Annotated in this window: 58 protein-coding genes and 2 pseudogenes (2 of these 60 only partly in view); 29 read left to right on the top strand and 31 right to left on the bottom strand. The window is 68.3% G+C overall.

From position 1 onward, the window contains the following. The 3 genes in view from ING98_17485 to ING98_17475 are tightly spaced (each overlapping or abutting the next) and all read left to right on the top strand, a layout consistent with a single transcriptional unit that may run on beyond the window. Window positions 1-263: the 3' end of an MBL fold metallo-hydrolase gene (locus tag ING98_17485; GenBank protein MCA3103663.1), read on the top strand. Its footprint begins 1207 nt before the window's first position; the window shows 263 of its 1470 coding nt (coding positions 1208-1470); its start codon lies beyond the left edge, outside the window; its stop codon occupies window positions 261-263. Continuing rightward, window positions 260-1771 carry a D-alanyl-D-alanine carboxypeptidase/D-alanyl-D-alanine-endopeptidase gene (gene dacB, locus ING98_17480; GenBank protein MCA3103662.1) on the top strand — a complete coding sequence of 504 codons (1512 nt, stop codon included), beginning with the start codon at window positions 260-262 and terminating at the stop codon, window positions 1769-1771. Before ING98_17485 ends, dacB begins: the two co-directional genes overlap by 4 nt. After that, window positions 1768-2562 (top strand): hypothetical protein, encoded by a 795-nt coding sequence (locus ING98_17475; GenBank protein ID MCA3103661.1) that lies wholly within the window; start codon window positions 1768-1770, stop codon window positions 2560-2562. The genes dacB and ING98_17475 overlap by 4 nt, the downstream gene beginning before the upstream one ends. Before the next feature lie 67 nt (window positions 2563-2629). Here the strand turns inward: ING98_17475 and ING98_17470 are convergent, their stop codons facing one another. The 7 genes from ING98_17470 to ING98_17440 form a co-directional block, all read right to left on the bottom strand. Next, window positions 2630-3799: a hypothetical protein gene (locus ING98_17470; protein ID MCA3103660.1), complete on the bottom strand. Its 1170-nt coding sequence runs from the start codon at window positions 3797-3799 to the stop codon at window positions 2630-2632. A 13-nt stretch (window positions 3800-3812) separates the two neighbouring features. After that, window positions 3813-4820, bottom strand: coding sequence for a tripartite tricarboxylate transporter substrate binding protein (locus ING98_17465; GenBank protein MCA3103659.1), 1008 nt, complete (start codon window positions 4818-4820; stop codon window positions 3813-3815). A gap of 44 nt (window positions 4821-4864) precedes the next feature. After that, a complete protein-coding gene (locus ING98_17460) occupies window positions 4865-6502 on the bottom strand; it encodes a GMC family oxidoreductase N-terminal domain-containing protein (GenBank protein ID MCA3103658.1) in 1638 nt (545 codons plus the stop codon). A gap of 12 nt (window positions 6503-6514) precedes the next feature. Next, window positions 6515-7471 (bottom strand): tripartite tricarboxylate transporter substrate binding protein, encoded by a 957-nt coding sequence (locus tag ING98_17455; GenBank protein ID MCA3103657.1) that lies wholly within the window; start codon window positions 7469-7471, stop codon window positions 6515-6517. Beyond that, window positions 7471-8436, bottom strand: coding sequence for a TauD/TfdA family dioxygenase (locus ING98_17450; protein ID MCA3103656.1), 966 nt, complete (start codon window positions 8434-8436; stop codon window positions 7471-7473). The genes ING98_17455 and ING98_17450 overlap by 1 nt, the downstream gene beginning before the upstream one ends. Before the next feature lie 49 nt (window positions 8437-8485). Continuing rightward, window positions 8486-9286: an SDR family oxidoreductase gene (locus ING98_17445; GenBank protein MCA3103655.1), complete on the bottom strand. Its 801-nt coding sequence runs from the start codon at window positions 9284-9286 to the stop codon at window positions 8486-8488. A 513-nt stretch (window positions 9287-9799) separates the two neighbouring features. Further along, a complete protein-coding gene (locus ING98_17440; GenBank protein ID MCA3103654.1) occupies window positions 9800-10831 on the bottom strand; it encodes a tripartite tricarboxylate transporter substrate binding protein in 1032 nt (343 codons plus the stop codon). A 444-nt stretch (window positions 10832-11275) separates the two neighbouring features. On the opposite strand from ING98_17440, the gene ING98_17435 reads away from it, so the two are divergent. From ING98_17435 to ING98_17420, 4 genes are read left to right on the top strand one after another with little or no spacing between them, the layout of a single operon-like run. Next, window positions 11276-12433, top strand: coding sequence for an ABC transporter permease (locus ING98_17435; GenBank protein ID MCA3103653.1), 1158 nt, complete (start codon window positions 11276-11278; stop codon window positions 12431-12433). Further along, complete coding sequence (locus ING98_17430) at window positions 12430-13224, top strand: ATP-binding cassette domain-containing protein (protein ID MCA3103652.1); 795 nt, start codon at window positions 12430-12432, stop codon at window positions 13222-13224. Before ING98_17435 ends, ING98_17430 begins: the two co-directional genes overlap by 4 nt. 21 nt (window positions 13225-13245) lie before the next feature. Further along, window positions 13246-14193: an MCE family protein gene (locus tag ING98_17425; protein ID MCA3103651.1), complete on the top strand. Its 948-nt coding sequence runs from the start codon at window positions 13246-13248 to the stop codon at window positions 14191-14193. Between the two features lie 58 nt (window positions 14194-14251). Further along, a complete protein-coding gene (locus ING98_17420) occupies window positions 14252-14896 on the top strand; it encodes a membrane integrity-associated transporter subunit PqiC (protein MCA3103650.1) in 645 nt (214 codons plus the stop codon). Here the strand turns inward: ING98_17420 and ING98_17415 are convergent. The 3 genes from ING98_17415 to ING98_17405 all read right to left on the bottom strand — a co-directional run bounded on the left by ING98_17415 (window position 14893) and on the right by ING98_17405 (window position 17853). After that, on the bottom strand, window positions 14893-15390 hold the full coding sequence (locus ING98_17415) for a GDYXXLXY domain-containing protein (protein ID MCA3103649.1): 498 nt from the start codon (window positions 15388-15390) through the stop codon (window positions 14893-14895). The two genes, ING98_17420 and ING98_17415, sit on opposite strands and share 4 nt — an antisense overlap. After that, window positions 15387-16526 carry a DUF2157 domain-containing protein gene (locus ING98_17410; protein MCA3103648.1) on the bottom strand — a complete coding sequence of 380 codons (1140 nt, stop codon included), beginning with the start codon at window positions 16524-16526 and terminating at the stop codon, window positions 15387-15389. Before ING98_17410 ends, ING98_17415 begins: the two co-directional genes overlap by 4 nt. A 511-nt stretch (window positions 16527-17037) precedes the next feature. Continuing rightward, complete coding sequence (locus ING98_17405) at window positions 17038-17853, bottom strand: phosphodiesterase (GenBank protein ID MCA3103647.1); 816 nt, start codon at window positions 17851-17853, stop codon at window positions 17038-17040. Window positions 17854-17984: 131 nt separating this feature from the next. Between ING98_17405 and ING98_17400 the strand changes: the two genes are divergently transcribed. The 3 genes from ING98_17400 (at window position 17985) to ING98_17390 (ending at window position 21534) form a co-directional block, all read left to right on the top strand. Further along, complete coding sequence (locus tag ING98_17400; GenBank protein MCA3103646.1) at window positions 17985-18980, top strand: tripartite tricarboxylate transporter substrate binding protein; 996 nt, start codon at window positions 17985-17987, stop codon at window positions 18978-18980. 14 nt (window positions 18981-18994) lie between these two features. Then, window positions 18995-20542, top strand: a complete 1548-nt coding sequence (gene betC / locus ING98_17395; protein ID MCA3103645.1) for a choline-sulfatase — start codon at window positions 18995-18997, stop codon at window positions 20540-20542. A gap of 248 nt (window positions 20543-20790) precedes the next feature. Next, entirely contained in the window at window positions 20791-21534 is a 744-nt protein-coding gene (locus ING98_17390; protein MCA3103644.1) for a hypothetical protein, read from the top strand. Here ING98_17390 and ING98_17385 read toward each other — a convergent pair. The 3 genes from ING98_17385 to ING98_17375 form a co-directional block, all read right to left on the bottom strand. Next, window positions 21519-21911 carry a hypothetical protein gene (locus ING98_17385; GenBank protein ID MCA3103643.1) on the bottom strand — a complete coding sequence of 131 codons (393 nt, stop codon included), beginning with the start codon at window positions 21909-21911 and terminating at the stop codon, window positions 21519-21521. The genes ING98_17390 and ING98_17385 overlap by 16 nt on opposite strands. Before the next feature lie 416 nt (window positions 21912-22327). Continuing rightward, on the bottom strand, window positions 22328-22537 hold the full coding sequence (locus ING98_17380; GenBank protein MCA3103642.1) for a hypothetical protein: 210 nt from the start codon (window positions 22535-22537) through the stop codon (window positions 22328-22330). Window positions 22538-23587: 1050 nt separating this feature from the next. After that, window positions 23588-24181, bottom strand: a complete 594-nt coding sequence (locus ING98_17375; GenBank protein MCA3103641.1) for a hypothetical protein — start codon at window positions 24179-24181, stop codon at window positions 23588-23590. Between the two features lie 267 nt (window positions 24182-24448). Between ING98_17375 and ING98_17370 the strand changes: the two genes are divergently transcribed. After that, window positions 24449-24937 (top strand): GFA family protein, encoded by a 489-nt coding sequence (locus ING98_17370; GenBank protein MCA3103640.1) that lies wholly within the window; start codon window positions 24449-24451, stop codon window positions 24935-24937. A gap of 112 nt (window positions 24938-25049) precedes the next feature. Here ING98_17370 and ING98_17365 read toward each other — a convergent pair. The 5 genes and pseudogenes from ING98_17365 to ING98_17345 all read right to left on the bottom strand — a co-directional run bounded on the left by ING98_17365 (window position 25050) and on the right by ING98_17345 (window position 27007). After that, window positions 25050-25307, bottom strand: a pseudogene (locus ING98_17365) (type II toxin-antitoxin system YhaV family toxin). Between the two features lie 70 nt (window positions 25308-25377). Then, the gene (locus tag ING98_17360; protein ID MCA3103639.1) at window positions 25378-25734 is read right to left on the bottom strand and encodes an META domain-containing protein; all 357 of its coding nucleotides are present in this window, start codon (window positions 25732-25734) and stop codon (window positions 25378-25380) included. Between the two features lie 204 nt (window positions 25735-25938). Next, the gene (locus ING98_17355) at window positions 25939-26442 is read right to left on the bottom strand and encodes an LrgB family protein (GenBank protein MCA3103638.1); all 504 of its coding nucleotides are present in this window, start codon (window positions 26440-26442) and stop codon (window positions 25939-25941) included. Beyond that, complete coding sequence (locus tag ING98_17350) at window positions 26415-26777, bottom strand: CidA/LrgA family protein (protein MCA3103637.1); 363 nt, start codon at window positions 26775-26777, stop codon at window positions 26415-26417. The genes ING98_17355 and ING98_17350 overlap by 28 nt, the downstream gene beginning before the upstream one ends. Further along, the gene (locus tag ING98_17345; protein ID MCA3103636.1) at window positions 26774-27007 is read right to left on the bottom strand and encodes a formate/nitrite transporter family protein; all 234 of its coding nucleotides are present in this window, start codon (window positions 27005-27007) and stop codon (window positions 26774-26776) included. The genes ING98_17350 and ING98_17345 overlap by 4 nt, the downstream gene beginning before the upstream one ends. A 414-nt stretch (window positions 27008-27421) precedes the next feature. Between ING98_17345 and ING98_17340 the strand changes: the two genes are divergently transcribed. The 3 genes from ING98_17340 (at window position 27422) to ING98_17330 (ending at window position 30016) form a co-directional block, all read left to right on the top strand. Continuing rightward, window positions 27422-28258: a hypothetical protein gene (locus ING98_17340; protein MCA3103635.1), complete on the top strand. Its 837-nt coding sequence runs from the start codon at window positions 27422-27424 to the stop codon at window positions 28256-28258. Next, window positions 28258-29265 (top strand): tripartite tricarboxylate transporter substrate binding protein, encoded by a 1008-nt coding sequence (locus ING98_17335; GenBank protein MCA3103634.1) that lies wholly within the window; start codon window positions 28258-28260, stop codon window positions 29263-29265. The genes ING98_17340 and ING98_17335 overlap by 1 nt, the downstream gene beginning before the upstream one ends. Window positions 29266-29602: 337 nt before the next feature. After that, complete coding sequence (locus ING98_17330; GenBank protein MCA3103633.1) at window positions 29603-30016, top strand: GNAT family N-acetyltransferase; 414 nt, start codon at window positions 29603-29605, stop codon at window positions 30014-30016. 21 nt (window positions 30017-30037) lie between these two features. Here ING98_17330 and ING98_17325 read toward each other — a convergent pair whose 3' ends face one another. Beyond that, window positions 30038-30652 (bottom strand): hypothetical protein, encoded by a 615-nt coding sequence (locus ING98_17325; GenBank protein ID MCA3103632.1) that lies wholly within the window; start codon window positions 30650-30652, stop codon window positions 30038-30040. 796 nt (window positions 30653-31448) lie between these two features. On the opposite strand from ING98_17325, the gene ING98_17320 reads away from it, so the two are divergent. The 7 genes from ING98_17320 (at window position 31449) to ING98_17290 (ending at window position 37208) form a co-directional block, all read left to right on the top strand. Further along, entirely contained in the window at window positions 31449-32294 is an 846-nt protein-coding gene (locus tag ING98_17320) for a tripartite tricarboxylate transporter substrate binding protein (GenBank protein MCA3103631.1), read from the top strand. A gap of 142 nt (window positions 32295-32436) precedes the next feature. Further along, window positions 32437-33786: an amidase gene (locus tag ING98_17315; GenBank protein ID MCA3103630.1), complete on the top strand. Its 1350-nt coding sequence runs from the start codon at window positions 32437-32439 to the stop codon at window positions 33784-33786. 503 nt (window positions 33787-34289) lie between these two features. Further along, window positions 34290-34490, top strand: a complete 201-nt coding sequence (locus ING98_17310; protein MCA3103629.1) for a hypothetical protein — start codon at window positions 34290-34292, stop codon at window positions 34488-34490. Window positions 34491-34884: 394 nt separating this feature from the next. Next, on the top strand, window positions 34885-35124 hold the full coding sequence (locus tag ING98_17305; GenBank protein ID MCA3103628.1) for a hypothetical protein: 240 nt from the start codon (window positions 34885-34887) through the stop codon (window positions 35122-35124). Window positions 35125-35153: 29 nt separating this feature from the next. After that, window positions 35154-35930: a hypothetical protein gene (locus ING98_17300; GenBank protein MCA3103627.1), complete on the top strand. Its 777-nt coding sequence runs from the start codon at window positions 35154-35156 to the stop codon at window positions 35928-35930. Beyond that, entirely contained in the window at window positions 35927-36943 is a 1017-nt protein-coding gene (locus ING98_17295; GenBank protein ID MCA3103626.1) for a tripartite tricarboxylate transporter substrate binding protein, read from the top strand. Before ING98_17300 ends, ING98_17295 begins: the two co-directional genes overlap by 4 nt. 46 nt (window positions 36944-36989) lie before the next feature. Continuing rightward, window positions 36990-37208 (top strand): ATP-binding protein, encoded by a 219-nt coding sequence (locus tag ING98_17290; GenBank protein MCA3103625.1) that lies wholly within the window; start codon window positions 36990-36992, stop codon window positions 37206-37208. A 320-nt stretch (window positions 37209-37528) separates the two neighbouring features. Here the strand turns inward: ING98_17290 and ING98_17285 are convergent, their stop codons facing one another. The 4 genes and pseudogenes from ING98_17285 to ING98_17270 form a co-directional block, all read right to left on the bottom strand. After that, window positions 37529-38014, bottom strand: a complete 486-nt coding sequence (locus tag ING98_17285; protein MCA3103624.1) for a type II toxin-antitoxin system VapC family toxin — start codon at window positions 38012-38014, stop codon at window positions 37529-37531. After that, the gene (locus ING98_17280) at window positions 38011-38280 is read right to left on the bottom strand and encodes a hypothetical protein (GenBank protein MCA3103623.1); all 270 of its coding nucleotides are present in this window, start codon (window positions 38278-38280) and stop codon (window positions 38011-38013) included. The genes ING98_17285 and ING98_17280 overlap by 4 nt, the downstream gene beginning before the upstream one ends. A gap of 176 nt (window positions 38281-38456) precedes the next feature. Further along, window positions 38457-38831, bottom strand: a pseudogene (locus ING98_17275) (type II toxin-antitoxin system VapC family toxin). Further along, window positions 38828-39034: an AbrB/MazE/SpoVT family DNA-binding domain-containing protein gene (locus ING98_17270; GenBank protein ID MCA3103622.1), complete on the bottom strand. Its 207-nt coding sequence runs from the start codon at window positions 39032-39034 to the stop codon at window positions 38828-38830. The pseudogene ING98_17275 and the gene ING98_17270 overlap by 4 nt, the downstream one beginning before the upstream one ends. Before the next feature lie 119 nt (window positions 39035-39153). Here ING98_17270 and ING98_17265 point away from each other — a divergent pair, with 119 nt between their 5' ends. After that, entirely contained in the window at window positions 39154-39651 is a 498-nt protein-coding gene (locus ING98_17265) for an amidohydrolase family protein (GenBank protein MCA3103621.1), read from the top strand. Window positions 39652-39712: 61 nt separating this feature from the next. On the opposite strand, the gene ING98_17260 is transcribed toward ING98_17265, so the two are convergent. The 3 genes from ING98_17260 to ING98_17250 all read right to left on the bottom strand — a co-directional run bounded on the left by ING98_17260 (window position 39713) and on the right by ING98_17250 (window position 43705). After that, window positions 39713-40726, bottom strand: coding sequence for a hypothetical protein (locus ING98_17260; GenBank protein ID MCA3103620.1), 1014 nt, complete (start codon window positions 40724-40726; stop codon window positions 39713-39715). Window positions 40727-41406: 680 nt separating this feature from the next. After that, a complete protein-coding gene (locus ING98_17255) occupies window positions 41407-43149 on the bottom strand; it encodes a GMC family oxidoreductase N-terminal domain-containing protein (protein ID MCA3103619.1) in 1743 nt (580 codons plus the stop codon). A gap of 34 nt (window positions 43150-43183) precedes the next feature. Next, a complete protein-coding gene (locus tag ING98_17250; GenBank protein MCA3103618.1) occupies window positions 43184-43705 on the bottom strand; it encodes a Uma2 family endonuclease in 522 nt (173 codons plus the stop codon). Window positions 43706-43785: 80 nt separating this feature from the next. Between ING98_17250 and ING98_17245 the strand changes: the two genes are divergently transcribed. Further along, complete coding sequence (locus tag ING98_17245; GenBank protein ID MCA3103617.1) at window positions 43786-44460, top strand: hypothetical protein; 675 nt, start codon at window positions 43786-43788, stop codon at window positions 44458-44460. Here ING98_17245 and ING98_17240 read toward each other — a convergent pair. Both ING98_17240 and ING98_17235 read right to left on the bottom strand, forming a co-directional pair. Further along, window positions 44376-45983, bottom strand: coding sequence for an alkaline phosphatase D family protein (locus ING98_17240; protein MCA3103616.1), 1608 nt, complete (start codon window positions 45981-45983; stop codon window positions 44376-44378). The genes ING98_17245 and ING98_17240 overlap by 85 nt on opposite strands. A gap of 113 nt (window positions 45984-46096) precedes the next feature. Next, window positions 46097-47095, bottom strand: coding sequence for an alpha/beta hydrolase (locus tag ING98_17235; protein MCA3103615.1), 999 nt, complete (start codon window positions 47093-47095; stop codon window positions 46097-46099). Window positions 47096-47459: 364 nt separating this feature from the next. Between ING98_17235 and ING98_17230 the strand changes: the two genes are divergently transcribed. After that, on the top strand, window positions 47460-48104 hold the full coding sequence (locus tag ING98_17230; protein ID MCA3103614.1) for a hypothetical protein: 645 nt from the start codon (window positions 47460-47462) through the stop codon (window positions 48102-48104). 189 nt (window positions 48105-48293) lie between these two features. Here ING98_17230 and ING98_17225 read toward each other — a convergent pair whose 3' ends face one another. The 3 genes from ING98_17225 to ING98_17215 form a co-directional block, all read right to left on the bottom strand. Beyond that, the gene (locus tag ING98_17225; protein MCA3103613.1) at window positions 48294-48599 is read right to left on the bottom strand and encodes a HigA family addiction module antidote protein; all 306 of its coding nucleotides are present in this window, start codon (window positions 48597-48599) and stop codon (window positions 48294-48296) included. A gap of 11 nt (window positions 48600-48610) precedes the next feature. Then, entirely contained in the window at window positions 48611-48889 is a 279-nt protein-coding gene (locus ING98_17220) for a type II toxin-antitoxin system RelE/ParE family toxin (GenBank protein ID MCA3103612.1), read from the bottom strand. 350 nt (window positions 48890-49239) lie between these two features. Next, the gene (locus tag ING98_17215) at window positions 49240-49749 is read right to left on the bottom strand and encodes a CIA30 family protein (GenBank protein ID MCA3103611.1); all 510 of its coding nucleotides are present in this window, start codon (window positions 49747-49749) and stop codon (window positions 49240-49242) included. A gap of 550 nt (window positions 49750-50299) precedes the next feature. Between ING98_17215 and ING98_17210 the strand changes: the two genes are divergently transcribed. The 5 genes in view from ING98_17210 to ING98_17190 are tightly spaced (at most 33 nt apart) and all read left to right on the top strand, a layout consistent with a single transcriptional unit that may run on beyond the window. Further along, the gene (locus ING98_17210; protein MCA3103610.1) at window positions 50300-50491 is read left to right on the top strand and encodes a hypothetical protein; all 192 of its coding nucleotides are present in this window, start codon (window positions 50300-50302) and stop codon (window positions 50489-50491) included. A gap of 33 nt (window positions 50492-50524) precedes the next feature. After that, window positions 50525-50683, top strand: a complete 159-nt coding sequence (locus ING98_17205; protein MCA3103609.1) for an N-acetyltransferase — start codon at window positions 50525-50527, stop codon at window positions 50681-50683. Window positions 50684-50713: 30 nt separating this feature from the next. Beyond that, complete coding sequence (locus tag ING98_17200) at window positions 50714-50956, top strand: hypothetical protein (GenBank protein ID MCA3103608.1); 243 nt, start codon at window positions 50714-50716, stop codon at window positions 50954-50956. Continuing rightward, entirely contained in the window at window positions 50949-53258 is a 2310-nt protein-coding gene (locus ING98_17195; protein MCA3103607.1) for an SLC26A/SulP transporter family protein, read from the top strand. The genes ING98_17200 and ING98_17195 overlap by 8 nt, the downstream gene beginning before the upstream one ends. After that, a protein-coding gene (locus tag ING98_17190; protein MCA3103606.1) for an SLC26A/SulP transporter family protein crosses the window boundary here: on the top strand, window positions 53255-55339 show its 5' portion. 165 nt of this gene lie beyond the right edge of the window; the window shows 2085 of its 2250 coding nt (coding positions 1-2085); the start codon lies at window positions 53255-53257; its stop codon lies off the right edge, out of view. Before ING98_17195 ends, ING98_17190 begins: the two co-directional genes overlap by 4 nt.

Raw genomic sequence — 55339 nt, 5'->3', positions numbered from 1 at the left:
TGGTGCGCCTGTTCGGGGAGGAGGTTCCGGTCCGCGCGCGGGTATTCACCATCGGCGGGCTGTCGGCTCATGCCGACCAGGGTGCGCTGCTCGGCTGGCTCGCCGGGTTCCGGCAGCCGCCCGACCATACCTGGGTCGTGCATGGCGAGGCCGGCGCCGCCTCCGCCTTCGCGCAAGTGGTCGGCGACCGGCTCGGCTGGACCGCCGCGGTGGCAGAACCCGGGCAAGCGATCGTGCTGGCGTTGAAGCCGCCGGTGCCATGACCGCGACCTTCGCCCGCAGCCAACGCGGTACGCGGACGCTGTTGCGCGCCGCCCGCGCGGCCTGCATCGCCATCCTGCTGCCGCTCGCGCTACCCTCGGTGGCACAGCCTGGCAACGGCACCGGCAACGGCGCGCAGCTGCGCGGCCGCACGCCGACGGTGGTCGCGAACGCGCTGGCCCGCTCGGGCATCCCGGAATCGGCAGTCGGCCTGCTGGTGCAGGACCTCGACGGCGGCGAACCCGTGGTCGCGCTCAACGCCGACAGCGTGATGAACCCCGCCTCGACGATGAAGCTGCTGACCACCTTCGCAGCGCTCGAACTGCTCGGTCCCTCGTTCACCTGGCGCACCGAGATGGTGACCCAGGCGCCGCAGCGCGGAGACGTACTCGACGGCGACCTGGTGATCCGCGGCAGCGGCGATCCCCGGCTGACCCAGGAGGCGTTCTGGCTGATGCTGCGCACCCTGCGTGCACGCGGCATCCGCGAGATCCGCGGCGACCTGGTACTCGATCGCAGCGCGTTCGCGATCGAGGCGCGCGATGCGTCGGTATTCGACAACGAGCCTTCGCGGCCCTACAACACACCGCCCGACGCGCTGCTGGTCAACTTCCGCGCGGTCATGGTGCGCCTGCTGCCCGACCCTCAGCGCGGCGCAGTCACGGTGAGCCTCGAGCCGCCGCTGCCGCAGGTCGCGCTGGTCGTGACAGTGAAGCCGGACGCATCGCCCGACTGCGGCAATCCGTTCGCGAAGCTCGCGGTCGACGTGCAGGGCACGGCTGCCGCCGCGAAGGTGACCGTCACCGGGAGCTATCCGCTCGCCTGCGGCGAGCGCGCCTGGCCGATCAGCGTGCTGTCGCACCGTGAGTATGTGGCCGGACTGTTCCAGCAACTGTGGCGCGATCTGGGCGGCACGCTGACCGGGCAGGTGCGTGAAGGCAGCGCCGGGGAGCGGCCGCGCGTGCTGGCGGCGCACGTGTCGCCGGCGCTGTCGGAGATCGTGCGCGACATCAACAAGTGGAGCAACAACGTGATGGCCCAGCAGCTCTACCTCGCGCTCGGCGTGCAGGGGCAGGGGCCGGGCGTTCCCGCCACCTGGGCCCGCTCGTCGCAGGCCGTCGCCGACTGGGCACGCAGCCGCCGGCTGTCGCTGCCCTCGCTGGTGGTGGAGAACGGGTCCGGCCTGTCGCGCATCGAGCGCATCACGCCGAAGGGGCTGTCAGACCTTCTGGTGGCCGCGTTCCGCTCGCCGGTGATGCCGGAACTGATGGCTTCACTGCCGCTGGTCGCCAGCGACGGCACGATGCGCAGGCGGCTGGCCAACTCGGGCATCGCCGGGCAGGCGCACATCAAGACCGGCTCATTGAACGACGTGCGCGCGATCGCCGGCTACGTGCTCGATGCACGCGGACGGCGCAGCGTGGTGGTGATGATCGTCAACCATCCGAAGGCACTGGCCGCGCAGCCTGCATTCGACGCGCTGCTCGGCTGGGCCCACCAGCGGCCGTGACAGGCGGCACGGCACGCAGGCATCCGTCGAACGCGGCACTGGCGCTGTGCGGGCTCGCGGTCGTGATGGCCATCGGCGCGGCGCTGCTGCCGCCGCTGCCGCAGCCCCCGGAGTACCACCAGTTCGCGGATCGCCGAGCCTGTGGCTGGCTGCCCAACTGCCTGGATGCCGGATCGAACCTGCTGTTCATCCTGGCCGGCACGATCGGGCTGGCCTTCCTGTGGCGACAGCGCCATCGGCCGCTGTTCGAGCACCGCGCGGAGGCCATTCCCTACTGCACGTTCTTCATCGGCATTGCGTCGATCGGGCTGGGTTCGGGCTACTACCACCTCGATCCCGACAACCATGGGCTGCTGATCGATCGCCTCGCGATGATGCTGGCATTCATGGCATGGTTCGCGGCGATCGTCTGCGAGCGCGCCGGCGTGCGCCACGGCCTGCGCCTGCTGCCCGTGTTCCTCGCCGCCGGCATCGGCAGCGTGCTCTACTGGGGCTGGAGCGAAGCCCGTGGTGCCGGCGACCTGCGTCCCTACCTGCTGATGCAGGCCTGGCCGATGGCCTGCATCGTCGCCCTGGTCTGGCTGTACCCGCCACGCTACACGCGCGGCGGCCTCGTCGTGTCGGTCATTGCCCTGTACGCACTGGCGCTCGCATTCGACCGCAACGACCGACTGGTGTTCGATGCGACCGGAGGCATGGTGAGCGGCCATACGATCAAGCATGTACTGTCAGCCATCGCGGCACTGGTAGTCGTAGCCTACCTTTCGCGCCGGCGGATGCTGACGGACTGACGTTCTTCGACTGACGCTCTTCGACTGACGCTCTTCGACTGACGCTCTTCGACGGACCCGACCCGTCTCAGCCGATCCGCTCGTGCAGCAGCGTGTTCTTCTTCAGCAGCGCCTCGTCGATGTGCACGCCCAGGCCGGCCCCCTTCGGCACATCGACATGGCCGTCGCGCACCCGGAACTCGCTCTCCGGGCACAGCGGATCCTTCACATGCGCGTTCAGGCCGAACACGAACTCGGCGGCACCCATCATGCGCGCGGCCGGCGTGCTGGCATAGAAGTGCGCACCGGCAGCCGCCTCGAGTTGCGACTGCACCGCCAGCCCGCCGCAATTGAGCTGCACGTTCGCCGCCTCGGCTACCGCGGCGATCTTCTTGCCAGCCGTGAGGCCGCCGACCTTGTACAGCTTGATGCACAGCGCATCGACCGCGCGCGCCTCTGCGAGCGCCCATGCGTCCTGCAGCGTGAACACGCCCTCGTCGGCCATCACGGGCACGCCCCCGGCCGCCTGGCGGATCTGCGCCAACCCGCGCAGGTCCCGGCGTTCGATCGGCTGCTCGATGTAGCCCAGGCCCATCGGCTTGAGCTCCGCGATGGCGAGCAGGCTGTCGGCGAGCGTCCAGCCGGTATTCGGATCGATGCCGATCATCACCTCGTCGCCCACAGCCGCGCGCACCGCAGCGAACACCTTCACGTCATGGCGCCAGCCGCGCCGGTCGGCCATCTTCAGGCACAGCACGCGGATGCCGAACTCGTTCACCGCACGCAGCGATTCATCGATCACCGTCTGCACGTCCTGGGCCATGCTGACCGACCACTCCAGCGGGATACGCGGCTGGCAGCAGCCACCGATCAGATCGTGCACCGGCCGGCCGAGCGCCTTGCCCTGCGCGTCGCGCACCGCGATGTCGAGCACCGCGCGTGCGGCCGGGTTGCCGGCGAGGCGGTTGTCGAACATCTCGTTGATCGACTCGCTGTCGAACAGCGACCGCCCGATCATCGCCGGGCCGTAGAACTCACGGATCGCCGCCACCATGCTCTGCGTGGTGTCGGCGACGAAGTGGCCGGGGCTGATCGGGCGGATCTGCCCGTAGCCGACCACGCCGTCGGCATGCACCTTCACCAGCACCGGCTTGCTGGTGATGCTGTCGTCCGGCCCGGTGTCGTAGGTGCCGCTGGCGAAGATGCGTTTCAGGCGCGTCGACAGCGCGGTGACGTGGATCTCGATGCGTTCGATCATGTAGCCATCCTGTTCAATCGGTGCGCAGGCGGAGGTCGCCGACCATCCGGCTCCAGCGGGCGTTCTCTTCCTTCAGCAGCGCGGCGAACTGCTCCGGCGTTCCACCCACCGGCTCGATCCCAAGCGTCGCCATCTGTTCGCGCACCGCAGGCACCGCGAGGGCCTGGTTTGTGTCGCGGTTGATGCGCGAGACCACGTCGGCCGGCGTGCCCGCCGGTGCCAGCAGCCCGAACCAGGTGACGACCTCGAAGCCCGGCAGGCCGCCCTCGGCGACGGTCGGGAACTCCGGCAGGATCGCCGAGCGCTTGCCCGCCGTGACCGCCAGCCCGCGCAGCTTGCCGGCTCTGATGTGCTGGATCATGTTTGTGATGTTGAGGAACATGATCGGCACCCGGCCGCCGATCACGTCCACCACGGCAGCGGCATCGCCCTTGTAGAACACCGGTGTCATCTGCACCTTCGCCATCCGCGCGAAGAGTTCCCCGGCCATGTGGGGCGAAGAGCCCACGCCACCAGTCGCGAACGAGAGTTCACCGGGCCGGGTGCGGGCGAGTGCCACCAGGTCCTTGATCGATTTCACCGGCATCGACGGCGTCACCACGACCAGCAGCGTGTTCTGCGCGGCGATCACGACTGGCGTGAAATCCCTGATCGGGTCGTAGGGCAGCTTCGGCATCATGTAGGGCACCACGGCATGCGTGGTCTGGGTGGCCATGATCATGGTGTAGCCGTCCGCCGGTGCGCGCGCGACGAACTCGGCGGCGATCGTGCCACTCGCGCCGGCGCGGTTCTCGACGACCACGGTGCGCCCGAACCGCTCGCCGAGCTGCTGCGCGACCGTGCGGCCGATGGTGTCGGTGGCACCACCCGGCACGAAACCGACGACGATGCGCACCGGCTTCGACGGCCAGGCAGGTGCCTGGGCCAGGGCACTGCCAGCCGTGCATGCCACTGCCGCCGCGAGCAGCGCGGGAACCGCCGCAGCCGGGTGCGGCGACCTGCGGGAAAGGCGCGAGTCCATGTCGATCACTCCCTCGATAGGTCCTGCATGTGGATGCTGCGCCCTCAGCCAGCGGCCGCCAGCACGAGGTCCGCGCCCTTCTCGCCGATGGCGATCGCGGGGATGTTGGTGTTCGACGACGGGATGGTCGGGCAGATGCCAGAGTCGATGACGCGCAGGCGATCCACCCCACGCACGCGCAGCTGCGGGTCGACCACCGCCGCGTCGTCGACGCCCATCTTCGTCGTGCCGACCATGTGCCAGCTCGTCTGGATCGTGCCGCGCATGTACTCTAGCAGGCCCTGATCATCGTCGACCTCCGGTCCCGGCCGCGTCTCGCGCACGATCATCGACCCGAGCGCGGGCATCTGCGCGACCTTGCGGGCGATGCGCATGCCGGCGAGGAACATCATCGCGTCGCTCTCGTTCGACAGGTACTTCGGATCCATGCTCGCCTGCTTCAGCGGATCCGGCGACTGCAGGTGCACCGTCCCGGTCGAGCGTGGCTGCAGCACGGTGACGCCGAAGGTGAAGCCCGGGAACGGATCGAGACCGTAGCGGGCGGTCCGCGCATAACGGTCCTTCCCCGACAGCGGCAGCAGTCGCAGCACCATGTCGGGCCGCTTCGCATCCGGCATCACCCGGTAGTTCATCTGTGCGCTGGCCGAGCAGATCGTCAGCAGCCCTTCCCGCTTCAGGATGAAGCGCAGGCCTTCGCGCATCTTCCGGATCGGGTTACGCAGCACGTCGTTGATCGTGATCGGCTGGCTGCACTCGAAGGTCATGCGCGAGTTCGGATGGTCACGCAGGTTTTCGCCGACGCCCGGCAGCGCGTGCACCAGCGGGATGCCGAAGCGCTGCAGGAGGTCCGGGTTGCCGATGCCGGACAGTTCAAGCAGGTGCGGCGAAGCCAGCGGTCCGGCCGACAGGACCACCTCCCGGCGCGCCTTCACGGCGCGGATCTGGTCGCCCTGACGGTACTCCACGCCGGTGGCGACCTTGCCATCCATCAGCACGCGCGTCGCAACCGCCTCGGTGAGCACGGTGAGGTTCGGCCGGCGGATCGCCGGGCGCAGGTAACCCGCCGCGGAACTGTTGCGCAGGCCCTTGCGGGTCGAGTACTGCAGGTAGAACGCGCCTTCATAGCTGCCGTCATTGTAGTCGGGCAGGTACGGATAGCCTGCTTCGGTGCAGGCACCGACGAACGCATCGGCCAGCGCATCGAAGCGGTCGAGCCGGGTGCAGTGGATCGGGCCTCCCCGTCCGCGCACCGCCGGGTCACCCTCGGGGAAGTCCTCCAGCCGCTTGAAGATCGGCAGCAGGTCTTCGTAGCCCCAGCCCGTACAATCCATCCGGTCGCGCCAGGCATCGTACTCGGCCGGATCCCCGCGCACGAACAGGTTGCCGTTGATCGAACTCGATCCGCCGATCACGCGCCCGCGCGACCACTTCTGCGGCTTGCCGTTCAGGTGCACCTGCGGCTCGGTCTCGTAGGGCCAGGTCCAGCGCGTGCTGTTGAGCACGTTGGCCACCATCAGCGGCACCTGGATGTTGATGTTGTTGTCACGGCCGCCGGCTTCGATCAGCAGCACCTGGTGCCGCCCGTCGGCGCTCAGGCGGTTGGCGACCGCGCAGCCCGAAGAGCCCGATCCGACGATCACATAATCGAACGCGGCATCCTGCGGGATAGTCGATACGTACATGGCTTGCTCCGTCTACTCAGGCTTGATGCCGGCCGCCTTCACCACGCGCTCCCAGCGCGGGATCTCCTCGCGGATGAAGCGGGCGAATTCGTCGGGGGCGTTGCCGACCGGCTCGAAGCCCTGCCGGACCATGCTCTCTCGCACCGCGGGCACCTGCATCGCGGCGACGATCTCCTTCGACAGCACGTCAACCACCGGCTTCGGCACACCCGAGGGCAGCAGCAACCCATACCAGGAGGCCGCGTAGTAGCCGGGCAGGCCGGCCTCGGCCAGCGTCGGCACGTTGGGCAGCGCCGGGTTGCGGTTCGAGATCGACACGCCGATCGCGCGCATCTTGCCGGCGTTGATCATCGGCAGTGCGGTCGGTATCGAAGTGAACAGCGTCGCGACCTCGCCCGACACCAGTCCGACCACCGACGGTGCGCCACCCTTGTACGGGATGTGCACCATGCGCACGACAGCCTGGGACAGCATCAGTTCCATCGCCAGGTGGGTGATGTTGCCGATGCCGCCGGAACCGAACGACAGTTCGCCCGGCTTGGACTTCGCCAGCGCGATCAGCCCCTTCAGATCCTTCACCGGCAGGCTGGGATGCACGACCAGCACCGAAGGCCCTAGCGCCACCAGGCTCAGCGGAATGAAGTCCTTGCGGATGTCGAACGGCGGCTTCGCAGACAGGCTCGGGATGGCGATGGTCGAATTGGCCATCAGCATCGTGTGGCCGTCGGCCGGCGCGCGCGCGACGATGTCCCCGGCGAGGTTCCCGGCGGCGCCGGGCCGGTTGTCGACGATGAAGTTGCTGCCGAAGCTCTCGGTGAGCTTCTGGGCGATCGAGCGTGCCGCGATGTCGGTGCCGCCGCCGGCACCGAAGCCGACGACGATGCGCACCGGTTTCGACGGGAAGGGCTGCGCGAGGGCAGGCGACGCCACGAGGGATAACGCGGCCAAGGCCGTTGCGATGGCGCGCATCACGCGACAGCCGTCTGTGCGTACCGCGCATGCGCTGGCAGCGCGAGCGCGTCGGCCGCCTCGCAAGGCCGGTGTCCCTCCACCTGAGCCGCATACAGCACACGCCGGCTGTCGGACTGGAACGCGTCGCGCCTGTGCAGCGTCGCGCGGTTGTCCCACACGACCACGTCGCCGACCGCCCATTCATGCACATAGGTGAACTTCGGCTGCACCGTGTGCGCCCACAGTTCATCCAGCAGCGCCTCGGAGTCCTCCAGCGACAGTCCGTTCACGTAGGCACCGTGGCGGCGGCCGAGGAAGATCATGTTACGGCCGGTCTCCGGATGCGTCGAGATCACCGGATGGCTGGGCCCCGGCACCTCGCGGATGTCCATGTCGAGCGAGGCACCCGGCCGGACCTGCATCGCGGTGTCGACGATGTTGGCCTGCTTGATGGTCATGCCGCTCAAGCGGCGCTTCATCGCGTCCGGCAGCGTGTCGTAGGCCGCGTAGCAGTTGGTGAAGTAGGTGAGGCCGCCTGCGGGCGGTATCTCGACGGCGAGCAGCATGCGCGCGGCGGTCGGCGCTTCCTTGAACGAGAAGTCGGAATGCCAGACCACCTCGCCATCGCCGAGGATACCGACCGACTTGCCATTCTCCTTGACGTTGGTGACGACTGTCACCTCCGGCGGCAGGTTGAACACCTTGTTCGCGGTGCGCTCTTCGAGGCCGCGCTTGTGCAGCGCCGACGAGGTCACCGGCGTGCCGAAGCGGCGTACCAGCGTGACTAAGTCCTCTGCGGCGAAACGCTGGCCGCGGAACACGAGCAGCAGGTTCTCCAGCCAGATGTCGTGCAGCCGGTCGAACATCGCATCGTCGATCTTCGTGAGGTCGACGCCGCGCACTTCGGCACCCAGTGCGGCACGGGCCAGTACGACTTCGATCGGGCCGGGCTTCTGGGCGCCGGCGGCAGTTACAGGGGTCATCGCATGCTCTCCTCGCTGGGCCATGCAGGGCATGGCACGGTGCCGCAGGTCAGTCGCCCGCATACACCTTCAGGTAACTCGACCGCCCGCCATCGGCGGCGATGGTAGTGCCGGTCAGCATCCGCGATTCGTCGGAGGCCAGGAACACGGCGATCGGCGCGATGTCGTCCGGCTCGCCCTTCGAAAATGGGTACAGCTTCTGGAACGTCGCCCGCTCGCGCGCCGCCGGCGAAGCGGGATCGAGGCCGCCGCCCTCGTAGCGGCCGATCGCCCGCTCGGTGCGCACCGAGCCGGGCGCGATCGCGTTGGCGCGGATGCCATGGGCCACGTACTGCGCGGCCAGCGTCTTCGTGAACGAGATGATGCCGCCCTTGGTCGCGGCATAGGCCGGCTTCACCGAGCCGACCAGCCCGAGATGCGAGGTGACGTTGATGATCGATCCGCTGCCAGCCTTCATCATGTGCGGGATGCCGTGGCGGCACATCAGGAACGGATGCAGCAGGTTCAGCGCCATCGTACGGTGCCAGACATCAAGGTCCATCTCGTGCACCGGACGGTCATCCTGCGACGAGCCGCCAGCGCAGTTGAACAGTACGTCGATGCGGCCGAATTCACTCGCAGTCGCCGCGATCGCATCGCGCACGCTGTCATCCTGCGTCACGTCGGTGTGCACGAACAGCGCACGGCCGCCCTCCTCGACGATCTGGCGCGCCGCGGCTTCACCCAGCGCCCGGTCGATCTCGAACAGCGCGACGCCCGCGCCTTCGCGCGCACAGGCACGCGCGGTCGCCTTCGCGATGCCGGCACCGGCACCGGTGAGGCAGACCACCTTTCCTTCCAGCCTTGCCACTGCGCCTCTCCTCGTCTGCCGCGGCCCGTCTGCCAATCAACCGGGCCGCTGGCATGCATCGACTGTAGCCGTTGCAGCGCCGGCGCTCAAGATGCGGTCTGGCATGCACCATGCCGGCAGGGAATACTGACCGTGTCCGTTTGTCCCGCCGGATAGGCGAGGTGCGCGATGATCGCATCGCTGCAATCGCGCGGTACGACTTGCTCGAGAAAGACCCGTGTGGTCCACCGACATCCAAGCCTGCGCTACGCCGGCTTCGCGCTGTGCCGCGATCGCCAGATTCGCCGTCAGGGGGAGCCGTCAGGGGGCGTCAGGGGGTCTTGAGTTTTGCATCGACGCGAAACTCAAGCGAGGTCGGGTGTTCATCGCGTCGACGCAAAACTCAAGACCTGACCCCAATTCCTCACAATTCCTCAATTCCAAAGACCCAATTCCAATTCCGCGTTCCGCAAGCTCCAGCACGATCACCTTCTCGCCGATGGTGCACCAGACGCAGGCGGCGCAAATGCCGGTTCAGTCGATCCGCGCACCGGTGGCCTTGACCACCTTCGCCCACTTCGGGATCTCGCGCGCGATGTGCTTCGCGAAGGCCTCGGGCGAGCCACCGGCCACGGTGGCCCCCAGTTTCGCGAGCCGCGCGCGAAGCTCGGCACTTGCGAGCGCCTTGTTGGCCGCTGCATTGATCCGGTCGACCACCTCGCGCGGCGTGCCTGCCGGCCCGAGAAGCCCGTACCAGATGTCGGCCTGGTACCCGGGCAACGTCTCGGCGATGGTCGGCACCTGCGGGGCGGCGGGCGAGCGTGCCGCCGAGGTGATACCCAGCGCGCGAAAGCGGCCGGACTCGATGAACGGCAGCGACGGCAGCAGACCGTCGACCATCAGCGAAACCTCGCCGCCGAGCAGCGCCGTCCGCCCGGGCGTCGAACCCTTGTACGGCACGTGCTGGATGTCGATGCCCGCCATCGTGGCGAACAGCGCGGCATTCAGGTGGGGCGTCGAGCCCGACCCGGACGAGGAATAGAAGAGTTCCCCGGGGCGCTTCTTCGCCAGCGCGATCAGGTCCTTCAGCGTCTTCACCGGTAGCGCCGCCGGCACTACCAGCACCGAGGTGGTGTCGGCTACCTGCACGATGGCGGTGAAGTCGCGCTCGACGTTGAAGGGCAGCTTCGGATAGAGGGCGGGATTGATGGCCACGGGACCCACGCCCCCCATGACCAGCGTGTAACCGTCGGCGGCCGCCTTGGCCACCACCTCCATGCCAAGGATGCCGTTGGCACCCGCCCGGTTCTCCACCGTGATCGGCACGCCCAGCAAGGGTTCCATCGCCTGCGCGACATCGCGCGCGAGGGTGTCGCCGGTGCCCCCCGCAGCCAGCGGAACGATCAGCCTCAGCGGGCGTGCCGGCCACGGCTGGGCGGCAAGCGTGCCGGCGGCCAGCACGAGTATCACGGCGACGGCCCCGCGCAGGGCAGGCAGCGGGGTTGCCGCACGGCGGGTGACCGGCACCGCGCGCGGAGCGGTCGGCGGGGTGAGCGGACGGGGCATGGAAGGTTCCTCGCGGTCGCGGTGCCCGAGGATGCTCTGGATGCGCGGCCCCGGCAAGTTGAAGTCTCTTCAACCGACAGGCGAATTGGGGTCAAGTCTTGCCTGTTGCTTCCAACCAGAGTCCGACGATCACTGTGCGACTCGCTGGGCTACCTCTGATGCATGTCCAGGGTGACGCGGGGCAGGTTACTGCGGGACCCGCGGTTGGGCCGTCATCGCGCCGATGCAAAACTCAAGACTTGACCCCAATTCCATTCAAGACTTGACCCCAATTCCACCAATTCCACATTGCCGCAAGCGGATCGGCAACCAGCGCCGCACGCGCCGTCACTGCGTCACGAACGGCAGCTGGGGATCACCACCCAGGCTGTTCTCTGTCGATCCGGACAGCCAAGCGGCCCGCGGGTGGCATGATCGCGGGGTCGAAAGAACGGAAAGGCGGCGATGGTGTCGGGCAGCAGTCAGGTCGAGCAGGGGCACGGAGCTGCCGCCTGGCGAGTAGAGGCACCGGACACGGGGCAGCCGGTCGCGGTGCGCCTGAGCGGGCGATGGCACCTCCAGGCGCTGGCGGCGCGCCAGAAGGAAATCGCGGCGGATCTCGACGGTCTGGTCGCGCGCCACCCGCAGGCCGGCTGGGACCTGCGCGAACTGGCGCGGCTCGACAGCCTGGGCGCGGTGCTGCTGTGGCGCGCCTGGGGGCGGCGTCTGCCGGCCCGGATCGATCTGCGACCCGAGCAGCGCGCGCTGTTCGCGCGGCTCACGGCGGCTGCAGCGACGCGCGGCGAGACCGCCACGACGCCGGAAGACCGGGCCGCCTCGGAGGAGTCTCAGGCCCGGCAGGTGCTGTCCCACGCGGTCGATCTGGTCGCCTTGACCGGCCAGTGCATGCTCGATCTCGCGCGCGTGGCCGTCCGGCCGTCGCGCCTGCCCTGGCGCGACCTGTCCGCAGCGGTGTTCCGCACTGGCGCGCAGGCGCTGCCGATCACCGCGCTGGTCGGCTTTCTCGTCGGCGTCGTGTTCTGCTACCTGTCCGGCAGGCAGTTGCAGCAATTCGGTGCCGACGTGTTCATCGTCAACCTGCTGGGCATCACGGTCGTGCGCGAGCTGGGTCCGATGCTCGCGGCGATCCTGGTGGCCGGGCGTTCTGGCTCGGCGATCACGGCGCAGATCGGCGTGATGCGGCTCAATCAGGAACTGGACGCGATGACGGTGCTGGGCATCGCGCACGGCCTGCGGCTCGTGCTGCCGCGCGTGCTGGCGCTCGCGATCGTGGTCCCGCTGCTGGTGGCCTGGACGAGCGTGGCGACACTGGCCGGGGGCGTGCTCGCCGCCCAGGTCGAACTCGGGCTGTCCGCCGGGCAGTTCATCGAGCGGCTGCGAGTGACGTTGCCGCTCCTCAATGTCGGCATCGGGCTGCTGAAGGGCGTGGTGTTCGGCGTGCTCGTGGCCATCGTGGCCTGCCACTTCGGCCTGCGCACCCGGCCCGACACCGCAAGCCTCGGGCGCAGTGTCACCGCATCGGTGGTCATCTCGATCACCGTGGTGATCCTCGCCGACGCGGTGTTCGCGGTCGCCTTCTCCGGCATGGGGCTGCGGCGATGAACGGTCCGGCGGAGATCGTGCTGGAAGTCGCGCAGCTCGAGACGCGCTTCGGCAGCCAGACGGTGCATCGTGACCTCTCGCTGCAGGTACACCGGGGCGAGGTGCTGGCGGTGGTGGGGGGCTCGGGCAGCGGCAAGACCACCCTGCTGCGCCAGTTGCTGGGGCTGGAGCGCCCGGCAGCCGGACGGATCGCGGTGTTCGGAACCGAACTCGCGACGGCCGGGCCAGACGCGCTGGCGGCGGTGCGTGCGCGCTGGGGCGTGCTGTTCCAGCAGGGCGGGCTGTTCTCGGCGCTCGGTGCGCTGGACAACGTCGCGCTGCCGCTGCGCGAACTGCGCTGCCTCGACGACGCGCTGGTGCGCGACGTGGCCGCGCTCAAGCTGTCGATGGTCGGCATCGGGCCGGAACACCATGGCAAGCGTCCATCCCAGCTGTCAGGTGGCATGGCGCGCCGGGTGGGGCTTGCCCGCGCGATCGCCCTCGACCCCGAACTGCTGTTCCTCGACGAACCCACCGCAGGGCTCGATCCGGTGCTGGCCCGCAGCTTCGTCGGGCTATTGCGCGAACTGGCCGCCGAACTGGCCCCCACCGTGGTGATCATCACGCACGACCGCGAGACGGTCGAGGCACTGGCCGATCGCGTGGCGGTACTCGCGCATGGGCGCATTGCAGCCATCGGCCCGGTGGCCGAGGTGGCGGCCCTGGACGATCCGGCGGTCGCCGCGTTCTTCGCCGCGAGCCCGCCGTCGGTCGCCCCCGGAGACACCGCTGCGGCGCGCGCGGCCGACTGACAAACCCGTCACAATACGAAGATGGAAGATCGTTCACACGCGCTGCTCGCCGGCCTGTTCGTGCTCCTGCTCAGCGTGGCGGTGGCGGTGGCGTATTTCTGGCTGCGCGACACCGACGAGCCGCGCGATCGCTACCTGCTGGTGACCACCGGTTCGGTGAGCGGGCTGGGTTCCCAGGCACCGGTACGGCTGCGTGGCGTGCAGATCGGGCGGGTTGAGTCGGTCCGCTTCGACCCCGAGAACCCCCGCCAGATCCTGGTGTCGATCCGCGTCGACCGCGGCGCCCCGATCACCCGTGAAACCCGCGCCCGGCTCGGCTTCCAGGGCGTGACCGGCATCGCGCACGTGAGCCTCAGCGACGGCGGTAGTGCCGCCGAGCGGCTGGTGCCCGACCCCGCGAATCCGCCGCGCATCCCGATGGACCCGTCGCTGCTCGACCAGTTGCGCGCCAGCGGACCGGAACTGATCGCCGACCTCGAGGAGGTGGCCGCTCGCGTGTCGCGGCTGCTCTCCGACGACAACCTCGCTCGCGTGAGCGCGACGCTGCTCTCCGCGCAGCGCGCCGGCGAGCGGCTGGCGGCGCTCGCCGAGCGCGCCGGGCCGGTGGTCGACGCTTCGGGCAGCCTGGTGCGCGAGGCGGGAGGTTCGCTGCGCCGCGTCGAGCAGCTCGCAGGGGAACTCACCACGCTCACGCGCGAGGCGGGCGCGCGGCTGAACGACGTAGAACGCGCGCTGCGCGCAGCCGAGCGTATGGGCGAGGGCGGGCGCGCGGCCAGCGACACCCTGCTCAACGTCGCCTGGCCGCAGATGTCGTCGTTCATGGATGAACTCGCACGCAACGCGCGCGCGATCGAGCGGGCCGTCGTCGATCTGCAGTCACAGCCGCACAGCCTGCTGTTCGGGCGGAGCCCCGCCGCGCCCGGGCCCGGGGAGATCGGGTACGTGACCCCACCATGGCCACCCCGGTGAGCGCCGTGCAGGCCGCAGCGACAAGCGCCCACCCGTCCCCTCAGACGAGGTGCACACGATGAATCACCCGTTCTCCCCGTCGGGCGCCACGCGCCGGCGTCTCGTTGTAGCCAGCGCGTGGCTGCCGCTGGTCGGCTGCACACTGGTGCCGGAACGTCCGGTGGCGCCAGCGCGCCACGACTTCGGTCCGGCAGCCCCCCTGCCTGCCACGGCCGCGATGCTGCCCGCGCCGGTGGCCATCGGTACCGTGGCTGCGCCCGACTGGCTGGATGGCCACGCGCTCGCCTACCGCCTGCTGTGGGAGACCCCGGGTCGCCTGCGGACCTACGCCGGCACCGGCTGGGCGGCGGCCCCGTCGGCGCTGCTCGCCGAGCGGCTGCGCGAGCGGGCGGCAGCCCGAGGCGGCTCGGCGCGCGTGCACGCGGTCGAGGGGGCTGCGCCGGTGGCCATGCTGCGCGTGGACCTCACCGAGTTCGCGCAGTGGTTCGACGCGCCGGACCAGGCCCGCGCGGTGGTCCGCGTTCGCGCGAGCCTGCTCTCTGCGCTCACGCGTGCGCCGATCGCCCAGCGAGCCTTCTCCAGTGAACGGCCCTGCGCCACGCCCGATGCCCCTGGCGCGGTGAGTGCGCTGATCGTCGCCTCCCAGCAGGTGGTCGACGACCTGCTCGACTGGGCGGCCCACGCGCTCGCTCAGCGGGGCTAGTCCCGAGGCACCGGCTCCGGACGCGGCATGAACTCGAGGGCAAGCGGGGTGATCTGGCCGTCGGCCCGCACGCGCATGCGCAGCACGCCCTGCAGCGACGGGTCCGCCAGCTGCCGCTCCAGGCCGGGGGCCTTGTCCTGGGGAATGTAGAGGCGACCGGTCGAGAGTCCACGACCCGGGCCCGGCTCGCGGACCGGCTGCGCGCAAGACCGGTCGGCCCGGGTGACCGCCTCGATCCGGGGCGGGGTACCGACGAGGCACAGCTCGCCGGAGCTGCCCGATGCGGCGCCCTCGGGCAGCCCGGGCCAGCGGTAGCGATAGACGATGTAGTGCCCGCGCAGCAGGTCGCGCGGATCGACACCGGCGACCGGGACCTCCCACTCGGTGCCTTGCTGAGCACGGCTGTGGGCAATGGCCCAGACGCCCCCCAGCCCGAGCAGCGGCAGCGCGAGCGTGGCGAGGCGAAGCAGCGTGCGATGACTCGGCCGGTTCATGCGCGGCGGTCCCCCGGAGGCTCGGGGCGGGCGGGCGCGAAGCGGTTGGCGATGCGCAACGCGCACCAGGCCACCGCGAGCACCAGCAGCCCGGCCAGGATCAGCCCCGCACCGCTGGTGAGCAGGTCGGAGGCCAGTTCGAAGCTCAGGACGACCAGGCGCAGCGCGATCAGCGCGACGGCCTGCTGGAAGGTCGCGCGCCAGCCGGCGCGCAACGCGGCGGCGGCGAGTCCTGCCCACAGCCCCATGAACAGGAGCGCGGCCATCGTCTGGCGGCCACTCAGCAGCCAGGCGAGCAAGGGCACGGCCGCGAGGCCGGCGAACACCTGCGCCTCGAGGCGCCCGAGGGTGTCGCGCGCGAACACGCGTACCAGGGCGGCTGCGGCGAGCAGCGTGAGCGCGGCAGTGACGGCTGCGGCGAGCTCGCCCTCGCGGTTGGAGGGCCCCTCGATGAACGCGCAGGCGACCGCGGCGGCGCTGGCGAGCGCAGCGGCGTAGGCGAGCGCGAGGTGATTGAGCGAGTGCCACAGGCCCGCGCGTCGGCTGCGACCCAGCGCCACCGCGGCGAGCCCGGCCACCAGCACTGGCATCGCGAAGGCAAGGCTCACCCGGGCCGCCATCAGCGTGGGATCGCCCGATGGCGAGCGCTCGGCGAAGGACAGGCTGGACAGGCCGTAGCTCCATCCGAACCCGGCGAGGGTCACGACGAGCAGCAGCGCGATCAGGTGGCCACGGCCGCGGGCGAGCAGCAGGGGGGCGAACAGCAGCAGCCATAGCCCCAGAGGCACGTGCAGTGGCGAACTCGTCTGGTAGACCTGGCCCAGGTGCCCGAAGAAGGTGAGCCCCAGCATGCCCAGCACGAACAGCAGCGCGTCGTGGTCCCGGCGCTGCAGGGCGACCGCGCACCCGGCGATGAGCGCGAAGTGGACCGCGAGCCGGGCGAGACCGGGGATCGCATCCCAGTTGGCGGCCACCACCGAGACCAGCCCGAGGCCGATCGCCAGCACGGCGACGGCAATGACGGCGCGCAGTCCGAGCGGTCGCGCGTGCCCGGCCTCCCAGTCGCGGATACGCGCGGCGGTGGCAGCGTCGAGCAGGCCGGCGTCTTCCCAGGCCTTGAGCTTGCGCAGGGACATGCGTGCAAGGATACCGCCCTGTCGCCGCGGGGTGTCGCGGGGTATCCCCGGTCACGTATCGCCGACCGCACCTGGGACCTGCCGACCCTGGTCACCCGCGTGCGGCCTCGCCGAGGCCCGCGGCAGCCCCGGACGCCACGTGTCACCGAGATCTCCGGACTTCGCCGACTCCATCCGGATCGATGATGCCGTCGCTGCCGATCCTGCGCCAGCGGCGCCCGGCCCACGTAGCGACACCGCCGCTCGAGCTTCGCGCGCTGGCCGGGCTTGGTCGACACGCCCGCGCGCAGCGAGAACCCGCCAGCCTGCGCCGCGCCGCTGCGCTTCTGCCTCGCCCTGCGCGGCCACCGTCTGCAGCGTGAACACCTTCTGCCCTGCACGCGGGCCCACCGCGATCCGCCAGTTGGTAAATTTGCCCCTGTGGATCGGGCTCGACGATCAGCAACAGCGTGTCATCGAGGCGGTGCACGAGATCCTGTCTGGATAAGCTGCGGCGAAAGACCGCAGGCGGTCAGTCGATCAGTCGCCCCGACTGGCGGAAGGGGTGGCGCGGCCCCCAGTCGCCGAGCACCGCAGTATGGGTCACCAGGCGCATGCCGTCCCACTGGTGCAGCTGGTAGCCCGGCGGCTCGAGCACGAAGTCATCGCGTGCGCCCGGGGTGAGATCAAGCGCGATCTGATGCGCCGGGCTCGGGCACACCGAGGCCACGGTGCCGCCGAAGCGCGCGTGGATCGAGCGGTGCAGGTGCCCGCAGAGCAATCGTTCGACCTGCGGATGGCGGGCGATCACGCACGCGAGTTCGTCCGCGCCGGCGAGTCCGATCAGGTCCATGTGCGCGATGCCGGTACGAAACGGCGGGTGGTGCATGAGCACCACGGTCGGTGCGTCCGCTCGCGCGGCGAGCGTGTGTTCGAGCCAGTCGAGCCGGCGGGCGCAGAGCTCTCCGCGGCCGTGCCCGGGCACCTGGGTATCGATCGCGACCAGCCGTACCGGATACTCGTCGATCGCGTATTGCACGAACTCGTCGTGCTGGCGCAGCCAGGGGTGGTCGGGGAACGCGCGTCGCAGCGCGTCTCGGCCGTCATGGTTGCCCGGCAGCAGGTAGAGCGGCATGTGCAGGGGCGCGAGCAGCTCGCGCAGCAGCGCGTACTCGTCGTCGCGGCCGTAGTCGACGAGGTCGCCGGTGGCGACGACCACGTCGGGGCGGGGCGCGAGCGCCGCGATCGCGGCCACGCAGGCCTCGAGCATGGCCGCAGTGTCCACCACGCCATAAGCGCGGCGGCGAGCGGCCTTGATGTGCAGATCGGTAATCTGGCAGATGAGCATGGTCTCTTCACATCGTCGACAGTGGCACGACCGGGTTCGCGGCTTTCCCCGCGGTTCATCGCACTGTAACCTGCAGGCGTGAGGCTACGGCGCTAGGCGCGAGTGGGCTTGACGGAAGATAAGGACTCAAGATGACAAATGCATGGAGCGATCGCCGACCGGCGCGGCGCGCACTGGCCGTGATGGTCGGTGCCGGCCTGGTGTGCGGTGCCGTCGGGGTCTCGGCGCAGGCCTGGCCGCAACGGCCGGTCCGAGTGGTAGTGCCATTCCCCGCGGGCGGCATCGTCGACATCATCGCGCGCGCGCTGGGCGAACCGATGGCGAAGTCGCTCGGCCAGCCGTGGGTGGTAGAGAATCTCACCGGGGCATCGGGCTCGATCGGCACCGACGCCGTGGCGCGCGCGGCAGCCGACGGGCATACGCTGCTGCTGGCGAGCCCTTCGCACACCACCAACCTCAGCCTGGTGAAGGCTCTGCCGTGGCATCCGCTGCGCAGCTTCTCCCCGGTGACGATGGTGGGCAGCATCCCCAACCTGATCCTGGCGCATCCGGTGCTTCCGGTGAAGTCGGTGCGCGAACTGGTCGCGCTCGCGAAGCGGCGCCCCGGCGATCTCAACTACGCATCGGCCGGGCCCGGGTCGGCGATCAACCTCGCCGGCGAGATGCTGCGCACGATGGCGGGCATCGATGTCGTCCACGTACCCTACCGCGGTCAGCCCGAGGCACTCGCCGCACTGCTCGCGGGCGAGGTGCAGTTCATGCCGCTCACCGTCGCGCTGGCTGAGGCCCCGGTACGTGCCGGGCGGGCAAGGGCGCTGGCGGTGACCTCGACGCGCAGGCTGCAGGAGTGGCCGGATCTGCCCACGGTCGCCGAGAGCGGCTATCCGGCCTACGAGGTGAGCACCTGGTTCGCCTTCCTTGCGCCGGCGGGTACGCCGACACCGGTAGTGGCCCGGCTCAACGACGAGTTGCGCGCGGCGCTGCGCCTGCCGCAGATCGAGAAGCGGCTGCTCGGACTGGGCATGCAGATCGAGACTGGCTCGCCGTCGGAGCTGGCCTCCTTCCTCGAGCGCGACGTCGAGCGCTGGGCTAAGGTGGTGCGCGCGGCCGGCATCTCGCCCCTCTGACCGGAGCGGAGGCGATGGCACCCAACATCCTGCTGATCATGGCCGACCAGCTGGCCGCGCCTGCGCTGCCTGCCTATGGTCACCGCGTGGTACGCGCGCCGAGCCTCGACGCGCTGGCTGCGCGCTCGGCGGTGTTCGAGGCTGCCTACTGCAACTTCCCGATCTGCGCGCCTTCGCGCTTCTCGATGCTCGCCGGGCGCCTGCCCTCTGCGATCGAGGCCTGGGACAACGCCTGCGAGTTCCCGGCGACAGTGCCCACGATGGCCCATTACCTGCGCGCCGCCGGCTATCGCACGATGCTGGTGGGGAAGATGCACTTCATCGGGCCCGACCCCCTGCACGGGTTCCACGAGCGGCTTACCACTGACATCTATCCGGCCGACTATGCGTGGACCCCCGACTGGTCGCGCAGCCCGAACGACAAGCCGACCGGGATCAGCATGCGCGGCATCGTCGAGGCCGGCCCCTGCGCGCGCAGCCTGCAGATCGACTACGACGAAGAGGTGGCCCACCAGTCGGTGCAGCGGCTGTGGGATCTCGCGCGCGCGCCGCGCGAGGCGCCCTTTTTCATGGTGGCCTCGTTCACCCACCCGCACTCGCCGTTCACCATCGGCCAGCGCTGGTGGGACCTGTACCGGCACGAGGACATCGACATGCCCTCGGTACCCGAGATCCCCTACGAGGCGCTGGACGGACACAGCCGCTGGCTCTACCACGCGCACGGACGCGACCTGCACCGCGTGACGCCGGAGCATGTGCGCCGTGCGCGGCACGCCTACTACGGGATGATCAGCTACGTCGACGACAAGGTCGGCCAGTTGCTCGCCGTCCTCGAGCAGTCGGGGCTCGACCGCGACACTGTGGTGGTGTTCACCGGCGACCACGGCGAGATGATGGGCGAGCGCGGCATGTGGTTCAAGCAGACCTTCTACGAGTGGTCGGCACGCGTGCCGCTGATGGTGTCGTGGCCGGGCGTGGTGGCCCCGCGCCGCTTGCGCGAAGTGGTCTCGCTGGTAGACCTGCTGCCCACGCTGCTGGGTATCGCCGACCCGACGGGCATCGTGAGCCCGGTCGATCCGCTCGATGGCCGTACGCTGCTGCCGCTGCTGCGCGGCGAGACGGCCGAGGGCGAGGGTCTTGCGATCTCGGAATACACTGCCGAGGGCGTGTGCGCCCCCGCGCGCATGGTGCGCCGGGGTCGCTGGAAGTATGTGTACACCGAAGGCCTGCCGCCGATGCTGTTCGACCTCGAGGACGATCCCCGCGAGTTGCACGACCGCGCAGGTGAGGCTTCGCTGCGAGCGATCGAGGGCATGCTGCACCGGCGGCTGCTCGAGGGCTGGGATCCGCAGGACATCGCACGGCGCGTGGCCGATAGCCAGCGCCGTCGCCTCTTCCTCAAGGCGGTGTGCGAGGCCGAGGACTACCCGGCGTGGACCTGGACGCCGCCGGTCGACGCACGCCGCCAGTACGTGCGCGCAGGCGGCAGCGTCGGTCCCACCAATGCGAAGGCGATGGCGCGCTTTCCGTTCGTGCCGCCCACGCCGCCGGACACGGTCTGAGCCGGGCCTGTCCGTTACAGCTACAGGCGAGCCCGGCGCCGGGTCTCAGTTCGGACGCTGCGGGTCGGCCGGCCTGCCGGGACCGGCGATCGAGCGCTGGTCATCGGCGATGGCGGTGGTGCTGGCCTCGCCCGAGATACGCGACCGCATGCAGGCGCAGGGGATGGATCCGTGGATCTCATGCCCCGCCCAGTTCGGCACGCTGCTAAACCCCGACCTCGCGTTGTACGGAAATCAAGTTAAAGAAAATGTCGAAGAAGGTCGGGATTGTCGGTCTCACCGTCATCGTCGGCCTTACTGGATGCGCTACTGCTTCCAAGGACATCGCATCCGTATCCGTGTCGCCGCTGCAATACCACGCCTACGACTGCCGCCAACTGGCGGCTGAATACACACGCATCAGTGTCCGGGTGCGACAGCTGGGTGGCCGACTTGATGAAGCGGCGTCGAATGACGCTGCGATCATGGGCGTCGGTCTCGTGGTGTTCTGGCCTGCGTTGCTCTTCCTCGGTGGGACGAGACAGCAGGAAGCCGAATACGCGCGCTTGAAAGGTGAGTACGACGCCGTTCAGCAGGCTGCCATCGAGCAGAAATGTCCATCCATGGTCGCACCCAAGCCGGTGGTGCCGCCCAAGGAGGCGACGGTGAACGAGGCCGGCGTGCGGGGTCAGCGACTGCTCGGAGACGCCATCGCCCAACACCTTCCCCCTACCCGTCAGACTTTTGTCTTCACGCGCGCCGGCAACGAGATGCGGTCGTTCTCTACTCGTGGCTCCGACTTTCGCGCAGTTGAACTCGACGGCACAGAGGTGACCGGCTCGACCAGGGTCGATCTAGGCAACGACGTCGTCTGCTTTACGGTGAATCCGATCGGCATTCGCATGCGTGCGCTTTCGATGTTCGACTGCTTCGAGATATGGGATGTCGGCAGCGGCGAGTTCGAGATCCGCCAGAAAGGCAGGTCCACGGGCATGGCCTATCGGATACAGTGATCGAAGGCCGGCGCGAATAAAACTTTCAAACGCCCCTGCGGCCGCGGCCTTGAGGACGCAAGCGTTGCGCCGACGCGCTGCACGAGCAGCCATGGCCCCTGGATCAAGCGGTCAACTCGGCCGGGCTGCACCAGATGACCCTCGAATCCCTCGTCCTCACCGGCGCCCAGATCGTCAAGCGCAACACGCCGCGCCCCGCAACGCGCACAGCTTTCGATCTCGATGCCGAATAACAACCCTGCAAGCAGGAAAAACGCGCAGTTTCGGTTCGAGAACCGTGCGAAAGTGTGCCTGGCCTCCCAGTCGCGGATCCGCGCGGCGGTGGCGGCGTCGAGCAGGCCGGCGTCTTCCCAGGCCTTGAGCTTGCGCAGGGACATGCGTGCAAGGATACCGCCCTGTCGCCGCGGAGTGTCTCAGGGTATCCCCGATCACGTATCGCCGACCGCACCTGGCCGAAGCGCCAGAGCCCTGCCCTGCTGGCCGCGCTGCGCGCCACCGAGGCCGAGGGCGACATGTGCCCCTATCTGATGGAGGATCTCGATCGGCCGTGGGAGGTGCGACGCCTGAACGCGAGCCAGTTGCTGGTGAGCACTCCGTGCTGGAGCGCAGCGCGACGGGCAGCGCCGGCATGTGCAGGGCGATCCAACCCGGCGGCACCTGGAACCTGCCGACCCTGGTCACCCGCGCGCAGCCTCGTTGAGGCCCGCGGCAGCCCCGGACGCCACGTGTCACCGAGATCTCCGGACTTCGCCGACTCCATCCGGATCGATGATGCCATCGCGCTGTCCTGCGGTCACCGTTTCGGGAAGTAGTGCATGCCGGGAAGTCCTTCGAAGTCCGCATCCTGCGTCCACAGCTCTGCGTTTGCACGCCGTGCAGTGGCGAACGCATCTGCGCGAGGCCCGTCGGCGAAGTATTCGAGCCATGCCGAGGAGTCGATCCCGGCAAGGAAGCCTCGGCGCTCCGGGATCAGTTCGATCCGGTCGCCGGCCTTGACCGCCATCCACGCACGAACCCGCTGTGGAATGACGACCTGGAACCTGTGAGACACCGTGACGGAATCCAGCGGGGCATGACGCTCGAAGCATCAATCAGAAGATCGTATATCTGGGAGGCTATCGATGCGAATCGTGCCTTCCTTATGTTCGCTGCTCCGTGCGCCAGCGGCCTCCCGGCAGCGCCACACTGTTGAGTCACACCGCTCATTTACCCGATGGCGAGCGCGTCGCATGCAGCGCCCGCTCTGGCTGTGCCGCGCCGCTATCCAGCCGACCGCGAGACTGCCTCGGCAATCGACATCGACGATCCCGGCGTCGCCGCGCGCAGGCGTGCGTCTTCAGTCACCAGCGGCGCCGAGAGTCGGCGCGCGCAAGCGACAAACCGCGCGTCGCAGGCCGAGACCTGGCGGTCGAGGGCCACGGCCAGCGCCTCTGCATGAGGGACTTCGACCCATGCCGAAACCTGCTGCGCTGCCGATTCGAGCAACGACTTCGCCTGCGCGGCCGAAAGCGTCGCACCGACGCGCTGCACGAGCAGCTATAGCCCCTGGATCAAGCGGTCAACTCGGCGGGGCTGCACCAGATGACTCTCGAATCCCTCGTCCTCACCGACGCCCAGATCGTCAAGCGCAACACGTCCCGCCCCGCGCCCACAGCACCTGCGCAGGGTGTTCGCTGCTCCGTGCGATAGCCTGCCGGCAGCGCTATGCCGCCGAGTCACACCGCTGATCTACCCGGTGGCGCACGAACCGCATGCAGCGCCCGCTCCGGCTGCGCCCTGCCCGATGCCCGATCCCGATACGCCAGGATGCGCGCAATCACCCCGGCTGGAAGTCCAGCGCACAGGCAGATCCCCAGCTTTCAATCTTCGAATTGGGCATCCGCAGGCTCTTGGGTCACACACGCATACATGGCGCTCTCATGCCGTCGTCAGTGGCAATCGTCCTCGAGTTGGTGGCGCAGAAACGAACTGTCGGCTTGCCCGACAGTGGAAGAGGCGACTACGCCATGCAGTCTGAAGCACCTCGACGCGCTGCTGGTGCGAGGCGGCAGCGTCATTCCAGTGACCCGGCAAAGTCGATGATGGCCTTGTAGTCAGGGGGCAGCACGGTGAACTTGATGCCCTCTTCGACCAGCACACTGCGCAGGTCCTTGTCCACCTGCCGGGCCTGTGCCTCGTCCTGATAGCGACCACTGCGGATGTAGGGTTTGTCGAGATCCCGCTGAACGAGGACGTTCACGTTGTTGAACTGTTTGTACCAGGCAAGGATCTGCTGGCGGGTCTTGTCCACGTCGCACACGTTGTCGGCGTAGTGGGCATTGTAGTAGAGCAGCTGCGGCAGGGCGCCTTCGGTCACCAGAAACGCCACCTGGCCATCGAGCACTTCCAGCATGCCGTACTGGTGGAGGGCAATGCCGTACTGGTTACGAAGGGCGTCGGTATCCCGTTGCCACACCAGCATCTTGCCCACGTCGGGTACCGTTTCGACCGTTTTGTGCCGCAGGTGCAGCTTGAGCACGATGGCCGACGAGTACAGCGACTTGTCACAGCCTGGTCCACCGATGATGTTGATGACCTGCGTGGGATAACGCCGCAATTTGGGCTTCGACAAGGTGGTGGGTGCGTAGCCAGCGATGGTAGTTGTCATCGGCAGAGTCTCCTTGTGCAGCAACGCAGCTGTCTTGGGCTGCCAGAAGATCACACTGCATGGCAGTCATCTTGTCCCGCAGTGCCCGGACCTGTTCCGGCCCGTAGCTGCTGGTGCCGAACCAGGGGAAGTGGATGGGAAGGTGGATCGCTCCAGTGGCGGGCCAACCACCCGCTGCAATGGATCAGGTGCAACGTCCGGAACACCTCGACGCGAATAGTACGTTCAAACGCCCCTCCGAATCGCTCGTTCACCCCGGGGCCCTCGATGCCGAGGCAAGACTGCGCAGGACAGCACCGATTCGCTATCCTGCGCATTCCATTCCCCGAGGAGACTGCCGTGCCCGAGAACGAGTTCCTGGGCGGCTGCCTGTGCGGCACCGTGCGCTATCGCATCGTTGGAGAACCGCGCCGGTTCTATCACTGCCACTGCCGCCGCTGCCGCAAGGCCACCGGCACCGGCCATGCGACCAACATGTTCCTGCAGCCAGCGCGGCTCGAATGGATGTCCGGTGAAGCCAGCGTGCGCGCCTACAAGGTGCCCGAGGCAGCGCGTTTCACCAACACGTTCTGCAGCGAGTGCGGCGGACGCCTGCCGCGCCAGAACGGTGATGCGGTCGGCGTGCCAGCGGGGTCGCTCGACACCGAGCCGTCGCTCGCGCCCCAGGCCCGCATCTGGGTGGGTTCGGCAACCCGCTGGTCGTGCCAGGGCGACGCGCTGCCGGTGTTCGAGGAACAGATGATCCAGGCAACCTGAGGCGCGAGATCGCCTGCTGTGCGGGGCTGATCAGATTGGGGATGCGCTGTTCCCGACGGCTCAACACCCGTGCTGCGGTTTGGATTGAGCGCATCTCGTCCAGATCGCCAGCCGGATGACCGCTTTCGAGCATCTTCCGGAAGACCCGGTATGCATCGTCGCTGCTCTCGCAAGCGCGCCGCGTTTCCTCGTCGTTGACCCACGCGAACACGATCACCTTGCTGGACGCGTCGCAGCGAAAGAACAGCCGGTACTTCTGGAAGAACTTCGCACGGAACCAGTGCTTGTGATGTTCACCGAGCGCTCCACCGTGCCGGTACGCTTGCCGCGCCGGGTCATTCTGCTTCAGGCCCTCGACCCGTTCGGCCAGCGCCTCGACCGGCCACCGGCCTGCTGCTGCGACATCGGCGCAGGCGGCACGGCGGTCGGCGAGAACCGGGTCAGGGCTGCGGCCGACGCTCGAACAGCGCCTGTTCGCCGCCGGCGCGCAGCAGCAGCCCGCGCCCGCCGTCGGGCAGGCTAACCTCCATCGCCTCGGCGCCGCCACCGAGCAGCAGGCCGAGCGTTCGGCTGGTCGCGGCCTCGGGCTCGGACAGGCAGGCCATGCGCGTGGAGGCAGTCCTCGTGGTGAGCCGGCCGGCCTCCAGCGTGTAGCGGCCTGCCAGCCGGTTGCAGCCATCCGATCCGTGGAGTTCGCCGCGGGCCGACGTGAAGACCAGTTCGGCGCGGGTACCGGGGACAGCGACCCCGCCGGTCTCGCGCAGTCTCCATGCGCCGTCCAGGCGCGCGGGATCCATCGCGCGCGGGACAGGCGCACCGTTCGTTCCGGCCGACTCGAGCGCGCAGCGCGCAGCCCGCCGCCACCGCGCAGACCAGCACGCTCATTGCACGCCAGCTTTCCCGGCGGCTCGATGCCTTCCACGACCATCTCATCACAGGTTCCTCGATCGGCCACCGCCGCACGCCTGGCCTCGCGCGTAGAGTCCACCTTTGGACACAGGCTACACCAGCCAGGGGATCACCAGCGCCCCGGCGATGCCGTGCAGTCCCATCCCCAGGCTGGCGAAGGCGCCGGCTTCGGGACTGACGGAGAAGGCCCGGGACGTGCCGATCCCGTGCGCGGCCACGCCCACGGCCAGCCCGCGCTGCCACCAGGGCACGACGCGCAGCGCATCGAGAACATAGCGCGCGAGGATCGCGCCAAGAATGCCGGTGCACACCGAGTAGACCGCGGTAAGCGTCGGCGAGGCTCCGATCGTCTCCGCTACCCCCATCGCGATCGGCGCGGTCACCGACTTCGCGTAGAAGGGCGCGACCAGTTCCGGGGGCAACCCGGCGAATGTGGCGAGCCCGACGCTGCTCGCGATCGACACCGCCCCGCCGCAGGCGAGCGCGAGCAGCGCGGGCACCAGCGACAGCAGGGGGGTGCCGGTCAGGTAGACCCAGATCTCGCGCAGTTCCACCAGCGGCGCGCCGATCACGGCGAGGGCCGGCTCGCTCGCGATCGAGGACCGCGAACCGCGCGCAGCACCAGCGCCGCGGCGGCCATGGCCAGCACGACGCTGATCGCGAGAATCGCGCCGACGATGAGCCCGTGCTCGCGCAGTTCCGGCAGGAACATCACCACGCCCACGGCCGCGGGCACGAACAGCAGGCCGAGATGGGTGCAGAAGCCGGAGGCGACGAGATCGAGGTCCGGGTCGACCCGGCCGCGCAGGTGCAGCGCGGCCAGCAGCAGGCACAGCCCGACCACCGGGCCGGGTAACGGCAGCGACAGCGCCCGCGCGATCACCTCGCCCAGACCCTGGAAGACGAGCAGCGTGACCAGTCCGCGGATCACGCCGGCTGCCCGCGGCGGTGGACGAGGTGGTAGACGAGCGCCACCAGCACGCTACCGCCGACGAGGTTGCCGGCAATTACCACGACCAGTTGCCGCACGAATGCGGTGACCGGTGGCACGATCGCCACCGACGTGTCGGTCACCGAGCGCCCGGCCGCGGCCATCCACACCGCGAGGCAGACCAGTACGTTGCACAGGATCGCGCGCCAGAAGGCCTCCCGCAGCGGCATCCACGAAGAGTACTTTCAAACGCCCCTGCGGCCGCGGCCTCGAGGACGCAAGCGTCGCGCCGACGCGCTGCACGAGCAGCTATGGCCGCTGAATCAAGCGGTCAACTCGGCCGGGCTGCACTAGATGACCCTCGAATCCATCGTCCTCACCGGCGCCCCGATCGTCAAGCGCAACACGCCCCGCGTCCACAGCACCTGCGCAGGGTGTTCGCTGCTCCGTGCGATAGCCTCCCGGCAGCGCCAAACCGTTGAGTCACACCGCTGATTTACCCAGTGGCGCTCGAGCTGATCTGATTCGGGAACATCGTCAAGTTCCACCTAGGCGTCGGGTGGACAGCGCAGCGCGAGGATGCCTAGAATGCACGGGCATCCGGGAAGCCTCGGCAGCCGGTACCTTCGCAGGGAGCATATCCAATGCAGGTCGTTCCGATCGAGACGCGGGAACTCACCACTAGTGCCACGCAGCTTCGCCAGGGCGTGATCAAGGCGTACCGGCTGATCGAGGGCGAACCCGGCCTCGGCAACTTCGCGCTGCGACTGGTCAACATCGCCGGCGACTTCCTGTCTCCGCGCCACCGGCACAACTTCGACCAGTTCCGGATGCAGCTCGAAGGCACCTACGACTACGGTCCGGACGGCAAGTTCACGCCTGGCTCGGTCGGCTACTTCCCGGAAGGCGTCTACTACGGCCCGCAGACCTCCAGCGGCGACACCTGGAACCTGCTGCTGCAGTTCGCGGGTGCGAGCCGCTCCGGCTACACCTCGGAAGCGGAGGGCAACCGCGCGGCCGACGAACTGAAGACGCGCGGTACGTTCGAGAAGGGCGTCTACACCACCTACCGTGACGATGGCAAGAAGGTGAACAAGGACGCCTACGAGGCGGTCTGGGAGCATGTGCACGGCCGCAAACTCGAGTATCCGCAGCCGCGCTACGAGAAGCCGGTGTTTCTTCGCGCGGACCGCTTCGACTGGCAGCCGGCACCAGGCCTTGCCGGTGTCGCGCACAAGCCGCTCGGCGCATTCACCGAATGCGAGGCCTCGGCCGCCCTGTACCGCGTCGACCCCGGCGCCTCACTGCCGCTGTCGGGCCGTGCGCTGTACTTCGTGCTGCGCGGCAGCGGTTCGGTCGGTGACAGCCCGGTCGTACGCCATACGTCCTGCTACCTGCTGGCCGGCGAGGCCGCTGCGCTCAAGGCGTCCGAGGAACTCGAACTGGTTCGGCTCGGGCTGCCGAAGATCGAAGGCGCTTGATGCACGGCGGTCGCCGAGACGCGTTCTCCAGGCTCGCGCTGGCTGCTGGCAGCCTGGCCGGCCTGCCAGTGCTTGCCCACGCGCAGGCACCGGGCGCGGCGTTCCCTTCGCGGCCGATTCGCCTGGTGTCGTCGGGCGTGGCGGGCGGGCTGACCGACAGCGTCGCACGCATCGCGGCGGAGCGGATGACGACCAGCCCGGGCATGCGCGGGCAGCCGGTGATCGTAGACAACCGGCCGGGGGCCGGCGGCATCATCAGCATGATGGTGGTGGCGAAGAGCACGCCGGACGGCTACTCGATCAAGATCGCGGACATCGGTTCCACGTCCATCATCCCTGCGCTGCATCGCAAGCCGCCATACATAACGCTGCGCGACTTCGAGCCGGTGACGCTGATAGGTACCACGCCGCTATTCCTGGCGGTCAGCGCTTCGCTCGGCGTATCGACCTTCCCCGAACTGGTGGCGCTGGCGAAAGCGAAGCCCGGCGCACTGTCCTATGGATCGTCCGGCGTGGGTAGCATCCACCACCTGGCTACCGAGACGATGAAGCAGCAACTGGGCGTCGACCTGGTGCATGTCGCGTACAAGGGCAGCAGCCAATCGACGCCAGCGCTGCTCAACGGCGAGATCCAGGTGCTGTTCAGCACCATCGCACAGGTGGCGGGGCATGTCGCCGCGGGCAGGGTCCGACTGGTCGCGGTGGCCAGCCCGGAGCGCTCGCACCAGGCACGCGCGGTGCCGACGCTGGCCGAGCTCGGCTACAAGGAGCTCACGTTCGTGCCGTCGGTCGGCGCGCTGGCGCCGGTGGGCACGCCTGCGCCGATCGTGCGCGCGCTCGCCGACGAGATGCGCAAGGCGCTCACGCATCCGGATTCGCTGCAGCGCTACGAGCGGATCGGCATCGACGTGGTCGCATCGACGCCAGAGGCCTATGCCGCGACCCTGAAATCGGACGTGGTCTCCTATTTACGGGCCGTGAAGGCGTCGGGTGCCTCGGTCGATTGACATGACCCTCAGGATGGCGGACGAAGGATCGCGATGACACCCCCGAATGGCCGACCGGAGGTTCAACTCGAACGATGGCGTGTCTGGCTGGGGAGGACGCTCCTGATCCCCAGGATCGCCGCGTAGGGTGCATTCATCTTCATCCTGTTTCGCGTTTGGATGGCCGGCCAGATCACCACTGTCTCGAAGGGCTGGCAGTCCGCGAGGAGTTTCTACACGTTCCGCCGGCATCTACGCGCTGCCGATCCTCCTCGCGCCAGCAGCGTCCTCGGCGGAGGAAATCAGCGCTGCAACCGCCCAGGTTCCGCCGCACGAATAGGTCCGGAGAAAGAGACAGATGAGCGACGTCCGCATATCCAACGACCAGGCCGAACTCGACGTCGAGGTCATCCATCGATTCCTGTCGGAGGAATCGCACTGGGCGCGCGGCATATCCCTTGACCTGGTCCGCAGGAGCATCGCGCATTCGATCAACTTCGGACTGTTCATTGGTGACGCGCAGGTCGGCTACGCAAGGGTCGTGACCGACTACGCCGGCTTTGCATGGCTGCAGGACGTGTTCGTGCTCAAGTCCCATCGAGGTCGAGGCCTGAGCCGCACCCTCGTCGCCGCCGTCGTAGCACACCCGGCATTGCGGGACGTACGGCGCTTCATGCTGGTCAGCAGCACGGCACGCGGGCTGTACGAGAAGTTCGGGTTCACGGCTCCCGCAAGGCCGGAGATCATCATGGAGCGTACCGTACCCACATGACCGGAAGGGCAGCGGCCTTCTTCATCGGCTAGACTCGCCGGGCAGCGACGGTTCGGCGAAGATCGGTCCGAGCAGATGCGCGGCAAACGGGGGAGGTCGCATGGGGGATGGATGCATCATCGAGCCATCAGTGCAGGCGACCGCAGGGCCTGCCCTCCGGGCAGGCGAATGGCTGGCGTTCATCGCATTCGATGAACTGCCTTCGTCCGCGGTGGATGCTGTCCGGTCATCGCTGATCGACTGGTTCGCCTGCGCCATCGCCGGACTCGGCGAACCGGTCACGCACCTGGTCTCGGAGCGGATGCTGCGATACGCCGCTCCAGGCCCGGCCGGCACCATCATGCCGAACCACGAGCTCGCCTCAAAGTCGGGGTAGGTCTCGGCGAGGGTAGCCATGTCTGGCAGGGCTGCCACCCGCTTCGCGCTGTTCGAGGCGAACAGTACCTTCAAACGCCCCTGCCAGCCCTCACGCGCTGCTGCCTGCGGCTGGCCAGCCTCGCGCCGATGCGCCGCAGGCCACCATCGGCCCTGGATCGGCTGGCCACCCCGGCCCGCAACGCGCACAACTTTCGATCTCGATGCCGAACACCCGCTCGCCTTCGAGACTCGGAAAACGATTGTCTGGCCTGGCTGCAACTCTCCCGATGGAACCTACGCTGGACTTTGCTTCGCGCTGCTGTCCGCATGTACTCGGCGGCAAAGACGCAGCGCCAGGTCGAATCGCCCAGCAAGAAAGCGGGGGGTGCGTGCGATGACGTGTTCATCGGCCGCGCGCAACCGCTGCCGCCTGCGCGCCTCGCAGGCGGGCGTGCCGATGAAATCGAGCACATCGGGCTGCTCCAGGAGGAGATCGTGACCGGACGGTTCGGCACCGTATCTTCGAACCCGACCTGCAGCAGGATACCGGACTCGACCCCCTGCAGCGACCCAAGGGTGTTCGGATAGACCAGCTGGATGAACGGCCATAGGAATGTCCGATCGACGTCCGCGCGTCGCTTGGAGCTGGTTCGACAGATGATCGAGCGGAGCTGTTCAGTCAACCAAGCCGCTGGCGCGCGCGGCGACCGGTCCCCGCGCCGGGCTGATGCCGCCGGTGCTGGTGCTGGGCACCAGCAAGCGCATTGCCCGCGGGTCTGGCACGTCGGTCGCTCGCGGCGTCCCCGCAGCCGTCGCGGCCAGTTGCCGAACCGCATTCCCGTATACTAGGAATAGTGGCATGAGAATTGCTAAAGTTCTCCAATTCGATCGACCCTGCGCAGGAGACGTCATGGTGACTGGTTGCTCCCTCGAAGTCTGGCGGTCTAGCCGGCGGACGATCGCGAAGCTTACGGTCGCTCTAGCGCTGGCGGCGTCGTTCGACGCGGGCGTGGCGACGGCGCAAGGCTGGCCTGACCGTCCCGTACGCATCTTGCTACCGGTCGGCCCCGGGGGCGTGAGCGACATCAACGCGCGCGTGCTGGCCCAGCGCTGGAGTGGCACGCTCGGCCAGTCGGTGCTGATCGACAACCGGCCGGGTGCCGGCGGAGTGGTCGCCACCGAGATGGCGAAAAACGCGCTGCCCGATGGGCACACGCTGCTGTGGCTGAACTCCGGGCATGCTGTCGCCACCGCGGTGATGAAGTCGCTCCCGTACGACGCATTGACCGATTTCGCGCCGGTATCCACGATCGGCTTCTTCGCTCAGACGGTGCTGGTTGGCGCGGACTCTCCGGTGAAGTCGGTCCAGGCGCTCGTCGCTGCGGGTCGGGCGAATCCGCGCAAGGTCATCCTCGGCGTCACGAACATCGGCAGCACGCAGCACCTGACCGCCGAACTGTTCAAATCTATGGGTCAGTTCACGGCAGAGGTGGTGCCCTACAAGACCTCCGGTCCGCTGCTCGGTGCCGCGCGCACCGGTGAGGCCTCTGCGGTGGTCGACTTCATCGCGCCAGCGCTGCCGCTGGTGCAGGCAGGCACGTTACGCGCGCTGGCGGTGACGTCGCGCGAGCGTTTCCCCGGGCTGCCCGGGGTGCCGACGGTCGCCGAGGCTGGCCTGCCCGGGTTCGAGGCCACCGCGTGGAATGGACTTGCCGGTCCGGCGAAGACGCCACGCGCGATCATCGACCGGCTGCACCGCGAGGTACACGCCTCGATCGCCCTCCCCGAGGTCATCGAGCGGTTGCGGGAGATCGGCATTGAACTGCGCGGCTCCACGCCGGAGGGCATGCGCCAGCTGATGGCGTCCGAGATCGCAAAGTGGCGTCGCGTGGTCGAGCAGGCGAAGATCGAGCGGCAGTAGGCCTCGCCCGACAGCGCGACCCACCCGTACTCGCCGCACGCAGCCGCGCCTAAAGGGCTGCTGCGCAGCGCGGGCGTGAACGCTATACTTGGTTTCCCTTGGGCATTCCGCTCAGGCGAACTTCCGCACGGATCCCCTCGACATGCCCCTGCCCTCCCCCCGGCGCCGCTCGTTCGTCGCCGCGGTCGCCGACTTCTCCGCCGCACGCGACACGCCCGAAGCCTTTCTTGAGCGCTGCCTCGCCGACATGGCGACCTTCGAACCCGAAGTGGGGGCTTTCGTTCATGTGGAGATCGAGGCGGCGCGCGACAGCGCCCGCGCATCGACGCAACGCTGGAAGGCTGGGGCCCCGCTGTCGCGGATCGACGGCATGCCGGTCGGACTCAAGGACCTGATCGAGACAGCAGACATGCCGACCCAGTGCGGCTCGCCGGTGTTCGAGGGCTATCGCTCCGGGCGCGATGCCGCCAGCACGCTGGCGCTGCGGCAGGCCGGCGCGATCATCCTCGGCAAGACGGTGACCACCGAGTTCGCCGCCATGGTGCCACGCGGCACGCGCAATCCCTGGGATCCCCGTCGCACGCCGGGCGGATCGAGCAGCGGATCGGCCGCTGCGGTGGGCTGCGGCATGCTCCCGGTTGCGATCGGCACCCAGGTCATCGGGTCGCTGCTGCGGCCCGCGAGCTACTGTGGTGCGGTGGGCTTCAAGCCGACGTTCGGCGCGATCAACCGGGGCGGCTCGCATGACGGACTGAGCCAGTCGGCGCATGGTCCGATCGCTGCCACCCTGGCCGATGCGTGGATCGTGGCCCGGGAGATCGCGGATCGCGCCGGTGGCGATCCCGGGCATCCCGGGCTGTTCGGCCCGCGCGACATGCCAGCATCGCGCCCCCCCGCGCGGATCGGCGTGCTCGAGACTGCGGGCTGGAAAGTCGCGGAAGCGGATGCGAAGGCGGCGTTCGACGCGGCTATCGCGCGCATCGAGAGCGCCGGCGTGCAGGTGGTCCGCCGGACGCAGCACGCCGGCCTTGCGCGGCTCGAGACCCTCATGGATCGGGCCGCCCCGGTATCCCAGCAGATCGTCGCCTACGAATCGGTATGGCCGCTGAGCGCCTACCGCGCGCGCGATCCACGCCTGCTCAGCGATTTCCTGAGCCGACGCCTGGCCGAGGCAGAAAAGCTCACGCCCGCCGACTATCGCGCACTGCTCTCCGAGCGCGAGGCCGCCCGGGCGACGCACGTGATGGTCGCGGGTGACTGCGACGCGCTGATCACGCTGAGCGCCACAGGTGCAGCCCCGCTGGGCATCGAGGCGACCGGCGACACGGTATTCAACATACCGGCCTCCTACCTGGGCGCGCCGGCGGTGAGCCTGCCGGTGTTCAGCGTGCAGGGCCTGCCGCTGGGCCTGCAGGTGATCGCCGCGCCGCACCGTGATGCCGAACTCTTCGCCACCTGCGCATGGCTGGAGTCGGTGCTGGCCGCGAACTGAGGCCGAGTCGCGCCACCACGCGGTCGACATATTCCCCGCGATGAATCGCTCTGCCCCGGACACGACCGCTGACCATCGACGGCCAGCGGTCGTGGGATTCGCTGATGGCGCTGGCGCGGATCGGCAGCGCGCTGTAGGGAGAGGGCTGCCGGCTCGCGCTCACCGACCTCGATCGCCACGTGCGCGGAGCGGATAGTACTTTCAAACGCCCCTGCCAGCCCCAACGCGCTGCTGCCTGCGGCCGGCCAGCCTCGCGCCGATGCGCCGAAGGCCTCCATCGGCCCTGGATCGGCTGGCCACCCCGGCCCGACAGCGCGCGATGACGCCTGCGTCGCCCGTCATCACCCGTGCCCCGATCGTCGAGCGCAACACGCCGCCCTGCACCTGTAGCGCCAGTGCACGGTGTGCGCTCGTCCTGCCGATACCCGCCCGGCGGTGCGCGCGCCGCGTGCAGCACACGCTGCTCTTGCGGCCTGTCCGATGTGTAATACCGATGCGCAAGGATGCGCGCGATCACCGCGGGGTCCTCGATGCTCGCCACGATCTTCAGCCCCGCCCCGCAACGCCCACAGCTTTCGATCTCGATGCCGAACACCCGCTTCAGACGCTGCGCCCAGCGCAGCGCCACATGGCGGGGCAGGCCCGGCTGCTCCGATGCCCGCGTGACGCTGATCTCGCTGTTCGTCGGGCTCATCTACGACTGATACTAGAGCGGCGGGCTGAAAAGACCACCGACGTCGACTGGGACGAGGTTGCAATGGCCGGGCGCAACGATCCCGGCGTGAAGTCGGTGACCGCGATCTTCAATCACTACAAGCGCTAAGGGGTTCGCACCAAATTGATGGGTGCCCGCTTTCGTAACATCGGTCAGATCGCCGCGCTGGACCCGGCAATGGATCCGGGCGCAGCGCGCGCCATGACCTTGACCGAAGTGCACTATGATGCGAATGGGGTTCGCTAGGCGCCTGATGAAGACGCGATGGCGAGCGACAAGCTCGCCGACGGTATGCGTCTGTTTGCCGCCGACGCGGTGAAGCTCGAAGCATTGATCCAACGCCGGTCAGGCTGAGCCTGAACGGCCACACTCCGGGGGACACCATGGCAGACAAGCTGGAGAAGCGGCGCGGCTACGTGCCGGACGAGGAACTCGAGGCCTATCCCAAGGGCGCATTCGGCGACCGCATCGGCCTGGGCGAGCATGTCGCGCTGCTGAACATCGACACCACGCAAATACTCGTCGATCCGCAGTACTCGATGTGCGCACGGCGCGGCCTGGCGCTGGAGGCGGAGATCAAGCGCAAGTTCGGCGGTGCGGTGAAAACGCGCGCGGTGGCTTGAGCACCGGCGGTCCCTGCAGGCGGGCAGCGATGGCACGCATCGTTTCAGCGGCGGCAGCGGCGGACAGCCGCCGTCAGCACACGCTCGATGGGGTGACCTACTGGCGCACCGACTACTTCAATACTGCGGGCGAGGCACCGCAGGCTTTCATTGTCGAGAAGTCGCCCGGTGACGTGAGCCGGCCACATTTTCATCGCGAGAACGAGTTCCAGGTCTTCGTGCGCGGAGCGGGGCTGTTCGGACGCCACGCCGTGCGCGCGTACGCCGTGCATTACTCCGGTGCCTATACCGGCTATGGCCCGATCGTTCCCGGCGAGCAGGGACTCGCCTATTTCACGCTGCGTGATCGGCATGATTCGGCCGCGTTCTACCTGCCCGAGTCGATGCCCCGGATGCGCCGTGTACCCAAGACGTTCCGGCTGAGCGAACCCGTGCCTGTCGACCCATCGCAGCTCGCCACGCTGGACGCGGTGCAGACTGTTCCCGTGCTCGCCCGGGAGGCCGACGGGCTCGCCAGCGTGCTGCTGCGCGTTCCGGCGCGGCAACAGGCGCTGGCGCCGGCTCCAGAGGGCAGCGGAGGGCAGTTTCTGGTGGTGGTCGGCGGGTCGCTGCAGAGCGCGGGCGAGGCACTGGGCGTGCATTCCTGCATCGCTGTTGCCGCCGATGAAGGCGCGTTTGCGCTGCGTGCCGGCGATGCGGGCGCCGAGGTGCTGGTGTTGCAGTTTCCGCGGCGCGCGGCGTGGCAGGACGAGAGCGAGGACGTGCAGGCGGCTGCGCCGGGCAGCGTTCTGGCAACAAAGGCATGAGCCACGGCGGCTGGCGCAGGTCGGGCGCGGTTGCGCTGCAGTTGCAGGCGATCCGCGCGCTCGCCACGCTCGCGCTGGCAACGAACGCGAGTACCCTCGCGGCGCAGTCGATCGTGGCGTTTCCGGGCAAGCCACTGCGCATGGTGGTGCCGGCGACGCCGGGCGGTGGCACCGATATCCTCGCGCGCGCGCTGGGCGCGCGGCTGGCGCTGACGCTGGCCCAGCCGGTGACCATCGACAATCGTGGTGGCGCGGGGGGCATTGTCGGCAGCGAGATCGTCGCGCGCGCCCAGCCCGACGGGCATACGCTGCTGATGGCGTTCACGACGCACGGCACCAATCCGAGTATTTTCAGCAAGCTGCCGTACGACACGCTGAAGGACTTCGCACCGGTGTCGCTGGTGGCCACGGCGCCCAGCGTGCTGGTGGTCAACCCGTCCGTGCCGGTGCGATCGATCAAGGAACTGATCGCACTGGCGAAGGCGCGTCCCGGGCAATTGCAGTACGGCACTGCAGGCTCGGGCAGCGGCACGCATCTGGCCGCTGTGTTGTTCGCGCAGGCTTCGGACGTCGATCTCGTACATGTGCCCTACAAGGGGGGCGTCCCGGCGCTGGCCGATGTCGTTGGCGGACATGTCGCGCTGATGTTCGGCAACATCGCGCCGGTGGGCCCTCTGGTGAAGGCCGGCAGGTTGCGTGCCCTGGCGGTGACCAGTGCGCAGCGCTCGCCACTGCTGCCGCAGTTGCCCACGCTCGATGAACTGGGACTGAAGGGGTTCGATGCTGTTGCATGGTTCGGTGTGCTGGTACCCGCTGGCACACCGGCGCCAGCCGTGCTGCGGCTGAACCAGGAGATCGTGCGCGCGCTGCGCGAGCCCGAACTTATCGAACGGGTGACTGCGCAGGGCGCCACACCCGCCCCGACCACGCCTGAAGCGTTCGCCGCCTTCATCCGTGCCGAGATCGCCCGCTGGGCGCCGGTGATCCGGCAGGCGGGGATCAAGCCCGAGTAGCAGGTGTTGCCAAATTCAGCGGAACGGCTTCAGGGAACTCGACGAGTTGGCCGACGTGCTCATGAGCCGGCACGAGAAGGCCTCGACCCTCATCACCTCCAATCGCGGGCTCGACGACTGGCCGAAACTCCTCGGTGACGTGGTGATCGTGGCTCCGCTCATCGACCGCCTCATGCATCACGGACACCTGCTCAAGTTCGCCGGCAAGAGCTGGCGCCTGAAGGAGGCCGCCGCCCGCGTTGCAAAGGCTTCAGCCGACAACTAATGTCCACCTGTCCCGTCTCCGGGGTGGGGGAATTTGACCCGGCCACAGATGGGGGAATTTGCAGTGGCCACCGGGGGGCGCACGGCATACGGTCGTTAACTCCGCGGCGACGCTGCGGGATCGCACCTTCCTGCTGCACATTCCGGCATCGGTGCAGTCGGTGCCGATCGGCAACGGCGGGATGATCTTCCTGCCGGTGGCCGCCCGGGTGCAACCGGTCGGGCTCTGTTTCCCTCCTGGATCTTCGCTCTCGACCGTTACTGCACCGAGCACCTCCCGTCACCTGCCAGATGCCTGAGCACCTTGCGGCATCGACGATTTCACGCGGCGTCGCCTTCCCCATGGAGCGGCGGCTGCGCCAGATGTTCGCGCGCAGCCGCCGCGAGCTGCTCGTCGAACGTGGCCAGCGGTGCGCCCAGCAGTTCAGCCAGACTGAGATAGGCCGCGTCGTATGCAGTGAGCGCGTAGCGATCCGCCAGCCGCAGGACGCTGGACATGTCGAGCCGATGGCGTTCGACCGCCATCCCGTCGATCAGGGCGAGTGCGGACGTGACGGCCGCGTGCGGAAGCCGTTCGCGGCGAATCTTCTTCAGGGCGACACTGATCAGCTCGTAGTCGATCAGGTCAGGCGCATGCAGGGCGCGCGCCTGAAGCGCGGCGGCCGCGAGCGGTGCCTCGGGTTCTGCAAACAGGTGGGCTGCGACCACGGTGGCGTCCACCACCAGTCGCGGGCGGCTCGAGTAGAACGCGTGGGGTTCCGCGACATGCAACGACGCCGTCGAAGCGCGCGGGAGCGCCACGTTCAACGTCCGTCGCGCAGTTCGCGGATGTAGCCCATGGAACTGCGGGTTCCTCCGGGAAACAGCGCGGCGGCCCGTTCACTGACTTGCGTCACCGTCAAGGCGCCTGCCGCCGGTCCGTCGCCGCTCGGCGCCGCGCCGCGCTCGCTGGCCACCCCTTCGAGGATCGTCAGCAGCTCGCGCTGCAACGACCGCCGGTTACGGTGCGCGCGCTCGCGCAGCCGTTGGGCGAGTGCGTCCGGTACGTTCTTTACGGACAGGTTCACGGGCATGGCGGCCCCCCCGGGATTGCCCCCGAAGTGGAGGCATTGGAGGCATTATGGAACCATTCGATCCGCCCTGCAAGCGGCCTTCGCAGCCTCGACCCCTCGTCGATGTGGCCGCGCTCCGCCGGGGGAGTCGGCTCGCGCCCGGAAATCCGGCGCCATTGCCGGGGGTGGCCTGCCGGTCACCGTTTCGGGAAGTCGCGCACGCCGGGAAGTCCTTCGAAGTCCGCGTCCTGCGTCCACAGCTCTGCATTCGCACGCTGTGCAGTGGCGAAGACGACGCTGTCGGCCAGCGGCAGGCGGTGCCTCGCACCGGCCACGGCCGCCTCCAGCGCCAACGATGCATCCAGGTCGACCACCCGTCCCTGCTGCATCACCCCGACGCAACGCAGCGCAGCGCCCTCGTCGCGCTGCTGCAGCACGCGCTTGAACACCTCGAGCACCGTGATCGACGGCACCAGCAGCGATCAGGTGTCCTCGATCGCAGCGGCGAACGCAGCGGCGCCAGGCCCGTCGGTGAAGTATTCAAGCCATGCCGAGGAGTCGACGACATTCACGCCCGGCCCTCCTCCCTCGGGACCGAGGTGTCGATCCCGGCGAGGAAGCCCCGGAGCTCGCGCGCCGGGCGTTCCGGGATCAGTTCGATCCGGTCGCCGTACTGCACGACCTGCATCCGGTCGCCGGCCTTGACCGCCATTCGCTCACGCACCCGCCGCGGAATCACGACCTGGAACCTGGGAGACACGGTGACGGAATCCATCGGGGTATGACGCTCGGAGTATCGATCTGAAGAGCGTACAACGAGGAGGCTATCGACGAAAATCGTGCCTTCCTTGTGTTCGCTGCTCCGAGCGATAGCCTCCCGGCAGCGTCACACCGTTGAGTCACATCGCTCATTTACCCGATGGCGAGCGCGTCGCATGCAGCGCCCGCTCTGGCTGTGCCCCGCCGCTATCCAGCCGACCGGGAGACTGCCTCGGCAATCGACATCGACGATACCGGCGTAGCCGCGCGCAGGCGGGAGTCTTCAGTCACCAGCGGCACCGGGAGTCGGCGCGCGCAAGCGACAAACCGCGCATCGTAGGTCGAGACCTGCTGGATACCCCGGGGTTCTGGGTCAAGCTGAGCGGCATCGACCGCATCGACGCCGATGCCGAGCCCGCGCAGCGTTACCACCACGGGGTGACGGTGGCCCACGCGCTCTGGCGCGCTCATGGCGATCGCTGCGTCTGGGGCAGCGACTGGCCCCATCACAGCCACACCCATATCCCCGACGCCGCGGCCCTGGTCGACGCGCTCGCGCAGATAGCCCCATCCGAGACCGAACGCCCGCGGCTGCTGGTCGATAACCCGCAGCGCCTGTATGGGTTCGCCTGAGCCCGAGGCGGGATCCGTGTGGCGGGATGACGCGCTCGGCGCTCGCCCCTCAGCCGATCGGTCAGGGCAGCCGACTGCTGAAGAACGCCCACGCCACTTCGGCGAATTCTATGTCGCGGTTCTGGATGCCGGCCGCGCGGCTGGGCGGCAGCAGCACGGTCTGACTGGCGACCGCATGACCCGCCCCGTCGAGCCGCCACCACTGCACCGGTGCGGCACCCGCGTAGTCGAACCGATTGGCCGGGCCACCGTCGGACGGCACGGAGTCGATCACGGTGTGGGTGGGCGTCACGCTGGCGAGGCCGTTTATCTGCAGCCAGCGGTCGCGGGTAGCCTCGGCCGGGATCACCCGCCCGCGCGCGCAGGCTCCCCCCAGATTCGCCACGCAACCCCCGCTCCACGGCATTGCCGTGTCCGCGGTTCCGTGCAGAATCAGGATCGGCAGCGGCCGGCCCGGCCCGGTAGTGCAGCGGCCGGGCAGCGGCGATGCTGGCAGACTGCCTGCGCTGGAGGCCACCGCGCCCACCAGCTCGGGGCGATGGAAGGCAAACGCCTGGGCCATCTGCGCCCCGTTCGACCCGCCGGCCATGAACATGCGCGACGAGGTCAGTCCGTACTGCTGGCGCACGCGCTCGGTGAGCGCCGCCAGAAAGCCGATGTCGTCCGCGCCGCTCGCCACGGTGTTGTCGGCGCGGCAATCCACCCAGCCGGTGCTGCCCTGGCGATCCCGGGCGGGCAGCCCTGCGGGGAAGACCACCACCAGACCCTCGCGGTCGGCGACCGTCCGGAACGCCGACAGCGGATGCGTGCCCGAGCTCGCGCCGTCCAGCCCCTTGCCGCCGCCGCCATGCAGCGCCAGCAGCACCGCTCGCGGTGGGCCAGTGAGCGTCGCGGGCACATGCACACGGTACTGACGCATCACGCCGTTTACCATGATCGCGTGGTCGGTCAGCCCGGCGGGATAAGGCGCCGAGGCGGAGACAGGTTGCGCCCCGACCCCGCCGCTGGCGACCAGTAACGCCGCGGCAGGCAGCGCCACGGCAAGCAAGGTGATTCGGCGAAACGCAGCGAACATGTAGACCTCCCCCTCCAGATGGACGACGGCGATGCGGCCAGTCTACCGACCGGGGCCGATACAACGGCTTCGGGTTTGTAACGGGTGTTACGCGGCGTAACCGGGGTGCGGGAGGGGCTCCGGCGCAGCGCGACTCGGTAGAGTGCGGGTGGTCTCTGTTCGCCGCGTCCCCACCGCACAGGCCCGACGGAGTCGATCGACCTGCTCCGCGTCGCTGCACGAGCAGCTATGGCCACCGGATCAGGCGGTCGACTCGGCCCCGATGCCCGATGCCGATGCGACAGGATGCGCGCAATCACCCCGGGGTACTCGCTTCGCGCGCTGCCCGGGCTTGATTGACACGCCCGCGTGCAGCGAGAACACCGTCGGCCTGCGCACGCGATCGTCGGAACTCGGGCCATTAGCGCTCGACCAGTTGATACAGCCATGTGTTTTCCGGGCGATGGCGCGCATAGCCGGGTGAGTCCACGAAAGCAGGGGTGCGCGGGCGGCGGCGTACATCGCGTATAACCCGGTAGCAGGCAGGAACCTGCAGCCACTCCCGGGTCGAAGTACCCGTGCAGCCCGGGCGGAGCATGCGGTGGTGCACTCCGCAGCGGCAGTGCGGGATCGTACCTTCCTGCTAAACATTCCCGCATCCGTACAGTCGGTGCCAGTCGGCACGGTGGGACGATCCGGGTCTACTCTCCGCGCGCGATCCAGGCAGCAGCCTTCTCCGCGATCATCAAGGTCGGCGCGTTGGTGTTGCCGCTGGTGATCATCGGCATCACGCCGGCATCGACCACCCGCAGTCCGCGCACGCCGCGCACCCGAAGGTGCGAATCGACTACCGCCATCGGGTCGTCTGCCCGGCCCATCCGGGTGGTGCCCACCGGGTGGAAGATGGTGGTGGCGATATCGCCCGCCAGTCGAGCAAGTTCTTCGTCGCTCTGGTATTGCGGCCCGGGCCTGAACTCTTCGGGCCTGAACGGCGCCAGCGCGCGCTGGCCCACGATTTGGCGCGTCAGGCGCAGGGAGTCCGCCGCGACCTGGCGGTCTTCGCTCGTGCTGAGGTAATTGGGCGCGATCGCCGGCGCCTCGTCGAAGCGGCTGCTCTTGAGATGGACCGTGCCGCGGCTGCTCGGGTTCAGGTTGCAGACGCTGGCGGTGAAGGCGTTGAAGTCGTGCAGCGGCTCGCCAAAGGCGTCGAGCGAGAGGGGCTGCACGTGGTATTGAAGGTTCGGGTAGGGCTGGTTGGCGTCGGAGCGCGTGAAGGCGCCCAGCTGTGAAGGCGCCATGCTCATCGGGCCGGTGCGGCGCAGGGCGTATTCCAGGCCCATGCGGGCCTTGCCCCAGAGCGAGTTGGCCATGGTGTTGAGCGTGACGTTGCGCCGGCCGTCGGTCTGGATCTTGTAGACCGAGCGAATCTGCAAGTGGTCCTGCAGGTTGGCGCCCACGCCGGGCAGGTCCTGCCTGACTTCAATGCCGTGCTGCTGCAACAGCGCTGCCGGGCCCAGGCCCGAGAGCTGCAGGATGTGCGGCGAGCCGACGCTGCCCGCGCACAGGATCACCTCGCCCTGCAGGCCGCCCGGGTCGCGCTGTGAATCGCGCGCGGCATGGGCCTGTACTTTCTCAGCGCCTGTCCAGACCTCGACGCCAGTGCATCGCTGGCTGCCGTCGGCCTGCCGTTCAAGCAGGAGCTGACAGACCTGCGCGCTGGTCCACATCTCGAAATTGGGGCGGCCATAGCAGGTTGGCCGCAGGAAAGCCCTGGCCGTATTCCAGCGCCAGCCGCTTTTCTGGTTGACTTCGAAATAGGCGACGCCCTCGTTGTTGCCGCCGTTGAAGTCATCGGTAGCCGGAATGCCGGCTTGTTGCGCAGCCTGGGAAAAGGCGTCGAGGATGTCCCAGCGCAGGCGCTGTTTTTCCACGCGCCATTCGCCACCCATCTTCCTGGCCAGCCCCTGGCTGCCCGAGTGCTGGCTCCTGTGGCCGTGCAGGCGCCTGAAGTTCTCGTCCACCGGGCCATGAGCCGGGTCGAGCTTGTAATGGTCTTCATGCATCCTGAAGGCGTCCAGAACGCCGTCCCAACGCCAGGCCTCGTCGCCGGTGAGCTCGGCCCAGCGCTCGTAGTCGCGGGCCTGGCCGCGCATGTAGATCATGCCGTTGATGCTCGACGAGCCGCCCAGCGTCTTGCCGCGCGGGTAGCGCAGCGAGCGCCCGTTGAGGCCCGGCTCGGCTTCGGTCTGGAACAGCCAGTCGGTGCGCGGATTGCCGATGCAGTAAAGGTAGCCGACCGGGATGTGGATCCAGTGGTAGTCGTCCTGCCTGCCAGCCTCGATCATCAGCACGCGCTTGCCGGGATCGGCACTCAGGCGATTGGCCAGCAGGCAGCCGGCGGTGCCGCCGCCGATGATGATGTAGTCGAAGGTGTTCTCGTGCATGGTGTCTCGATGCCGCTGGGCCCTGCTGGCTCGCTCAGCGTCCCGACCAGTTGAAGAGCTCGGCGACATCGATGCCGATCGTCGGCAGCGCGATGATCGATATCCGGTCGCCCGCGGCGAGTTCGCGCGAGTGGGCGTAGGCGCCGTCGATCGGCTGATCGAACGCATGAAGCCGTTCGGCCTCGACGTCGATGATCCACACCTCGTGCAGCTTCGCGCACGCGTACAGCGGCGCCTTCACCCGCAGGTCGAAGCGCAGCGATGACTGGGCGACCTCTATCGCAAGCAGAACGTCCTCGGGGACAGGTGCCCGGGTTCCGTAACCGTCTATGCGAGGCGCGAGCAGCGTGATGTCGGGCTGCGGTTCGCTGTGGTTCGAAAGCCTTATCGGGTTACCGTACGACATATATGCGCGATCACCAACAGCACGGGTCAGTCTGGTTGCCAGGCGATTCAAGCAATCTGCGTGCCGCAAGCCGATGGGTGCCACCTGGACGATCTCTCCGTCGATCAGTTCGACCCGCGCATCGGGTGCGAGCAGGCCGACTTCGGCCATCCGGTGGTAGTCGGCCACGGTCCACTTGATGCGTTCGACCTCGCCTTCAGCGCCCATCTGTGTGCTCCGCGTGATGAATGATGATCGTACGCCAGCCCGATTGCGCGGTCGAGGAGCGAGCCTTGCAGGCGAAACTGCTTCTGCCGGAAGAGGTAGTCATCCCAGGACTCGTCCGCGAAGATCCGATCCACTGCTTCAGCTTGCGCTCGGTACCTTTGCCTTCCGTCAACTGCGCGAAGGCTGCTGCTGCATTGGAGCGTACGATCTGCGCCGACCTGGATCCGTCGCTGCTGGACTTCGTGCTCACCGAGCGTTACCAACTGCATCTGGTCAGGCACTGCCGGGGGCTGACAGAGGTTGCCGCGCAGCCTGCGATGCAGCGCGAATGGGTAGCCCGCACCCGCTTGGCCTTCGCTGCCGATTCCGGGGAGCAGGCGCTGGAAGTCCTGATCGGACCGTGGGGCGAGTTCCAGGCGTTGACGCGCGAGGGTAAGTTGGACCCCTGGGGCGAGACGCTCGCGATGAGGTACTGGCCCTTTACGCACGATCCCCTGCCCGTGCCGATCGGCAGGAGCTTCAGTCAGATGCAGAGCCTGACTGACGATAGCGATCCGCGCCATCGCATCCTTCCCTCTTGCCGATCAAGGCAAGGGGAAGGATGCGACCTGCGTCAGGCGCTGGCGATCGTGGCGCGGCCGGCCTCCACCACGAAGCGGGCCTTGTCCACCAACGGCGCGCCGGGGCGGGTCACGTAGTCCACCGCGCGAAAGCTCACTGCCATCTGCTTCGGCCCCGCCTCATGCAGGCAATAGCCGCGGCGGTTGTTGAAGAAAGAGATGTGCGGGTTGCGCCGCAGCACGGTCGGCGTCGCCGCCAGGGCCTCGCTGCCATCGCCGTTGGAGCTGATGGAGCTCGCGCAGAACTCGGTCATCAGCGCTGGCCCCTGGCCGCCGTTGGCGCGCACCTCCCCGGCCCAGGCATTGTGCACATCGCCCGTCAGCACCACGAGGTTGCCGACATTGCGCTGCCGCACCCCGTCCAGCAGGCGCTGGCGCGCCACCGGCATCGCGTCCCACTTGTCCATCGAGATCAAGCGTCCGCGAACATCGTCGCCCAGGTCCCGCTCCATGACCATCACCTGCTGCGCCAGCACCTGCCAGGTGGCATGCCGGCCCTCGAGGTTGCGCAGCAGCCAGGCTTCCTGATCGGCACCGAGCATGGTCGCATCCGCGCGATTGACCTCGGCGCAGGCCGATCTGACGCCGTCGCCGCAGGGCTGGTCGGTGCGGTAGCCGCGCGTGTCGAGCACATGGATGTCGGCGAGCCTGCCGTAGCGCAGGCGCCGATGCGCAAGGATCTGCGGCCCGCGCGGCAGCTGGGCGCGGCGCAGCGGCATCATCTCGTACCAGGCCTGGAAGGCGATCTGCTTGCGCAGCGCGAAGACCTCCGGCGGCACCGCGACGGGGAAGCGCGCCGAGCCGTCCTCCTCGCTGATCTCGCCAGCCCAGTTGTTGTCCACCTCATGGTCGTCGAAGGAGACCAGGAAGGGATGCGCCGCATGCGCTGCAGCGAGATCGGGATCGAGCCGATACAGTGCGTATCGGTTGCGGTACTCATCGATGGTATGGATCTCCTCGCCCAAGTGCTGGCGCACCGCTGGCGAGCCTCCGGGCTGATTACCCCGCGCGCGGTACTCGTAGATATAGTCGCCGTAGTGGAAGACGAAGTCGAGATCGGACTCCTCGGCGATGTGGCGCCACGCGGTGAAGAAGCCGTGCTCGTAGTGCTGGCAGCCGGCATTGACGAAGCGCAGCCGGGCCAGGGCGGCATCGGGGGCGGGCGCGGTGCGGGTACGGCCGACCGGACTGACCTCCCTCCCCACGCGGAAGCGGTAGTGATACGGACGGCCCGGCTGCAGGCCGCCGACCTCGACATGCACGGAATGGCCGAGCTCGGGCCGGGCCAGAGCGGTGCCGCGCTGCGCGATGCGGGCGAAGCCCGGATCTTCGGCCACCTCCCAACCCACCTCGACGGCCATCCGCGGCATGCCGCCACCGGCCAGCGGTTCGGGGGCGAGCCGGGTCCAGATCACCACCCCGTCGGGCAAAGGATCGCCCGAAGCGATGCCGAGGCTGAACGGATAGCGCGCGAAAACCGGCTGCGCCCAGACACGCGGAGCGATGGCGGGCTGGATCGCCGCCAGCGCGGCGGCGGCGACGGAGCCGCGCAGCAGGCCGCGGCGCGAGAGATTGAGGATATGGCGGCGAGTGCTGTCCATCGGCGGGCTCCCAGAGCAAGTCATGCAGCACACCGTAGCGCCGTCGCGAGGCAAGGCCGTGACAGGCCGATGACAAGGCTACGTCGGGCGCCTGCGCGCAGCCCTGGCTGGCCTCAGCGCCTGGCCTGCTTGCCGAGCCGCAGCACGCTGGACTTGCGGGTCTCGTCGTCGGGGAAGACGCGGCCGCTGGTGATCGTCTGGAAAATGTGCTCGAAGACCACGCCCGGCTTCTTCGTCTCAGGGATGCCGCGGAAGTAGCTATGGCCCTTGGGCGGATCGTAGTCGGTGTTCACGTCGTCGCAGTCGATCGCGTAGACGTTCTTCGGCGTTCGGTCCATGTCTTCGGGTCCGGAGTGGCCGAGACGCCGCGAGGCCTCCGCGTTCTTCAGGTTCGAGACCTTGCTCGCGCGCAGCGCGAGGTCGTCCGACGCGTAGTAGACCACCACGTTGCGCGAGGCATGGCTCAGCAGTTCGCCCGGATGGCCGCGGTGCAGGGACTCGTTGACGATGTCGGCCGCGACCAGGAAGGTGTTGCGGAACAGCAGCGGTACGCCGGCCGGCTGGTAGTCCTTGTGCCAGTTCACCATGGTCTGGCGCAGCACGCGGTTGCCCATCGAATGGGCAAGCACATTGATGCGCTTCAGGCAGGGGTCGTCGTCCGGGTTGGATTCGGGCGAGTTCCGCCAGTCCATGAATCGCTGCATCATCCGCGCGAGCGCGAAGGCGCTGAGGTCGGCGGATTTCTGGTCGTCCCAGTAGTCCTTGACGATGCCGAGGTCGCTGTCGCACGGCCAGATCACCGGCAACACCAGCACCTCGCGCTTCTTCTTCGCGTCGCAGAGGTCCTGGAACTCCTGTGCGTTCGCGAAGACATCGTCTGGCAGGTTCGAGAACCCGTGCAGATAGAGCAACACCTGGCGGTAGGGCTCTTTCTTCAGCGCAGAGAGCAAGGCATTGCCGCCCAGCTCGACATGGGCATTCTTCTCGGTCTTCCTGCAACAGAAGAACTCCTGGCCGGACGCATTGTCCTCCAGATCGAAGGTGTAGGGCTTGCCTGGGCCGCGTTGCGCCTTCTCGCGCTCGACCGGCATGCGGCTGGTGATGAAGTACATCGTGCGTCTCCCTCTGCAGGGCAGGGTTTTTCAAGAGAACGTACAGCCAGCCGGTACGCTAGCGACGTTGCATCGAACGGTCAATCGCGCGGCGATCGGGGAAGATTGCGAATGACAGTCCGGACGGCGTCACGGAGCCGTCGATCGAGTTCCGAGGGCTACGCGTCATTCAGGGTCGAGCATGGGAGGTATCTTGCCGGTGACTCGATGTCGAAATTATGACTATCCTCGAATGCGCATTGCTGATGCTCTGATCGCTGAACCGGCCGTCTTGCATGAAGCCTCGCCGAGAAGGAATGCTGGAGGCAGTGCTGTTGCGCCATCATCAGGAGATGGCGGAGACGATGATCGAGTAAGGATGTCTATGGATATCGTTGAGAAAACTCGCCGACTGAAAAAGTACGAAGCCTCGGAGGCGGTGGCGTTCAGTTCTGAAGGCTCACCGGGAATGGACTTCTTGTCGCCATTCGGCCCCCTGATCGGACGGACGCGGATATCTGCGGGGCTGGTTGATCATCTCAACTCGGTTTCCGACGCAGTATCGACACCGGGGCAAGGCGCCGAGTTCGAGTTATCGGAAGCGGATTGTTCGTGGGGTGGCGAGGACTCTCTGCAAAGCTGTGTGACTCGCGCGATTCGAGCTTACGTCGAGAGTGTCGAACATGAACCGTCGGGGATGGTCCAACTGGACAACTTCTGGGTCGTCAGCCAGTTCGCAGGGACTCCCAGCCCGGTGCATTTCCATTCCGGAGATTTGTCCGGAGTGCTCTACCTGAAGGTCCCGACGATTCCATCGAATGAGGATCGCAGAAACTATATCTCGGGTCGTCAGGCGGGATACATCAATTTCCTGATTGGCGGCAAACAGAGATTTGCGAGGTCATTGATCAGTTTCAAGCCCGTGATTGGCGATCTCTACATCTTCCCGGGCTGGCTGTTGCACGGCGCGGAGCCGTTTCGCGGGACCGGTGAGCGGCGAAGTCTGGCGTTCAATGCAAGGGTAGCGTAGGGAGTGGCCTGCGAAGCTGAGTGGCCTGTGGTTCGGAGTAGGGACAATGAAGCTCCCGGCTCTGCTTTCCAGGCTCGAGATCGCCGCAGCACTCGCAGCTTGCGCGTCTCCGTCCGAGGCGGGCTGGCCGATCGATGTCGCGCTGGCCTGTACCTTGCCGACCATTCGTTACCGTCAACCTGGGCATGATCACGCTGCGGTCACGTGAAATACGCGGATCCTCGGGGAAAGCTTGGCTCGCAGTTCCCGATCAGCGACCCGGATGTCGTACTCGGACTGCAGGTTCAGCCAGAACCTGGGCTCCATGCCGAAGAACAACCCGAGCCGCAGCGCGGTATCCGCCGTGATGGGACGCTGGCCATTCACCAGTTCGCTGATCCGGCTCGGTGAGACGTCGATATCCGCCGCGAGCTGTCGGGCGCTGATGCCCATCGGCTTCATGAACTCTTCCAGCATGATCTCGCCGGGATGAATTTCCTCGAGCAACTTGGGCATGTTGCAAACTCCTAGTGGTAGTCCACGATCTCGACGCTGTGCGCTCCATCCGACTTCCAGACGAAGCAGATCCGCCACTGGTCGCTGACGCGAATGCTGTGCTGGGCTTTGCGGTCGGCCCTCAGCGCCTCCAGCTGGTTGCCCGGCGGGATTCGCAGGCTGGCGAGTTCGGTGGCGGCGTGTATCTGGAGCAACTTGCGCCGAGCGACGCGCTCGATGTTTCGGAAACGGGATACCGAGCGACTGTGAAACAAGGCTTCGGTATCGGCGCACGCGAACGAATGAATCATGCAACATTCTGGTAAACACGAAAGATTCTGTCAAACAGAATCTTCTTCCCGGAACAAGACCCACTCTTGCCAGTCCTGTGACCTGGAACAGGCAGCGTCGGCTAATGGCCCCACCCGCGCCCCGCTCATCGAGCGCAGCACGACCTGCCCCGCGGCGCTGCAGCGCCCGCGCGGGGCGTCCTGTCGATCTGCCCGCGCCCTCGAGGCAGCATCACACCACTGACCCACCCGGTGGCGCACGAACTGCGCGATGAAGCCCAGGGGTTCGAGCACCACGTGCGCGGTGCCGTCGCGCCAGCCGGCCGGCATGCACCGCACGACTGGCGGGATGCAGGCATGTCGGCGCAGGATCACGCCAGCGAGATCCGTCTGATATCCAGCCGGAAGGAGCCGGCCTGCCCAGCGGCGATCAACAGTCCCATCTGGCGGATACGCGCTGGATCGAGCGGCCGTGCGTCGGCCACGTCGCGTCCGCGGAAAGACGGGCGGAAGCTGTGCAGCGGCAGGCGCAGCGTGTGCCAATCGAAACCTTCGGGCGTGAAGCCGGACTGGTAGTTCACCCCGTCCATCAGCTCGTCGGTAAGCAGGCTGAGCTTGAAGTGCCTGCCGGCAGCGCGCACTTCAATCAGGCAGGCTTCCGCACCTGCCAGGCCATGCACGCCCGGCCCACCAGAAGGTGACCTGACGGACGCAAAGCCGCCGTTGCGGGCAAGGGACACCTCGCCCTCGAATACGGCGTAGCCGGCCTCCACGTAACGCAGGCGACTGCGCGACACGCCGCCCATCACACGGTCGTCGATCGCGTACCAGGTCTCCGCCACGCCGGGGTCGGCAAAATCGAAGATCAGCTTACCGCCCATCTCACACCTCCAGTCGATGCCGAGAGTGCCTTCCCTTTCGGGGACTTACCATGCATTGCCGGGTGCCGAAGATACGCATGGGCCGCGCGATCCTGGCGGTCGTTGGTCGTTGTGTGCGCTGCGTCGCGCAACCACCCAATGGTGACCTGCCAGAGGACGACTCGCACAAAAGCGGCAAACGTTGGCAAACAGGAGTGTGACCCGGATCAGGCGTTCGGATTCAACGCCGAACCGAAGCGCTGGATCAGCGTGAGCGCAAGCGTGCGGCCCGGCGGCGCGTCAGCGCACCTTCCTGCTGCAGCCCGGGCAGATCCTTGTCGCCGGAGAGCCAGCGAAGCGTGCGAAGGGCCGTGCCATCGCAGCGCAGCGAGGTGAGCAGGCTCAACCAGATACTGAACGACCCGGCGCTGCGCCTCGACGTCCACGCCACTCTCGCTCGATCGATGCGGCTGCGTGGACCCGCCTCGCCAGAGACCGGCTGGGGCGCACGGATCCTGGTGGCACGACGCGTCGGGCAGCTGGCCGGGGCGATGCCGCGCGGGAGTTGCTGGTGGCCGGCGCGCTCGCGCTTGCGCAGCGGCTCGAAGTATCCTCGTTGCGTGTGCTGTATCCTCTACGCGTTGATCGTCCGCCGCGGGTCCGTGCGGGGCTGATGGCACGCGAGGGCGTGCAGTTTCGCTGGCACAACAGCCGCCAGCAGGGGCATGGCACCGTCGGCGCGATCGACGACAGCGTGTCGTAACCGTTCACGGATTTTGGCGACTTCCTGTCGACGATGAATCACGACAAGCGCAAGAAGGTGAAGCAGGAGCGGCGCCGCGATCGCGATGCCGGCATCGGCCATCACTGGAAACGCGGACGCGAGATCACCGAGGGCGACTGGGCGTTCTTCTACCAGTGCTGCGCCGACACCTGCCGCCGGCATGGCCACTAGGCGTACCTGTCTCTGGAATTCTTCCTGCAGGTGGCGCAGGCGTGGCCGGAGCCGTTCGTGCTGATGCTCGGCGGGCGCAGCGATGCGGGCGTGGCACGTACGGTCACCTGTGCGCTCGGCGTCTACCGGGGCGGTACCGAATGGCGCTCGGGCCTGTACCTCGAGACCTGCTGCCACCAGTCGATCGAGTACTGCATCGCGCACTGTATCGATGAGTTGAACGAAGACGCGCCGTTTCGCTCGACCTGCGCCCCTGGCGATGGCGTTGGCTGACCCTGGCAGCAGGCACCGCTGGCAGCAGCAGTTCGGCGCCGGGCTGTCGGCCGCACTGATTGCCGTGCCGCTGTCGCTCGGGCTGGGCATCTTCGCGCTGCTGCCGCTGGCCAGCGGGGGCGGCGAGGACAGCGCGGACCGGATCGTCGCGCTCGGCGCACAGGCTGGCCTGATGACGGTCGCGGTCGGCACTCTGGTGGCGCTGGCGTTCCGGCTGGCGCGCCCGCGGGCGACGCCGCTGGTGCTCGCACCCAGCAGCATGCTTGCTTTTCTGATCGGCACTGCGACATTGCAGGCGCTGGTCGGTGTCGACCATCCGCCGGCTTTCGCACTCGCCTGCGTCGCGCTGATCACCGCCGGGGCTGGCCTGCTGCAGATCGCCTTCGGCCTGCTGCGCTTCGGCAATCTGGGCAAGTACGTGCCGCACCCGGTGGTGGCCGGCTTCCAGAATGCGGCGGCCGCGTTGCTGGCCATCGGACAGCTGCCGATGGTCACTGCAGGGGATCATCTTGCGTGGCTGCACGATCCCGCCGCAGCCGCGGCAGCCACGCCACCGCTCGCGCTGCTGGTGATGGGGGCCGCGTTCGTCGGTTGCCTGCTGGCGGCACGGCGCCTGCCCTGGCTACCAGCGATTCCGGCTGGGATGCTGGCCGGGCTGGTGCTGCACCACGCGCTCGCTGCGGTGGCTGGAACCGGAGCCGTCGGGCCGACCGTACTGGTGCCTGTAGCGGCGCTGCCGGACCCTGCCTGGCAGGGCGGATGGGCGCTCGCGCACGCCCTCGCCGAGGGGCCTTCGATCGAACCTCTGCTCCCCGCACTGCTGCTGCTCACGCTGAGCATCGCCATCATCGCGTCGATCGACGCGCTGCTCAGCGCGAAGGCGGTGGAGAACGCCAGCCGCCAGCGGATGAACGGCAACGGCCTGCTGCTGCGCGCGGGCACCGCCAACCTGATCGGCGGCGTCGCCGGGGCGGTGCCAGCTTCGGTCAATCTTGCCGCCAACTTCGCTGCAGCGGCCGCCGGCGGACTCGGCCTGATCGGGCTGGTGGTATGCGCGACAGCCGCCTGCGGCGCGCTGCTGGCGAGCGCTCCGCTGCTGGGCGTACTGCCGCGGGCGGCCGTCGGCGGCGCACTGCTCTTCGTCGCATGGAAAGTCATCGATCGCTGGACGTTGTACGCGCTGCCGCGGCTGTTCGCACGGCGCAATGCCGGTCGCGCGCGGCTCGCGCTCGACCTCGCGGTGGTCGCGTTGGTCGCGCTCACCACGCTGCTCGCCGATGCGCTGGTCGCGATCGCGGTGGGCGGGCTCATCGCCGTACTTTCCTTTGTGTTCCGGATGAGCGGGACGGTAGTGCGGCGCGCCTACAACGCCGCACAGATCGGCTCGCGCAAGGCGCGCCCGGAGCGCATCGCCCGGCTGCTTGCCGGACACAGCCAGACCATCCAGGTGTTCGAGCTTCACGGCGCGCTGTTCTTCGGCACCGCCGAGCAGTTGACCAGCCTGCTGCAGCGCGCGGTGCGCGCCGGCGCGACGTACATCGTGCTGGACCTTTCGCGAGTGACCGAGATCGACTCGACCGCTGCGCGCCTGCTCGCCGCAGAGATGGCGCGGCTGCGCGCGGCGAGCGTACACATCGTGCTGGCCGGACTGGCGCTGCGGCCGCTGGTCACCCAGGCGCTGGTACGCGCGCAGGTACTCGACGCTGCGTCGCCACGCGCGATGCATGTCGATGCCGACCATGCGATCGAGTGGGCGGAAGAGCAGATCATCCACGAGCAGTTGAGCACGCTCGGCGAACCGCTAGAACTGGACCTCGCGCGGAGCGATCTGTTTCGCGGCCTCGACGCGCATTCGATCGAGCGGTTGCAGGCGCTGATGCAGCGGCGCGAGTACGCGACGGGCGATATCCTTTTCCATGAGGGGGATGCCGGCGTCGCACTCCATGTCATCGTGCGCGGCTCGGCGAGCGTGCGCATGCGCGTCGAACACGGGGATCTGCTCGCAGCCGAAGGCGATCGCGACACGCGCCAACACGCCCAGATCGGCGAGGACAGCCTGCGCATGGTCACCTTCGCCCCGGGCACCGTTTTCGGCGAGCTGGCACTGCTCGACCACGAGCGGCGTTCGGCCACGGTGATCGCCGACGAGCCGATGGTGTGTCACAGCCTGAGCGCCGAGGCGCTGGCGCACCTGCGCGAGCAACACCCGGCGATCGCGCTCGCGGTGCTGCGCAACGTGAGCCGTGCGCTGGCAGAACGACTGCGCGACACCACGCGCGCGATCACCCACCTCACCATATGAACCGCCTGTCGATCGATGCCGGCGGGTTGCGCACGCTGCAGCGTGAGGCCGCGGCCGGGCTCAGCGCAGCGCTGGTATCGCTGCCGGTCGCCATCGGCTACGGCCTGTTCGCCTTGGCCCCGCTCGGCCCGCAGTTCTACAGCTACGGCGTGGTCGCCGGCCTGTACAGCGCGATCGTGATGAACGCCGTGGCGCTGCTGATGGGCGCGCGCGCACCGCTGCTGTACGGTCCCCGCAACATGGTCGCGTTCATGATCAACGCGCTGGTGCTGCATCTGCTGGTCGAGCAGCACGAGGAGCTCCTGGCGCAACTGGCGCCGCAGCAGGTGGTGGCGATCGTGCTGCTGATAGGACTGTTAGCGGGGGTCGCGCAGATCGCACTCGGCGCACTGCGCGCAGGCGGAGCGGTCAAGTATGTGCCGCACCCGGTGATCGCAGGCTTCCAGTGCGCCGCCGGGTTGCTGCTGATCGTCGGCCAGTTCGACGCGGTGACCGGGCAGCACGAGCCGCTGCGGCTGGCCGAGCTGTCGCGGCAGCTCGCCGGGGTCGAAGTCGGCGCCGTGCTGGTGGCTGCGCTGACGCTCACCGCGTGTCTGGTGCGTCCCCGGCACTGGTCGCACCTGCCGGCACTGGCCGTTGGCGGCACGGCAGGTACGCTCGCCTTCTACCTGCTGCAGGCCCTGATTCCGGACTTCGCCGGCGGCGCGGTCCTCGGAGGCCTGCCGGCAGGCCTCCCGGCACCGGTCTACCCGGGCACCCTTTACTGGGCACTGACCGAGCCGGCACTGCGCGAGCTGCTGCCCTCGATCGCGATCGGCGCAATATCGATTGCGCTGATCAGTTCGCTCGACGCGCTGCTCGGTGGCAAGGCGCTCGCCGGCGAGAGCCGCCAGGCGTTCCGCGGCAACCAGGAGCTCACGCGCATCGGTGCCGGCAACATCGCCAGCGCACTGTTCGGGGCGATTCCCGGCGCGATCGCGCTGGCCTCCAGCGCCGCAGGCCAGCGCGCCAGCGGCCGCACGCGTGGCTACTGCGCCGTGCATCTGCTGCTCGTGCTCGGCGCGGTGGTGCTGCTGCCCGATGTGCTGGCGATGATCCCGCGCGCAGTGATCGGCGGCATCCTGGTGGCGGTAGGCATCGGGCTGATCGATCGCTGGACACTGCAGCAGCTGGCGTGCGCCATGCGCGCAGGTCCGTGTGCCGCCGCTGGCGTATGGCGCGAGCTTTCGATCGTGGGCCTCGTCGCGGGGGTGGCGCTGGCGATGAACATCGTACTGGCCGTGGCTGCCGGCATCGGCATCTCGGTCGTGTACTTCATCGTGCGCATGAGCCGATCGGTGATCCGCCGCAGCTACCGCTGTGCGTTCGTGCGCTCGCGCCGCAGTCGGCCGCGCAGCGAGGCCGAGCAGCTGGCGGAGCTCGGCGAGCAGATCGTCGTGTTCGAGCTCGAAGGCGCGATCTTCTTCGGCACCGCCGAGGACCTCGCCAAACGGATCGAGGCAGCTTGCGTGCGCACCCCCACCTTCGTCGTCATCGATGTCGGCCGGGTCAGCGAGATCGATCTGAGCGGCTCGCGCATCCTGAGCCGGGTCAGCGACCTGCTGGTGAGCGACGGGCACCATCTGCTGATCGCCGGATTACGCGAGGGCAGCCCGCTCGACCGCTACCTGGACGCCGCCGGCACGCGCACGGCGATCAGCAGCGAGCGCATCTTCCCCGACATCGACCGCGCGCTGGAGTGGGCAGAGGACGGGTTGCTGCGCGCCGCAGCCGGCGCCGCGACGGCGCGGCTCGGCCTCGCGGCCACCGTCGACGCCGTCGAGTTGTCGCAGTTCGAATTGTTCAATGGGCTTGATGCAGACGAGCTCGCCCTGCTGCGCGCCGAGCTGACGCTGACGCGTCACCCACGAGGCGCCACCGTGTTCGAGGAGGGGGATCCGGGTGATTCGCTTTACCTGGTGATCGCCGGCAGCGCCAGCGCATTGCTGCGCGGGCGGCGCGTGCGCCTGGTCACCTTCTCCGCGGGCACCTTCATCGGCGAGGTAGCGATGATCGATCAGTCGCCGCGCACCGCCACGGTG

The sequence above is a fragment of the Rhodocyclaceae bacterium genome (assembly GCA_020248265.1).
GTDB lineage: Bacteria > Pseudomonadota > Gammaproteobacteria > Burkholderiales > CAIKXV01 > CAIKXV01.
The sequence above is the reverse complement of the archived record's forward strand: the minus strand, read 5'-3'. Positions and strand labels throughout refer to the sequence as shown.

Excerpts from the sequence above, each read along its gene's own strand:
- ING98_17370 (MCA3103640.1), top strand. The coding sequence starts at position 24,449 with ATGCCGAGGCAAGACTGCGCAGGACAGCACCGATTCGCTATCCTGCGC.
- dacB (MCA3103662.1), top strand. The coding sequence starts at position 260 with ATGACCGCGACCTTCGCCCGCAGCCAACGCGGTACGCGGACGCTGTTG.
- ING98_17405 (MCA3103647.1), bottom strand. The coding sequence starts at position 17,853 with ATGCTCATCTGCCAGATTACCGATCTGCACATCAAGGCCGCTCGCCGC.
- ING98_17375 (MCA3103641.1), bottom strand. The coding sequence starts at position 24,181 with ATGACAACTACCATCGCTGGCTACGCACCCACCACCTTGTCGAAGCCC.
- ING98_17245 (MCA3103617.1), top strand. The coding sequence starts at position 43,786 with ATGATCGTACGCCAGCCCGATTGCGCGGTCGAGGAGCGAGCCTTGCAG.
- ING98_17425 (MCA3103651.1), top strand. The coding sequence starts at position 13,246 with ATGGAAGATCGTTCACACGCGCTGCTCGCCGGCCTGTTCGTGCTCCTG.
- ING98_17205 (MCA3103609.1), top strand. The coding sequence starts at position 50,525 with ATGAATCACGACAAGCGCAAGAAGGTGAAGCAGGAGCGGCGCCGCGAT.
- ING98_17390 (MCA3103644.1), top strand. The coding sequence starts at position 20,791 with ATGTCGAAGAAGGTCGGGATTGTCGGTCTCACCGTCATCGTCGGCCTT.
- ING98_17255 (MCA3103619.1), bottom strand. The coding sequence starts at position 43,149 with ATGCACGAGAACACCTTCGACTACATCATCATCGGCGGCGGCACCGCC.
- ING98_17260 (MCA3103620.1), bottom strand. The coding sequence starts at position 40,726 with ATGTTCGCTGCGTTTCGCCGAATCACCTTGCTTGCCGTGGCGCTGCCT.
- ING98_17415 (MCA3103649.1), bottom strand. The coding sequence starts at position 15,390 with ATGAACCGGCCGAGTCATCGCACGCTGCTTCGCCTCGCCACGCTCGCG.
- ING98_17410 (MCA3103648.1), bottom strand. The coding sequence starts at position 16,526 with ATGTCCCTGCGCAAGCTCAAGGCCTGGGAAGACGCCGGCCTGCTCGAC.
- ING98_17440 (MCA3103654.1), bottom strand. The coding sequence starts at position 10,831 with ATGCCCCGTCCGCTCACCCCGCCGACCGCTCCGCGCGCGGTGCCGGTC.
- betC (MCA3103645.1), top strand. The coding sequence starts at position 18,995 with ATGGCACCCAACATCCTGCTGATCATGGCCGACCAGCTGGCCGCGCCT.
- ING98_17225 (MCA3103613.1), bottom strand. The coding sequence starts at position 48,599 with ATGCCCAAGTTGCTCGAGGAAATTCATCCCGGCGAGATCATGCTGGAA.
- ING98_17305 (MCA3103628.1), top strand. The coding sequence starts at position 34,885 with ATGGCAGACAAGCTGGAGAAGCGGCGCGGCTACGTGCCGGACGAGGAA.
- ING98_17385 (MCA3103643.1), bottom strand. The coding sequence starts at position 21,911 with ATGTCCCTGCGCAAGCTCAAGGCCTGGGAAGACGCCGGCCTGCTCGAC.
- ING98_17300 (MCA3103627.1), top strand. The coding sequence starts at position 35,154 with ATGGCACGCATCGTTTCAGCGGCGGCAGCGGCGGACAGCCGCCGTCAG.
- ING98_17270 (MCA3103622.1), bottom strand. The coding sequence starts at position 39,034 with ATGGATTCCGTCACCGTGTCTCCCAGGTTCCAGGTCGTGATTCCGCGG.
- ING98_17315 (MCA3103630.1), top strand. The coding sequence starts at position 32,437 with ATGCCCCTGCCCTCCCCCCGGCGCCGCTCGTTCGTCGCCGCGGTCGCC.
- ING98_17330 (MCA3103633.1), top strand. The coding sequence starts at position 29,603 with ATGAGCGACGTCCGCATATCCAACGACCAGGCCGAACTCGACGTCGAG.
- ING98_17460 (MCA3103658.1), bottom strand. The coding sequence starts at position 6,502 with ATGTACGTATCGACTATCCCGCAGGATGCCGCGTTCGATTATGTGATC.
- ING98_17295 (MCA3103626.1), top strand. The coding sequence starts at position 35,927 with ATGAGCCACGGCGGCTGGCGCAGGTCGGGCGCGGTTGCGCTGCAGTTG.
- ING98_17230 (MCA3103614.1), top strand. The coding sequence starts at position 47,460 with ATGGATATCGTTGAGAAAACTCGCCGACTGAAAAAGTACGAAGCCTCG.
- ING98_17215 (MCA3103611.1), bottom strand. The coding sequence starts at position 49,749 with ATGGGCGGTAAGCTGATCTTCGATTTTGCCGACCCCGGCGTGGCGGAG.
- ING98_17465 (MCA3103659.1), bottom strand. The coding sequence starts at position 4,820 with ATGGACTCGCGCCTTTCCCGCAGGTCGCCGCACCCGGCTGCGGCGGTT.
- ING98_17220 (MCA3103612.1), bottom strand. The coding sequence starts at position 48,889 with ATGATTCATTCGTTCGCGTGCGCCGATACCGAAGCCTTGTTTCACAGT.
- ING98_17435 (MCA3103653.1), top strand. The coding sequence starts at position 11,276 with ATGGTGTCGGGCAGCAGTCAGGTCGAGCAGGGGCACGGAGCTGCCGCC.
- ING98_17380 (MCA3103642.1), bottom strand. The coding sequence starts at position 22,537 with ATGGCGGTCAAGGCCGGCGACCGGATCGAACTGATCCCGGAGCGCCGA.
- ING98_17360 (MCA3103639.1), bottom strand. The coding sequence starts at position 25,734 with ATGGATCCCGCGCGCCTGGACGGCGCATGGAGACTGCGCGAGACCGGC.
- ING98_17455 (MCA3103657.1), bottom strand. The coding sequence starts at position 7,471 with ATGCGCGCCATCGCAACGGCCTTGGCCGCGTTATCCCTCGTGGCGTCG.
- ING98_17235 (MCA3103615.1), bottom strand. The coding sequence starts at position 47,095 with ATGTACTTCATCACCAGCCGCATGCCGGTCGAGCGCGAGAAGGCGCAA.
- ING98_17240 (MCA3103616.1), bottom strand. The coding sequence starts at position 45,983 with ATGGACAGCACTCGCCGCCATATCCTCAATCTCTCGCGCCGCGGCCTG.
- ING98_17310 (MCA3103629.1), top strand. The coding sequence starts at position 34,290 with ATGCGCGCGATCACCGCGGGGTCCTCGATGCTCGCCACGATCTTCAGC.
- ING98_17400 (MCA3103646.1), top strand. The coding sequence starts at position 17,985 with ATGACAAATGCATGGAGCGATCGCCGACCGGCGCGGCGCGCACTGGCC.
- ING98_17280 (MCA3103623.1), bottom strand. The coding sequence starts at position 38,280 with ATGCCCGTGAACCTGTCCGTAAAGAACGTACCGGACGCACTCGCCCAA.
- ING98_17335 (MCA3103634.1), top strand. The coding sequence starts at position 28,258 with ATGCACGGCGGTCGCCGAGACGCGTTCTCCAGGCTCGCGCTGGCTGCT.
- ING98_17470 (MCA3103660.1), bottom strand. The coding sequence starts at position 3,799 with ATGATCGAACGCATCGAGATCCACGTCACCGCGCTGTCGACGCGCCTG.
- ING98_17430 (MCA3103652.1), top strand. The coding sequence starts at position 12,430 with ATGAACGGTCCGGCGGAGATCGTGCTGGAAGTCGCGCAGCTCGAGACG.
- ING98_17345 (MCA3103636.1), bottom strand. The coding sequence starts at position 27,007 with ATGCCGCTGCGGGAGGCCTTCTGGCGCGCGATCCTGTGCAACGTACTG.
- ING98_17250 (MCA3103618.1), bottom strand. The coding sequence starts at position 43,705 with ATGGCCGAAGTCGGCCTGCTCGCACCCGATGCGCGGGTCGAACTGATC.
- ING98_17450 (MCA3103656.1), bottom strand. The coding sequence starts at position 8,436 with ATGACCCCTGTAACTGCCGCCGGCGCCCAGAAGCCCGGCCCGATCGAA.
- ING98_17340 (MCA3103635.1), top strand. The coding sequence starts at position 27,422 with ATGCAGGTCGTTCCGATCGAGACGCGGGAACTCACCACTAGTGCCACG.
- ING98_17420 (MCA3103650.1), top strand. The coding sequence starts at position 14,252 with ATGAATCACCCGTTCTCCCCGTCGGGCGCCACGCGCCGGCGTCTCGTT.